Annotated in this window: 48 protein-coding genes and 1 tRNA gene (2 of these 49 only partly in view); 21 read left to right on the top strand and 28 right to left on the bottom strand. The window is 66.7% G+C overall.

The genetic code is table 11. The features are described from left to right. Both B9N75_RS13605 and crcB read left to right on the top strand, forming a co-directional pair. On the top strand, nt 1-307 hold the 3' portion of the coding sequence (locus B9N75_RS13605) for a DMT family protein (RefSeq protein ID WP_085219277.1). 29 nt of this gene lie to the left of the window's left edge; 307 of the gene's 336 nt are visible here — the last part of the coding sequence; its start codon lies beyond the left edge, outside the window; the stop codon is at nt 305-307. Then, complete coding sequence (gene crcB, locus B9N75_RS13600; RefSeq protein WP_085219276.1) at nt 307-678, top strand: fluoride efflux transporter CrcB; 372 nt, start codon at nt 307-309, stop codon at nt 676-678. Before B9N75_RS13605 ends, crcB begins: the two co-directional genes overlap by 1 nt. Here the strand turns inward: crcB and ybaL are convergent. Continuing rightward, nucleotides 675-2,342, bottom strand: coding sequence for a YbaL family putative K(+) efflux transporter (gene ybaL / locus B9N75_RS13595; RefSeq protein WP_085219275.1), 1,668 nt, complete (start codon nt 2,340-2,342; stop codon nt 675-677). The genes crcB and ybaL overlap by 4 nt on opposite strands. A 131-nt stretch (nt 2,343-2,473) precedes the next feature. Here ybaL and addA point away from each other — a divergent pair, with 131 nt between their 5' ends. The 5 genes from addA (at nt 2,474) to B9N75_RS13570 (ending at nt 10,147) form a co-directional block, all read left to right on the top strand. Continuing rightward, nucleotides 2,474-5,917 (top strand): double-strand break repair helicase AddA, encoded by a 3,444-nt coding sequence (gene addA, locus B9N75_RS13590; RefSeq protein ID WP_085219274.1) that lies wholly within the window; start codon nt 2,474-2,476, stop codon nt 5,915-5,917. 51 nt (nt 5,918-5,968) lie between these two features. After that, nucleotides 5,969-6,289, top strand: coding sequence for a thioredoxin TrxA (gene trxA, locus B9N75_RS13585; RefSeq protein ID WP_085219273.1), 321 nt, complete (start codon nt 5,969-5,971; stop codon nt 6,287-6,289). A 163-nt stretch (nt 6,290-6,452) separates the two neighbouring features. Beyond that, complete coding sequence (secA, locus tag B9N75_RS13580; RefSeq protein WP_085219272.1) at nt 6,453-9,200, top strand: preprotein translocase subunit SecA; 2,748 nt, start codon at nt 6,453-6,455, stop codon at nt 9,198-9,200. Between the two features lie 77 nt (nt 9,201-9,277). Continuing rightward, complete coding sequence (locus tag B9N75_RS13575) at nt 9,278-9,733, top strand: PilZ domain-containing protein (protein ID WP_085219271.1); 456 nt, start codon at nt 9,278-9,280, stop codon at nt 9,731-9,733. A 66-nt stretch (nt 9,734-9,799) separates the two neighbouring features. Continuing rightward, nucleotides 9,800-10,147: a VanZ family protein gene (locus B9N75_RS13570; RefSeq protein WP_157123857.1), complete on the top strand. Its 348-nt coding sequence runs from the start codon at nt 9,800-9,802 to the stop codon at nt 10,145-10,147. Nucleotides 10,148-10,189: 42 nt separating this feature from the next. Here the strand turns inward: B9N75_RS13570 and B9N75_RS13565 are convergent. Together B9N75_RS13565 and B9N75_RS13560 are read right to left on the bottom strand one after the other, a co-directional pair. After that, a tRNA-Asn gene (locus B9N75_RS13565) sits at nt 10,190-10,264 on the bottom strand. Between the two features lie 68 nt (nt 10,265-10,332). Next, on the bottom strand, nt 10,333-11,115 hold the full coding sequence (locus tag B9N75_RS13560; RefSeq protein ID WP_085219269.1) for an NAD kinase: 783 nt from the start codon (nt 11,113-11,115) through the stop codon (nt 10,333-10,335). 150 nt (nt 11,116-11,265) lie between these two features. Here B9N75_RS13560 and B9N75_RS13555 point away from each other — a divergent pair, with 150 nt between their 5' ends. Continuing rightward, complete coding sequence (locus B9N75_RS13555) at nt 11,266-13,287, top strand: putative bifunctional diguanylate cyclase/phosphodiesterase (RefSeq protein WP_172840891.1); 2,022 nt, start codon at nt 11,266-11,268, stop codon at nt 13,285-13,287. Here the strand turns inward: B9N75_RS13555 and B9N75_RS13550 are convergent. From B9N75_RS13550 to B9N75_RS13540, 3 genes are all read right to left on the bottom strand, one after another. After that, a complete protein-coding gene (locus B9N75_RS13550) occupies nt 13,284-15,653 on the bottom strand; it encodes a putative bifunctional diguanylate cyclase/phosphodiesterase (RefSeq protein WP_085219268.1) in 2,370 nt (789 codons plus the stop codon). The genes B9N75_RS13555 and B9N75_RS13550 overlap by 4 nt on opposite strands. Nucleotides 15,654-15,728: 75 nt before the next feature. After that, nucleotides 15,729-19,184, bottom strand: a complete 3,456-nt coding sequence (gene mfd / locus B9N75_RS13545) for a transcription-repair coupling factor (protein ID WP_085219267.1) — start codon at nt 19,182-19,184, stop codon at nt 15,729-15,731. After that, nucleotides 19,181-19,447, bottom strand: coding sequence for an FAD assembly factor SdhE (locus B9N75_RS13540; RefSeq protein ID WP_085219266.1), 267 nt, complete (start codon nt 19,445-19,447; stop codon nt 19,181-19,183). The genes mfd and B9N75_RS13540 overlap by 4 nt, the downstream gene beginning before the upstream one ends. 72 nt (nt 19,448-19,519) lie before the next feature. Between B9N75_RS13540 and recG the strand changes: the two genes are divergently transcribed. Continuing rightward, on the top strand, nt 19,520-21,577 hold the full coding sequence (recG, locus tag B9N75_RS13535; RefSeq protein WP_085219265.1) for an ATP-dependent DNA helicase RecG: 2,058 nt from the start codon (nt 19,520-19,522) through the stop codon (nt 21,575-21,577). Nucleotides 21,578-21,665: 88 nt separating this feature from the next. Further along, on the top strand, nt 21,666-22,166 hold the full coding sequence (locus B9N75_RS13530) for a hypothetical protein (protein WP_157123856.1): 501 nt from the start codon (nt 21,666-21,668) through the stop codon (nt 22,164-22,166). Nucleotides 22,167-22,173: 7 nt separating this feature from the next. Here B9N75_RS13530 and tyrS read toward each other — a convergent pair whose 3' ends face one another. Further along, nucleotides 22,174-23,394, bottom strand: coding sequence for a tyrosine--tRNA ligase (tyrS, locus tag B9N75_RS13525; protein ID WP_085219718.1), 1,221 nt, complete (start codon nt 23,392-23,394; stop codon nt 22,174-22,176). A 90-nt stretch (nt 23,395-23,484) separates the two neighbouring features. Between tyrS and B9N75_RS13520 the strand changes: the two genes are divergently transcribed. The 3 genes from B9N75_RS13520 (at nt 23,485) to B9N75_RS13510 (ending at nt 26,717) form a co-directional block, all read left to right on the top strand. After that, nucleotides 23,485-24,009 (top strand): DOMON-like domain-containing protein, encoded by a 525-nt coding sequence (locus B9N75_RS13520; protein WP_085219263.1) that lies wholly within the window; start codon nt 23,485-23,487, stop codon nt 24,007-24,009. 99 nt (nt 24,010-24,108) lie between these two features. Beyond that, nucleotides 24,109-25,308 (top strand): exo-beta-N-acetylmuramidase NamZ family protein, encoded by a 1,200-nt coding sequence (locus tag B9N75_RS13515; protein ID WP_085219716.1) that lies wholly within the window; start codon nt 24,109-24,111, stop codon nt 25,306-25,308. Beyond that, a complete protein-coding gene (locus tag B9N75_RS13510; RefSeq protein ID WP_172840890.1) occupies nt 25,305-26,717 on the top strand; it encodes a tetratricopeptide repeat-containing sulfotransferase family protein in 1,413 nt (470 codons plus the stop codon). The genes B9N75_RS13515 and B9N75_RS13510 overlap by 4 nt, the downstream gene beginning before the upstream one ends. A gap of 3 nt (nt 26,718-26,720) precedes the next feature. Here B9N75_RS13510 and B9N75_RS13505 read toward each other — a convergent pair whose 3' ends face one another. From B9N75_RS13505 to glpD, 6 genes are all read right to left on the bottom strand, one after another. Continuing rightward, on the bottom strand, nt 26,721-27,899 hold the full coding sequence (locus tag B9N75_RS13505; RefSeq protein WP_085219261.1) for a vWA domain-containing protein: 1,179 nt from the start codon (nt 27,897-27,899) through the stop codon (nt 26,721-26,723). Next, a complete protein-coding gene (locus B9N75_RS13500; protein WP_085219260.1) occupies nt 27,899-28,024 on the bottom strand; it encodes an entericidin A/B family lipoprotein in 126 nt (41 codons plus the stop codon). Before B9N75_RS13500 ends, B9N75_RS13505 begins: the two co-directional genes overlap by 1 nt. A gap of 32 nt (nt 28,025-28,056) precedes the next feature. After that, complete coding sequence (locus tag B9N75_RS13495) at nt 28,057-28,899, bottom strand: AAA family ATPase (RefSeq protein ID WP_085219259.1); 843 nt, start codon at nt 28,897-28,899, stop codon at nt 28,057-28,059. A 188-nt stretch (nt 28,900-29,087) separates the two neighbouring features. After that, on the bottom strand, nt 29,088-29,759 hold the full coding sequence (locus B9N75_RS13490) for a DUF6975 family protein (RefSeq protein WP_085219258.1): 672 nt from the start codon (nt 29,757-29,759) through the stop codon (nt 29,088-29,090). Between the two features lie 102 nt (nt 29,760-29,861). Then, nucleotides 29,862-31,037: a formate-dependent phosphoribosylglycinamide formyltransferase gene (purT, locus tag B9N75_RS13485; protein ID WP_085219257.1), complete on the bottom strand. Its 1,176-nt coding sequence runs from the start codon at nt 31,035-31,037 to the stop codon at nt 29,862-29,864. 31 nt (nt 31,038-31,068) lie between these two features. Next, nucleotides 31,069-32,499, bottom strand: coding sequence for a glycerol-3-phosphate dehydrogenase (gene glpD / locus B9N75_RS13480; RefSeq protein ID WP_085219256.1), 1,431 nt, complete (start codon nt 32,497-32,499; stop codon nt 31,069-31,071). A gap of 64 nt (nt 32,500-32,563) precedes the next feature. Here glpD and glpK point away from each other — a divergent pair, with 64 nt between their 5' ends. Both glpK and wecB read left to right on the top strand, forming a co-directional pair. Beyond that, complete coding sequence (gene glpK, locus B9N75_RS13475) at nt 32,564-34,030, top strand: glycerol kinase GlpK (protein ID WP_085219255.1); 1,467 nt, start codon at nt 32,564-32,566, stop codon at nt 34,028-34,030. 32 nt (nt 34,031-34,062) lie between these two features. Further along, entirely contained in the window at nt 34,063-35,181 is a 1,119-nt protein-coding gene (wecB, locus tag B9N75_RS13470) for a non-hydrolyzing UDP-N-acetylglucosamine 2-epimerase (RefSeq protein WP_085219254.1), read from the top strand. On the opposite strand, the gene mmsB is transcribed toward wecB, so the two are convergent. The 7 genes from mmsB to B9N75_RS13435 form a co-directional block, all read right to left on the bottom strand. Further along, nucleotides 35,182-36,117, bottom strand: coding sequence for a 3-hydroxyisobutyrate dehydrogenase (mmsB, locus tag B9N75_RS13465; RefSeq protein ID WP_085219253.1), 936 nt, complete (start codon nt 36,115-36,117; stop codon nt 35,182-35,184). Nucleotides 36,118-36,226: 109 nt separating this feature from the next. Further along, nucleotides 36,227-37,003: an enoyl-CoA hydratase gene (locus tag B9N75_RS13460; protein WP_085219252.1), complete on the bottom strand. Its 777-nt coding sequence runs from the start codon at nt 37,001-37,003 to the stop codon at nt 36,227-36,229. Further along, on the bottom strand, nt 37,003-38,076 hold the full coding sequence (locus B9N75_RS13455) for an enoyl-CoA hydratase/isomerase family protein (protein ID WP_085219251.1): 1,074 nt from the start codon (nt 38,074-38,076) through the stop codon (nt 37,003-37,005). Before B9N75_RS13455 ends, B9N75_RS13460 begins: the two co-directional genes overlap by 1 nt. A 128-nt stretch (nt 38,077-38,204) precedes the next feature. Next, nucleotides 38,205-39,944 (bottom strand): PHA/PHB synthase family protein, encoded by a 1,740-nt coding sequence (locus B9N75_RS13450; protein ID WP_085219250.1) that lies wholly within the window; start codon nt 39,942-39,944, stop codon nt 38,205-38,207. Beyond that, nucleotides 39,941-41,083 (bottom strand): acyl-CoA dehydrogenase family protein, encoded by a 1,143-nt coding sequence (locus B9N75_RS13445; RefSeq protein ID WP_085219249.1) that lies wholly within the window; start codon nt 41,081-41,083, stop codon nt 39,941-39,943. The genes B9N75_RS13450 and B9N75_RS13445 overlap by 4 nt, the downstream gene beginning before the upstream one ends. Next, nucleotides 41,080-41,646, bottom strand: coding sequence for a hypothetical protein (locus B9N75_RS13440; protein WP_157123855.1), 567 nt, complete (start codon nt 41,644-41,646; stop codon nt 41,080-41,082). The genes B9N75_RS13445 and B9N75_RS13440 overlap by 4 nt, the downstream gene beginning before the upstream one ends. Before the next feature lie 31 nt (nt 41,647-41,677). Then, nucleotides 41,678-43,174 (bottom strand): CoA-acylating methylmalonate-semialdehyde dehydrogenase, encoded by a 1,497-nt coding sequence (locus tag B9N75_RS13435; protein WP_085219248.1) that lies wholly within the window; start codon nt 43,172-43,174, stop codon nt 41,678-41,680. 98 nt (nt 43,175-43,272) lie between these two features. Between B9N75_RS13435 and B9N75_RS13430 the strand changes: the two genes are divergently transcribed. After that, a complete protein-coding gene (locus tag B9N75_RS13430; protein ID WP_085219247.1) occupies nt 43,273-44,280 on the top strand; it encodes a fumarylacetoacetate hydrolase family protein in 1,008 nt (335 codons plus the stop codon). Between the two features lie 40 nt (nt 44,281-44,320). Continuing rightward, entirely contained in the window at nt 44,321-46,717 is a 2,397-nt protein-coding gene (locus B9N75_RS13425) for a ribonuclease R family protein (protein ID WP_085219246.1), read from the top strand. Between the two features lie 167 nt (nt 46,718-46,884). On the opposite strand, the gene B9N75_RS13420 is transcribed toward B9N75_RS13425, so the two are convergent. The 4 genes from B9N75_RS13420 to B9N75_RS13405 form a co-directional block, all read right to left on the bottom strand. Next, entirely contained in the window at nt 46,885-47,358 is a 474-nt protein-coding gene (locus B9N75_RS13420; RefSeq protein WP_425292399.1) for a DoxX family protein, read from the bottom strand. Next, the gene (locus B9N75_RS13415) at nt 47,331-47,645 is read right to left on the bottom strand and encodes a hypothetical protein (protein ID WP_085219244.1); all 315 of its coding nucleotides are present in this window, start codon (nt 47,643-47,645) and stop codon (nt 47,331-47,333) included. The genes B9N75_RS13420 and B9N75_RS13415 overlap by 28 nt, the downstream gene beginning before the upstream one ends. Next, on the bottom strand, nt 47,642-48,196 hold the full coding sequence (gene dcd, locus B9N75_RS13410; RefSeq protein WP_085219243.1) for a dCTP deaminase: 555 nt from the start codon (nt 48,194-48,196) through the stop codon (nt 47,642-47,644). The genes B9N75_RS13415 and dcd overlap by 4 nt, the downstream gene beginning before the upstream one ends. Before the next feature lie 64 nt (nt 48,197-48,260). Then, nucleotides 48,261-48,722, bottom strand: a complete 462-nt coding sequence (locus tag B9N75_RS13405; protein ID WP_085219242.1) for a UPF0262 family protein — start codon at nt 48,720-48,722, stop codon at nt 48,261-48,263. A 104-nt stretch (nt 48,723-48,826) separates the two neighbouring features. Between B9N75_RS13405 and B9N75_RS13400 the strand changes: the two genes are divergently transcribed. Beyond that, entirely contained in the window at nt 48,827-50,338 is a 1,512-nt protein-coding gene (locus tag B9N75_RS13400; RefSeq protein ID WP_085219241.1) for a replicative DNA helicase, read from the top strand. A gap of 7 nt (nt 50,339-50,345) precedes the next feature. On the opposite strand, the gene astD is transcribed toward B9N75_RS13400, so the two are convergent. Both astD and B9N75_RS13390 read right to left on the bottom strand, forming a co-directional pair. Further along, nucleotides 50,346-51,779: a succinylglutamate-semialdehyde dehydrogenase gene (gene astD / locus B9N75_RS13395; RefSeq protein WP_085219240.1), complete on the bottom strand. Its 1,434-nt coding sequence runs from the start codon at nt 51,777-51,779 to the stop codon at nt 50,346-50,348. Between the two features lie 72 nt (nt 51,780-51,851). Next, a complete protein-coding gene (locus B9N75_RS13390; protein ID WP_085219239.1) occupies nt 51,852-53,312 on the bottom strand; it encodes a protein adenylyltransferase SelO family protein in 1,461 nt (486 codons plus the stop codon). Nucleotides 53,313-53,349: 37 nt separating this feature from the next. Here B9N75_RS13390 and B9N75_RS13385 point away from each other — a divergent pair, with 37 nt between their 5' ends. Beyond that, on the top strand, nt 53,350-54,219 hold the full coding sequence (locus B9N75_RS13385) for an alpha/beta fold hydrolase (protein ID WP_085219238.1): 870 nt from the start codon (nt 53,350-53,352) through the stop codon (nt 54,217-54,219). Here the strand turns inward: B9N75_RS13385 and B9N75_RS13380 are convergent, their stop codons facing one another. Both B9N75_RS13380 and B9N75_RS13375 read right to left on the bottom strand, forming a co-directional pair. After that, nucleotides 54,220-55,224, bottom strand: coding sequence for an inorganic phosphate transporter (locus tag B9N75_RS13380; protein WP_085219237.1), 1,005 nt, complete (start codon nt 55,222-55,224; stop codon nt 54,220-54,222). It abuts the gene before it with no gap. A gap of 11 nt (nt 55,225-55,235) precedes the next feature. Then, complete coding sequence (locus tag B9N75_RS13375) at nt 55,236-56,354, bottom strand: DUF47 family protein (protein ID WP_244552363.1); 1,119 nt, start codon at nt 56,352-56,354, stop codon at nt 55,236-55,238. Nucleotides 56,355-56,635: 281 nt separating this feature from the next. Here B9N75_RS13375 and B9N75_RS13370 point away from each other — a divergent pair, with 281 nt between their 5' ends. Then, the gene (locus B9N75_RS13370) at nt 56,636-57,193 is read left to right on the top strand and encodes a hypothetical protein (protein ID WP_085219236.1); all 558 of its coding nucleotides are present in this window, start codon (nt 56,636-56,638) and stop codon (nt 57,191-57,193) included. Beyond that, nucleotides 57,190-57,325 carry the 5' portion of a hypothetical protein gene (locus B9N75_RS13365; protein ID WP_085219235.1) on the top strand. 134 nt of this gene lie beyond the right edge of the window, so the window shows 136 of its 270 coding nt (coding positions 1-136); the start codon lies at nt 57,190-57,192; the stop codon falls past the right edge of the window. The genes B9N75_RS13370 and B9N75_RS13365 overlap by 4 nt, the downstream gene beginning before the upstream one ends.

Genomic DNA, 57,325 nt, shown 5'->3' with positions numbered 1-57,325 from the left:
CAACGTCTTCATGACGATCGCCTGGTATTGGCATTTGAAGGGCGGCAACGCGAAGCCGATCCTGCTCGTCATCCTGATAAGCTGGACAATCGCCTTTGTGGAATATTGTCTTGCGGTGCCGGCCAATCGGATCGGCTATCTGAACGGCTGGACGCCTGGCCAGCTCAAGATCACGCAGGAAGCGATCGCGCTGATCGTCTTCGGCGGGTTCATGGTGCTTTATCTGGGCGAGCCGCTACACTGGCGGCACTTCGCGGCATTTGCGTGCATCATGGCCGCGGTCGCGTTCCTGTTCGTGGGGAAGTAATGCCTTACCTGCTCGTCTTTTTCGGCGGCGGACTGGGCGCGGTGTTGCGTTACATCGTGGGGCGCGGCGCCATCGCATTGTTCGGCCCCGCCTGGCCGGTCGGCACCTTCGCCGTAAATGTGATCGGCAGCGTCGCGCTCGGCCTGCTCGCAGGCTGGTTCGTCGGCCGCGGCATCGAGGACGAGCCGATCCGATTGCTGCTGGCGACGGGCTTTCTCGGCGGGTTCACCACATTTTCCGCGTTCAGCCTGGATGCGGTGTTGCTGTGGCAGCGGGGCGATACGGCCGCCGCCACGCTTTATGTCGCGGCGTCGGTGGCGGTGTCGCTCGCGGGGCTCGCGCTCGGCCTCTGGATCACCAGCACGCCCTAGGCAGGGGCGGGTTGCTGGCCGCGAAGCGGCGCCGACAGGTTGAGCATCTTCGCGGCGATCTCGCGCTCGCCCATCACCACCTGCTGCGCGCCGAGGCGGGTGAGGTGCTCCACCTCCGCGTCGGAGTGTGCGCGCGCAATGATGGCCAGGTCGGGCCGGGCCATGCGGGCCTTCTGTGATATCGCGCCGCCTTCGAACCCTTCCGGGATTGCAATGAGCAACTTGCTCGCCGTGTCGATCCCGGCCCGGTCGAGCGTCTTGGCGTCTGTGGCGTTGCCCATGATCACCGTCGAGCCATCTTCGTCGGCCTTGCGCGCGACGTCGGTCTGGTCCTCGATGACGACGAATTCGCGGTTGGTCTTGCGAAGCCCCGCCGCGATTAGCCGGCCGACGCGGCCATAGCCGATGAGTATGACGTGGCCGCTGGTCCCCTCCGGCACGCGATCGCGGCCCACCTTGGGCGCTGCGGCATCGGGGACGGGCTCACTGCGGTTGCGCAGGATCAAGCTGAAGATGAACGGGTTGAAGAAGATCGAAAAGATCGCGCCTGCAAGGACGAGATCGCGCGCCTCGGCGGGGAGGAAGCCGAGGCCGTAGCCAAGGCCGATCAGGATGAAGGAGAATTCCCCGATCTGCGCCAGGCTGGCGGAGACGGTGAGCGCCGTCTCGTTGGGATAACCGAAGGCGCGAACGATGCCGTAGGCGGCGATCGACTTGCCGAGCACGATGATCATCACCGTCGCAATCAGCGGCAGCGGCTGCTCCGTCACGATCGCCGGGTTGAACAACATCCCGACCGACACGAAGAATAGCACCGCGAACGCGTCGCGCAGCGGCAATGTTTCTTCCGCCGCGCGCTTCGAAAGTTTGGTTTCGCCGAGGATCATGCCGGCGAAGAAGGCGCCGAGCGCGAAGGAGACATCGAAGAAATAGGCCGCGCCGCCAGCGACGCCGAGCGCGATGGCGAGCACCGCGAGCCGGAACAGCTCACGCGAGCCCGTATGCACCACCCAGTGTAGCGCCTTGGGGATGAGCCGCATCCCGACGATCAACATCAGCGCGATGAAGCCGACGACCTTGGCGAGCGTGATCGCGAGCGCAGTAAAGATCGTCGCGGTGCTTTGTCCGCTCTGACCTTCGAGCGCGCCGGCGACGGCCGGCAGCAGCACCAGTGCCAGCACCATCGCGATATCCTCGACGATCAGCCAGCCGACGGCGATCCGCCCGCGCTCGGTCTGTACGAGATTGCGGGCCTGAAGCGCGCGCAGCAGCACAACCGTGCTGGCGACCGACAGCGCGAGGCCGAAGACCAGCGAGGCGGCGGTGCTCCAGCCCATCAGCCAACCAAGCCCCATGCCCATCGCCGTCGCAGTGGCGATCTGTGCGATCGCGCCGGGGACCGCGATATTCTTGACCGACATCAGATCGCGCACCGAGAAGTGCAGCCCGACGCCGAACATCAAGAGGATGACGCCGATCTCGGCCAGCTCGTTGGCGATCGCGCTGTCGGCAACGAAGCCCGGCGTGAACGGGCCGACGACGATGCCCGCGGCAAGATAGCCCGCGATGGGTGAAACCCGCAGCTTCTGCGCAAACGCTCCCAGAAAGAACGCCACGACGAGCGCAGCGACGATCGTGGTTATGAGGGGCGTGTGATGCGGCATTGCTTGCATATTTGCGGCCATGACAGACTGTTGCAACCCGGCAACGGCATGTTGCACGAAATATCCTATGGCACGCGCCGTGACGCCCGGCGCTGCGCTCCTTATAGCGGGCGGGCATTACAGGATTTTGCATGGCCCACCGTCTCGACCGGCTGAAGCCTCTGGAGGGCGATCAGCTCCGCGCCTCCAGTCCCGCTGATCACGCAGCGCTCTCGGCATCGGCCGGCACCGGCAAAACGCATGTGCTGACGGCGCGTGTGCTGCGCCTCCTGCTTTCCGGCGTCGATCCGGCGACGATCCTCTGCCTCACCTTCACCAAGGCAGGAGCAGCGGAGATGGCCGACCGCATCCACCGCCGGCTCGCGCATTGGGTGCGGCTCAAGGATGTCGATCTCGGTCTTGAGTTGCTCGCGCTGGGCGAAAGCTCCGGCCCCGAGGCGCGGGAGAATGCGCGGACATTGTTCGCCAGGGTGCTGGATGCCTCGGGCGGGGGGCTGCGCATCCAGACGATCCACGCCTTTGCGCAGTCGCTGCTCGGTTCGTTTCCGGCCGAAGCGGGGCTGGTGCCGGGATTCCGACCGCTGGAAGGGCGCGAGCAGCAGCTTCTCGAGCGCGAAACGCTGGCCGGGCTGCTCGTGGCTGCCGAGCGGAACGGCGACGATGGGCTGATCCGTGACGTCCAGGCGCTCAGCCGCCGGCTGGGCGAGGGGGGGGCGGAAGCCTTCCTGATCGCCTGCGGACGCAAGGCGGCGGCGATGACGGCTCTCGGGCCGCGCGAGACGATCGAAGCGCGCCTGCGCGCTGCCTTCGACTTGCCCGAGGGCGACATCGAGGAGGCGATCGCGGCGGCCTGCGGCGATGCGGATTTTGACATGGCGAGCCTCGCGGCGGTTGCCGAGGCCAATGCGGCCTGGGGCACGGCCACCGGCATCAAGGCGGCCGAGGCGATCACGGCGTGGCGTGGCTCCGGCCCTGCGGAGCGCGCGGTGGCGATCGAGGCGCTGGCAGCGCTGGTGCTCACCAAGACGGGCGAGATGCGCGTGGCCGCGAAGGGCTTGCTCGGCGTGTCGCCCGATTACGCGGACCATGCGGGGCGGCTTGGCGAAGCCTGCCGGCGTCTGCGCGCGATGCGCAGCGTCGCCGCGCTGGTCGCGGCGCTCGCGGCAGGGCTGCGCGCCGGCCAGGCGTTCGCCGCGGCTTATGCCGGTGCCAAGCGCGCGGCCGGGGTTGCGGACTTCGACGATATCATCCGCTGGACCGAGGATCTGCTGACGCGTCCTGGCATGGGCGACTGGGTGCGCTACAAGCTCGACCAGGCGACCGACCATATCCTCGTCGACGAGGCGCAGGACACCAATCGCAGCCAGTGGGCGATCGTCGAGGCGCTGACCGAGGAGTTTTTCGCCGGGGAGGGCGCGCGCGGGCGGCACCGCACGATCTTCACCGTCGGCGATTTCAAGCAGGCGATCTTCCGCTTCCAGGGCACCGATCCGCGCCAGTTCGAGCGGGCACGGGCGCATTTCGAGGATCGGGCGGGCGCGCTGCGCGAGGCGGCGCTGGATGCCGATTTGGAACGCCTGCCGCCCGCTTTCCTCGATCTGTCGATGGACCGCAGCTTCCGCTCGGCGCCCGAGGTGCTCGGCGTGGTCGACCGGCTGATCGCGGACCTGGGCCACGAGAAATTCGGGCTCGTCCGCCGGCCCAACCCGCACGAGAGTCACCATACTGGGCGGCCGGGCTCAGTGACGCTGTGGCAGCCGTTCAGCGATGCGGCGGATGCGGAAGAGGATAGCGGTGAGGAGGGGTGGGTCAGCGACACTGTCCGCCGCTACGCTGCCCGCCTGGCGCGCCAGATCCGTGCATGGCTCGACGATCCGTTCCACGTCGCTTCCAAGGGCCGGCCGCTGCGACCCGAGGACATATTGATCCTCGTTCGCCGCCGCGGGACGCTGGCGGCGCTGATCGTCGCGCGGCTCCATGCCGAAGGCGTGCCCGTCGCCGGTGTCGACCGGCTGCTGCTGTCGGCGCCGCTTGCGGTGCGGGATCTGCTCGCCGCCGCGCGCTTCGCGGTGCAGCCGCTCGATGATCTCAACTTCGCCGGCCTTCTCGTCTCGCCGCTGTTCGGCTGGTCGCAGGACCAGCTCTACGCGGTTGCGCGGGAGCGAAACGGAGCACTGTGGGACCGGGTGCGCGATTGCGGCGATGCCGATACGCGCGCCGGGCTGCACGCGATCCTCAACATGGCCGATTTCGCGACACCGCACGCTTTTTTCGAGGAAATTCTGTCCGGGCCGATCGCTGGCCGCCGAAAGCTCGCCGCGCGACTGGGCGCGGAAACGCGTGATCCGGTCGAGGAATTGCTGTCGAGCGCGATCGAGTTCGAGAAGGGAGGCGCGCCGTCGCTCCAGCGCTTTCTCGACTGGTTCGCGCGCGGTGAGGTCGAGGTGGTGCGCGATCCTTCGCAGCCGATGGATGCGGTGCGGGTAATGACCGTCCACGGCGCTAAGGGATTACAGGCGCCGGTGGTGATCCTCGCCGATGCCTGCGTCGACCCCGATCGGTCGCGCGGCGGTTTCGAGAGTCTCAGGCTGGCGGAGGGCGAGGACGCGGTGCCGATCTTCCGCCCGCGCAAGGCCGAGCTCGCCGAGCCGCTCAAGTCCCATCTCGAAGCGCAGGACGAGCTGGATGCGGAGGAGCATTGGCGACTGCTCTATGTCGCGCTCACGCGGGCGGAGGAGCGGCTGGTGATCGGCGGTGCGCTCGGCGCTGCCGATCGCGGTGTCCCCCCGCAAACAAGCTGGTATGCCGCGCTCGACGCCACGATCGCCGCCATGGGCGGAGATTGGGAGAAAGACGGTCATTGGGGCCGCGCCCGTACTTATGGAGCCCCTCTCACGAAGGTGGCCCGGCAAGTTGCGGTGGAGCGTACGCTCGCCTCTTTGCCCGATTGGCTCGGCAAGTCCGCGCCGGTGGAGGCGCGCCCGCCGCGGCCGCTCGCGCCCTCGTCGATCGGCGAGGACGATGTCGCCAGCCCGCCGCCGGGGCCTGCGATGCGCGCCGCTGCCGAGCGGGGGCGCCTGCTGCATCAATTGTTCGAGCGGTTGCCCGACGTACCGGCGGAAGAGCGTGCGTCGCGTGCGGATCGCTGGCTGGAGCGGGCCGGGGGGATTGCCGACGCGACGCTCCGCGGTACGCTCACCGATCAAGCCTGCGCGATCATCGCAGATCCGGCGCATGCGGAGATCTTTTCGCCGGATGCATTAGCGGAAGCGCCGATCGCGGCAGTGATCAGCGAGGGAATCGTGGTGGCAGGCAAGGTCGATAGGCTGCTGGTCACGAAGGATCGCGTCCGCTTCGTCGATTTCAAGACCGGGCGGCTGGCGCCCAACACGCTGAGCGAAGTGCCCGATCAGCATATTCGACAGATGGGCGCCTATGCGGCGGCGCTCGCCGTCATATTTCCGGGCCGTGCGGTGGAGGCGGCGCTGCTTTACACCGCGGGTCCGACGCTCATCGATCTCGATCCGGGAATGCTCGCAGCCAATCGGCCCGAATTGCAGCCTGCGGGTGGTTGAGCCGGCGCACGCGCGATCCTACATCCGTCGCACGTTCAGGAGATAGCGACAATGGCGACCAAGACCGTAACCGACGACTCGTTCCAGCAGGATGTGCTCGGCGCCTCCGGCCCGGTGCTGGTAGATTTCTGGGCCGAATGGTGCGGTCCGTGCCGCATGATCGCCCCGGCGCTGGAAGAGATCAGCAGCGAGCTCGACGGCAAGGTCACCATCGCCAAGCTCAACATCGACGAGAATCCGGATGCCCCCGCCAAATATGGCGTGCGCGGCATCCCGACGATGATCCTGTTCAAGGATGGCGCTCCGGCCGCAACGAAGGTCGGTGCGGCGCCCAAGAGCGCGCTGCAGGGTTGGCTCGAAGGCGAACTCTGAGGCCCTGAAGCAAGGCGTCGAGGGGCCTTTGCCTCTGAGGATCGGCGTCCCGGCTCAATTGACTTGACCGGGCGCCAATCCTACATCGCGCCCGGATTTCAACAGGCTGGGCGCGGTATCGTCGCGCGCGGCCGATTTGCTCATAAAAACGACTGGAACGTCCATGCTCGGCGGCATTGCCAAAGCTCTCTTCGGTTCCTCCAACGACCGTTACGTCCGCTCGCTCCGCAAGATCGTCGAGAAGGCCAATGCGCTCGAGCCGGAGATGCAAGCAATGAGCGACGACGAGCTGCGCGCCCGGACGCCGCATTTCCGCGAGCGGCTGGCCGCTGGCGAGACGCTCGACGACCTCCTGCCCGAAGCCTTCGCAACGGTCCGCGAAGCCTCGGTGCGCGTGCTCGGGATGCGCCATTTCGACGTGCAGATGATCGGGGGCATCGTGCTCCATCGCGGCTCGATCGCGGAAATGCGCACCGGCGAGGGCAAGACGCTGGTCGCGACGCTCGCGACCTATCTGAACGCGCTCGACGGCAACGGCGTCCACGTCATCACCGTCAACGACTATCTGGCCCGGCGCGATGCCGACTGGATGGGCCGCATCTACCGCTTCCTCGGCATGAGCGTGGGCGTCATCGTGCCCAACCTCTCCGACGGTCAGCGCCGCGACGCCTATAACGCCGACATCACCTACGGCACGAACAACGAGTTCGGCTTCGATTACCTCCGCGACAATATGAAGTTTGACCGCTCGCAGATGGTGCAGCGGCCCTTCAGCTACGCAATCGTCGACGAGGTGGATTCTATCCTGATCGACGAGGCGCGCACGCCGCTCATCATTTCCGGCCCGACCGACGACAAGTCGGAGATGTACAAGCTGGTCGACGCGGTCGTCCGCGACATCGAGGCCGAAGATTACGAGATCGACGAAAAGGCCAAATCGGTGGTCCTCACCGAGGACGGCACCGAGCGGATGGAGCGGCGGCTCGAGGCGGCCGGCCTGCTCGTCGGTGCCAACCTCTACGATTTCGAGAATACGCAGGTCGTCCATCACCTGAACCAGGCGATGCGCGCGAACCTGATCTTCCGCCGCGACACCGACTATATCGTCAAGGACGGCAAGGTCGTCATCATCGACGAGTTCACCGGGCGCATGATGGACGGCCGCCGCTGGTCCGACGGGCTTCACCAGGCGGTGGAAGCGAAGGAAGGCGTCAAGATCGAGCCCGAGAACCAGACGCTCGCCTCGATCACCTTCCAGAATTACTTCCGCATGTATCCGAAGCTTTCGGGCATGACCGGCACGGCGCTGACCGAGGCGCCCGAATTCTTCGACATCTACAAGATGAACGTCGTTTCGATCCCCACCAACGTGCCGGTGCAGCGGATCGACGAGGACGACGAATTCTACAAGAACCAGCACGATAAGTTCGCCGCCATCGCCAAGGCGATCAAGGCGAAGCAGGACACCGGCCAGCCGGTTCTGGTCGGCACGGTCTCGATCGAGAAGTCGGAGCTTCTGTCGGAATTTCTTCAGCGCGAGGGCGTCCGTCACGAGGTTCTCAACGCGCGCTTCCACGAGAGCGAGGCGCATATCGTGGCGCAGGCGGGCCGCATTGGCGCCGTGACCATCGCCACCAACATGGCGGGCCGCGGCACCGACATCCAGCTCGGCGGCAACGTCGAGTTCCGCGTCGCCGACGAGGCCGGCGACATGCCGGAGGGTCCCGAGCGCGACGCCGCGGTCAAGCGGATCGAGGAGGAAATCGAGGAAGAAAAGGCGCGCGTTCTCGCCGCCGGCGGTCTCTTCGTGCTCGGAACCGAGCGGCACGAGAGCCGCCGTATCGATAACCAGCTTCGCGGCCGTTCGGGCCGCCAGGGCGATCCCGGCCTGTCGCGCTTCTATCTCAGCCTCGACGACGATCTGCTGCGCATCTTCGGCCCGCAGACGATGTTCGCGCGGATGATGAACAAGAATCTGGAGGACGGCGAGGCGATCATCAGTCCTTGGATCTCCAAGGCGATCGAGACCGCGCAGAAGAAGGTCGAGGCGCGCAACTACGACATCCGTAAGCAGCTGGTCGAATTCGACGACGTGATGAACGATCAGCGCAAGGTGATCTATGAGCAGCGCTCCGACATCATGGATTCCGATACCGTCGGCGATGTGATCGAGGACATGCGCGCGGAAACGGTGAACAACATCGTCGGCGAGGCCTGCCCGCCCGAGACCTATCCGGAGCAGTGGGACATCGACCTGCTGAAGGCGCGGCTCGACGACACGTTCGCGCTCCAGCCGCCGATCGAGGATTGGCTTAAGGAAGAGGAAGTCGATCCCGAAATCCTGGTTGAGCGGATTTCCGCGCTTGCCGATCAGCAGATGGCCGACAAGATCGCGCCGCTCGATCGCGACGGCTATGTCCAGGTTGAAAAGTCGATCCTCATCGAGACGCTCGATCATCACTGGAAGGAGCATCTCTCGATGCTCGACGCGCTGCGCCAGGTGATCCACCTTCGCGCCTATGCACAGAAGAAGCCGATCGACGAATATAAGCACGAGGCCTTTGCGCTGTTCGAGCGCATGCTGGGATCGATCCGCGAGGATGTGACGCGCCGCCTTGCGCTGGCGCAATTCACGATGACCGAACCCGATCTGCCGCCGATGCCGGACTTTATCACGACCCACATCGATCCGCTGACCGGCGAGGACAATAGCGCCGACATCGATGCGGCGACGGGCAACGTCCTCTCGCGACTGCCGCCGATGCAGGCGATCCAGCCGGACATGCCCGAGGCATTCGACGAGAATGGCGCGCCGCGTGTCAGCCGCAACGCGCCTTGCCCGTGCGGATCGGGCCGCAAGTTCAAGCATTGTCACGGTGCGCTCGCCGAGGGCGGAGCCGCGCAAGCCTGATCACATGCGGTTAACCGCAATTTAGGGACGTTGCGGATATATAACGACCTCGTAAGGTAGAACTTTAGGGGGCGTCGATGGCAAGCAAGTCGAATGTGGCGAATGAGCAGCATGTTGCGGCTCCACGCGATCAGCGCGAAGGCCGGATTCGATTGCACCTGCTCGCAACGCTCGCGACGACGACCCGCACCCAATCGGTCGTGCTGCGCAACATATCGGCCGGCGGCGCGATGATCGAGACGCAGGATGCGCCGGCCGTCGGCAGCACCGTGCAGCTCAAGCGCGGCGCGCTCGACATTCTTGCCACCATCGTCTGGGCTGAGCGCAACCGTTGCGGCATGGAATTCGTCGAGCCGATCGATGCCGACCGGGTGGTCGAGCAATGGAACAGCCCGCCGGAAGATCTTTCGGCCGCGTCACGCGATCATTTCTGGCGGCTGCGCGAAGTGGATGCGCCGATGTCGGCGACCGACTGGCAGAACGTCCGCGATTGGGTTCGCGACGCCGACAGCGGCTTCGTCTCGAAGAGCTGAGCGGTCTCCGTCTACCGGGCCGCGAGGCGGCTTTACCCACAGCGACCAATCGCTATGTAGCGCGCCGTGCAGCGTCTCTTCGTTCTTATGTTCTGGCTGGCCGCCCTATTTGCGTTCGTGATGGCCGTCATTCCCGCCCCGCCCAGCTTGGCCTCGGACAAGATCGAGCACATGCTGGCTTTTTCCGTGCTGGCGGCGCTGTCGCTGCTTGCATATCCGCGCCTCCCCGCCTGGAAGATATTCCCTGCATTCGCGATGTTCGGCGGTGCGATCGAGCTGATCCAGGCGCTGCCGATCGTGGGCCGGGATGGCGACTGGTTCGACTGGCTTGCCGATCTCGCCGCCGCGGGGATGGTGCTGGTGTTGGGCAGTGGCCTCCGACGGGTGTACCGACGCGCCGCCGCTTCCGTCTGACGCGGCGCAACGTCAACCAATTCTCTAACGATCTGCGGAAAATGGCTCCCCGGGCCTGATTCGAACAGGCGGCCGTCCGATTAACAGTCGGATGCTCTACCGCTGAGCTACCGGGGAGCGGCCCTCAGGCGAGGCGCCCTATAGCCAGAAGTTTTCGGCGACTGCAAGCCGCCTCGGCGATTATTTCAGACCGCGAACTGCTCGGTCGCGATCCGCTCGTCGAGCGCGTGCCAGGGATCGAAAAGCAACGGCAGCGCTCGCTCGCGCTCGACGCGCACCTCGACGGTCGCGACGTCGCGGACTTCGCGCTGGTCGGCCACGGCGGAGATCGGCCGCTTGATCGGGTCAAGCACGCGAAAGCCGATGTGGAGATCATCGGGAATGAGCGCACCGCGCCAGCGCCGCGGGCGGAACGGGCTGATCGGCGTCAGCGCCACTAGTTTCGATCCGAACGGCAGGATCGGCCCCTGCGCGGAGAGATTATAGGCGGTCGATCCGGCCGGCGTCGCGACGAGGATGCCGTCGCAGACCAGCTCGGGCAGCACGACGCGGCCGTTGACTGACACCTCGATCCACGCGCTCTGGCGCGTTTCACGAAGCAGCGAGACTTCGTTGATCGCATGGCTGACGACAGTCTCGCCCGACACGGTGACGGCTTCCATGCGGAGCGGCGCCATGCGGAATTGCTTGGCGCCATTGACCCGCTCGCGGAGGCCCTCGACGCGGAACTCGTTCATCAGGAAGCCGACGGTGCCGCGGTTCATGCCGAATACCGGGCACACGCGTCCGCGATCGAGCATGTCGTGCAGCGTCTGGAGAAGAAATCCGTCGCCGCCGAGCGCGATCACCTGCTCGGCCTCCTCGACCGGCTGGAAGTCATATTGCTCGAACAGCAGCGCGGCGGCCGCCTGCGCGTGCGGGGAGGGTGAGGCCACGACGGCGGTGGGCTTGTCAGCGTTCTGCGTCATCCGCCCAATTGCTAGAGCCGGGCGCGACCTGCGGCAACCCGCAAGCCTGTGCCAAGGCGGGGCGGCGCGCGCGAAGGCGATTGGCGACCCGTTGCGCGCGGGCTATCACCGGCGGCACGCGCGGGGCGTCTTGAAGAGGGGTGACAGGGGATGAGCGTCGGAGGATCGCAGCCGATCTTCATCCTGTCATTTCGCCATCGCGACGAGCTTACCCGCACGGTCGAGGCTGCGGGCTGGCAACCGATCGCCGCCCGCCGCGCCGCCAATGCCGAGGCGCGCTTCGCGGCCTCCAGTGCCGGCGTCGCGATCGTCGATGCGCGCGGTGCGCTCGCGGAAGGTCTGGACGCCGTCCGTGCGCTGGCCGACGCCGCAGAGGCAAATGCGGCCGCCTTGATCGTGCTCGTGTCGCGCACCGACGCGGAAGCGCTCGATCGCGTCCATGCCGCCGGGGCGACCCATTTCCTTGTCAGCCCGTTCAGCGATCTGCAGCTGCTTCAGACGGTCCGCTTTGCGCAGCGGCATGCCGATCGTGTGACGGGCGGCTATCGGGCGCCGCGCCGGAGCGGCGATGCCGGTCCGCCGGTCAGCTCCTGGCGGTGGGAGCCCGGATCGCGCGCAGTGGAACTCAGTCCGGCGCTCGCGCGCCGCGTCGGCTTGGGCGAAACCGCGGGCGCCCGCATCAGCCTGTTGGACCTTTTCCGCAAGCTCGACGCTGACGGAAGGCGTGCGGCGCGCGGTGCGGTCGAGCGGACGATCGCGTCCGGCCGCGCCACCGCATTCGCCCACTCGGCGATCGACGAGGCGCCCGAGCGCCTGATCCACCATCTTCGCATCGGCGAGGGCGGCAGCGTGATCGCGCGCACCGAGACGCTCTTTCCCGACGACGCACCGGCGCAGTCGCGCGATGCCATGACTGGCGTGCGCGATGCGCGTGCGGGCCGGGCGTGGATCGATCAGCAGCTTGCCGTCGAGGGCACGTCGGGACTCGTGCTGATCCTCGTTGCGGTCAGCCGTTTTGACGCGATCAACGCCGCCTTTGGCCGTGCGGTCGGCGATGCGGTGCTGCAGGCGGCGGCGCGGCGGATCGAGCGGCTCGTCGACGCGGACGGATCGCAGCGGCTGGTCGCGCGCGTTGCGGGGGCCGAATTCATGGTCGCGATCGCGCCGCCTACCGGGCTTGCCGAGGGGGGCTTCATCGCTGCGCAGCTCGTCGAGGCCCTGGGGCGTCCGTTCATGTCGGGCGATCACGTCGTCACGCTCGGCTGCCGCGTCGGAGTAGTTGCGGCCGAGCCCGGCGACGATGCCGCATCGCTGTTGCGCAAGGGCAGCGCGGCGCTCGCCGAGGCGAAGTCCGAAGGCGGGCCGATCCGCGTGATCGAAGGCGGGGCCGAGGTCGCGTCCGGGCTGGACGATCGGCTCGAGGTCGATCTGCGCCGGGCGCTCGATCAGGACGAGATCCGCATCCTCTTCCAGCCGCAGATCTCGGTCGCGACCGGGCGAGTCATCGGTGCCGAGGCGCTGGCGCGCTGGCAGCATCCCGAGCTTGGCGAGCTTGGCGCGATGACGCTGTTCAACGTCGCCGAACGCTCGGATTATCTCGTCCAGCTCTCCGATCACGTTCAGCGCAAGGCGGTCGCGGTCGCTGCGGCCTGGCCGGAAAACCTCCGCGGTCTGCGTCTCGCGGTGAACGTCACCGCGCAGGACATGAAGAGGCCCGGATTTGCCGCGCAGTTCCTCGATCTGGTGGAGGATAGCGGGTTCGCGGCCGAGCGGCTGACGGTCGAGGTGACCGAAACCGGTTTGATCGAGGATCTGAACGGCGCCGCATCGCTGCTCGCGGAACTGCGCGAAGGAGGTCTGCGCGTCGCGATCGACGATTTCGGGACGGGCTATTCGAGCCTCGCCTATCTGAAGGCGCTGCCGCTCGACTATCTCAAGATCGACCGGCGGCTGAGCGAAGATATCGTCGGCAGCCCGCGCGACCGGATCGTGGTGCGCAGCGTCATCGAAATGGCGCGCTCGCTGGGGCTCGACGTGGTCGCCGAAGGCGTCGAGACCGAGGAGCAACTGGAGCTGCTCGCCCGCGAAGGGTGCAACGTCTATCAGGGCTTCCTGTGCGCGCCGCCGGTGACGGTCGACACGCTCGCCGCGCTGGTGGCCGAACGCGCCTAGGCGGCGCGCTTGCGGGACTTCTTCGCGCCGTTCGAGGGGATGACCCACGGCTGGAGCCCGTCGCGGATCAATGTCTCGGCGGCAACGGGGAGGCCGATGTAGAAGCCCTGCGCCATGTCGCATCCGAACAGCGCCAGCAGGTCGAGCGTCGCCTGGTCCTCGATTCCTTCGGCGACGACGCGGAGACCCAGGCTGTGTGCGAGATCGATGGTCGAGCGGACGAGCACCGCGTCATTGCCGTTGCGCGCGACGCCGGCAACGAAGGTACGGTCGATCTTGAGCTGATCCGCCGGGATGCGCTTGAGATAGGCGAGCGAGGACAGGCCGGTGCCGTAATCGTCGATCGAAATACCGAAGCCGGCCTCCTTGAGCCGCGCCAGGTTCGCGAAGGCCGCGTCGGCATGGGTGATGATCGCGGTTTCGGTGATTTCCAGCGTCATGTTCGGCCGCTGCCTGTCCGGCGCGGCGATGCCGATCGTCCGCTCGGCGAAACCGGGATCGGAGAGGCTGCGGCCGGAGATGTTGACCGCCATGCGGACGTCCATGCCGTTGGCACGGAGCATCGTCTGTTCCTCGACGGCGCGCGCGACGATCCAGTCGGTGAGCGGGTCGATGAACCCCGTCTCCTCGACCAGCGGCATGAATTCGTCGGGAGCGACCGCGCCGCGGGTGGGGTGGTTCCAGCGCACCAGCGCCTCGACGCCGGTAAGCTGGCCGGTCTTGAGATCGAGCTTCGGCTGGTAAGCGAGCCATACGTCGCCGGTGTCGAGCCCCTTGCGAAGCTCGCTGAGCAGCGAGAGGCCGCCGGTCGCGGCACGCTCCACTGCGGCGTCGAACAAAGCGAAGTCGCCGCTGACGACGCGCGCCTGATCGAGCGCGATCTGCGCACGTTCGACGAGCGTGGTGGCGGTCGCGGCATGGTCGGGATAGCCGGCAAGTCCCGTGGTGAGGCGCACGTCGACCCGGCTGTCGCCCACTTCCAGCGGCTCGGCGAGCACCTGGCGCGCATCGAGGAGGAGCTTCAGCGCATCTTCGCTGTTGCGCGCCGGGAAGGCGACGCCGATCGATGTGGACGAGAGGCGCCCCACGCTGGCGCCCGGCAAGCGCCCGTCGATCCGGCGCGCGGCATGGGCAAGCAGCAGCGATGCCTGCGACGCGCCGATCGCGGCGCGGATGGCGCCGAACCGATCGATGCCGAGCGCAGCCATGAACACCTGGCGCCCGTTGTTGCGCTTGATCATCACCGCCAGCGCGCGCTCTATGCCGGCGCGGTTGAGGAGATCGGTATCGGGATCGTGATGGGCGAGATGCGACGCCCAACGCTCGGCGCGCTCCGCCTCGGCGCGTGCCGCGACCGCCGCCTCGGTCCGCGCCTTGAGCCGCGCTTCGAGCCGCCGCCGCTCGGTGAGGAAGGTGCTCGCGGGAAGCGAGACGCACAGCACCGCTGCGAGGAACATCTGGTAGACGGGAAGCGTGCGGAGGAGCGGTAGCACTTCGGGCCGCCACCAGCTATCGGGGCCGATCGTGCTGAGCGTGATTGGGCCATAGCCGTTGAAAGTCGCCGCGCCGCCGATCATCGCGACCAGCAGGACGGTGAGCGCCGACCAGGCAGGCGGCAGCCGGAACGCGACAAGCAGCAGCGGCGGGAAAATCATGAAGAGAACCGGTGCCTTGGCCTGCGCGAAGACGAGCCCGGTGACGAGCACGGTGATGCCGACGAGCCCATAGCGCTCCAGCGCGGGCCGCTCCATCTCGTCCTTGGAAAAGCGCTTGTGGTTGGCGAGCAGCAGCAGGGTCGGTGCGACGAGGATGAGACCCAGCGCATCGACGGTGAACCAGGTCTGGAAATTGACCCACAGTTCGTAATTGGTGAGCGGCGTCGGCACGTCGACGATCAGGATCGAGACGGCAAGCCCGACGGCGGCCGCGGCGGAGACCACCGGCGCGACCGCCAGGAAGACGAACCGAGCGAGCCGCCCGGGACGCCGCAGATCGAGCGCGGCGCCGCAGAAGCGCCGTGCGAGCAGCGCTACGGCGCAGACTTCGCCGAGGTTGAGCGCCGCGTTGAGCACGATCATCGGCGCAGCGTCGCCGCGGACGAAATTGCCCGCCAGGTTGAGCGCGAAGCAGACCGCCATGACCCTGAGCGCGGGCTCGCGATGAAGCTGGAGAAGCGCCGCGAGCAGCACGCCGTTCGCCGGCCAGATGATGATCGTGCCGTAGCGCGTGGCGTTCCACTGCGAGATCGCGAGGCACAAAGTGTAGAGCGCGACGTAGACGAGCGGGGTCATTCCGGCCGCTTCGCCAGCGCCAGGCCGGAACAGCCGCCACTTGGGCTGCACCCTGATGGTCCGCTCCCGCTGCATCGGGATGCGTCCTAATGTGAAAGCGTAAACAATTCCGGTGCGGTGATTCTTCGTAAACCTCGTGCTTACCGCGATCTAACCGGCAGCCTTCGCAAGCCCCTTGGAAAGCTGCAGCGCGCCGTTGATCCGCGCCGCCGCGTCGGGCCAGCTTCGCGTCACCACCATCTTGCCGTCGGGGCGCAGCTTGGCGGTGCCCTGGAGGCGCTCGGCGTATGCGAGGAGGCCGTCGAGATTGGCGACGCCGCCGGTGTGGAAATGGACGAGCGCGCCGCGTGGCCCGACGTCCAGCTTCACGATCCGCGCGATGCGGCAATTGAGCTTGGTCTCGATGATCTTCAGGAGATTGTCGGTCGCCTGCGGCAGCTTGCCGAACCGGTCGATCATCTCGGCCGCGAACGCCTCGATCTCCTGCCGGTTCTCGAGCTCGTTCATGCGGCGATAGAGGCCCATGCGCAGGTCGAGATCGGGGACATATTCCTCGGGGATGAGGATCGGCGCGTCGACGGTGATCTGCGGCGAGAATTCGTCGGGACGCGCATCGAGCCCGGCATCGCCCGCCTTTGCGGCGACGATCGCGTCCTCCAGCATCGACTGATAAAGCTCGAAGCCGACTTCCTTGATGTGGCCCGACTGCTCGTCGCCGAGCAGATTGCCGGCACCGCGGATGTCGAGATCGTGGCTGGCGAGCTGGAATCCGGCGCCGAGCGAGTCGAGATTGGCGAGCACCTGCAGCCGCTTGTCGGCACCCTCGGTCACCGTCCGCGTCGCCGGCGTGGTGAAATAGGCATAGGCGCGCGTCTTGGACCGCCCGACACGGCCGCGAAGCTGATAAAGCTGGGCAAGGCCGAAGCGATCTGCGCGGTGGATGATGAGCGTGTTCGCGCTCGGGATATCGAGCCCGCTCTCGACGATCGTGGTCGAGAGCAGCACTTCATATTTGCGATCGTAGAAGGCGGACATCCGCTCCTCGATCTCGGTCGGCGCCATCTGGCCGTGCGCGGTGACGAAGCGCACTTCGGGCACTTCATTGCGCAGATATTCCTCGATATCCGGCAGGTCGGCGATGCGCGGCACGATGAAATAGCTCTGCCCGCCGCGGAAATGCTCGCGGAGCAGCGCCTCGCGCACGACGACCGGATCCCACGGCATGACGTAGGTGCGCACCGCCAGCCGGTCGACCGGCGGGGTCTGGATGACGGACAGCTCGCGCAGGCCCGACATTGCCATCTGCAAGGTGCGCGGGATCGGCGTCGCGGTGAGCGTCAGCACATGCACGTCGGCGCGAAGTTGCTTCAGCCGCTCCTTGTGGGTGACGCCGAACCTCTGCTCCTCGTCGACGATGACGAGGCCGAGCTTCCTGAACGACACGGTTTTAGCGAGAATCGCGTGGGTGCCGATGACGATGTCGATCTTGCCCTCGGCGATGCCCTCGCGCGTCACCTTGGCTTCGGCGGCGGGAACGAGGCGCGAGAGGCGGCCGATCTCGATCGGAAAGCCGCGGAACCGCTCCTGGAAATTGAGGAAATGCTGGCGAGCGAGGAGCGTGGTCGGGCAGACGAGCGCGACCTGCATCCCTGACATCGCGGCGACGAAGGCGGCGCGGAGGGCGACTTCGGTCTTGCCGAAGCCGACGTCGCCGCACACCAGCCGGTCCATCGGCCGCCCGGCGGAGAGATCGCCAAGCACGTCGCCTATCGCGCGATCCTGATCGTCGGTTTCCTCATAGGGGAAGCGATCGACGAAGGCGGCATAGCCGGTGTCCGGCTCTGCCACCGCCCCGGCGCGCGTGGCGCGGACGGCGGCAGTCTTGATGAGCTCGCCCGCGATCTCGCGGATTCTCTCCTTCATCCGCGCCTTGCGGCGCTGCCACGCCTCGCCGCCCAGCCGGTCGAGCGCGACGCCATCGCTCTCGCTGCCGTAGCGCGAGAGGATGTCGATATTCTCGACCGGAACGTAGAGCTTGTCGCCGCCGGCGTAGGAGAGGGCGACGCAATCGTGCGGCGCGCTCTGCACCGGGATCTGCGTCAGCCCCTCGTAGCGGCCGATGCCATGATCGGCATGGACGACGAGATCGCCCGGCGTGAGCGCCGCCAGCTCGCTCAGGAAGGCGTCGGTGCTCTTCTTGCGCTTGCGGCGGCGGACGAGCCGGTCGCCGAGCATGTCTTGCTCGGTCAGCAGCGCGATGTCGCGCGTGGTGAAACCGTGATCGAGCTGGACCACCGCCAGCGCGACGGAGGCGGAGCCCAGCGCCTGCTGCCAGCTCTCGACCTCGGCCAGCTTCTTCAGTCCATGATCTTCGAGCAGGCCCCTGAGCCGCTCGCGCGCACCCGCGGAATAGCTTGCGAGCACCACTTTGTGCCCGCTGCGGCGCAGCTCGGTGATGTGGGCGACGACCGCTTCGTAGATATTGGCGTTCTGCGCGCGCTCCGGCGCGAAGTCGCGGGGCGCATCGACTTCGAAATCGACAACAGCGGCGCTCTCCGGCTCGTGGAAGGGCGTCACCAGATGGACCGGCCGGTCCGCGATCGCAGAATCCCACTCGGTCGCTTCAAGATAGAGTGCTTTAGGCGCGAGCGGCCGATAACTGCCGGGGTCGCTCGACTGGGCCCGAGTGCGGTTGTCGTGATAGTCGCGGATCGCCTCAAAGCGCGCGTCCGCCGCGCCGATCGTGCCCGTGTCGCGCACCACCACGTCCTGCTCGCCGAGATGGTCGAACAGGGTCGCCAGACGCTCCTCGAACAGCGGCAACCAGTGATCGAGGCCAGCGATGCGGCGCCCCTCTGACACCGACTGGTAGAGCGGATCACCGGTTGCGGTCGCGCCGAACAATTCGCGATAGCCCGATCGGAAGCGCTTGATGCTGTCGGCATCGAGCAAGGTTTCGGACGCGGGAAGCAGGGTGAAGCCGTCGATCGTACCGGTCGTGCGCTGCGTCGCGGGATCGAAGCGGCGTACCGTTTCGATCTCGTCGCCGAAGAAGTCGAGACGGAGCGCCTGCTCCTCGCCGGAGGGAAAGAGATCGACGAGCCCGCCGCGCACCGCGAATTCGCCCGAATCCTGCACCGTCTCGACGCGGACATATCCATTGGCCGAAAGCAGCTCCGCCAGCTTGTCGCGGTCGATCCGCTCGCCGGGCGCGAGCCGCGCAACGAGCTGGCGGATGCGAAACGGCGTCAGCGTACGCTGTAAGACAGCATTTATAGTCGTGACGAGGAGCTGTGGGCGATCGGCCTTGCGTTGCAGCGCATGGAGCGTCGCAAGGCGCTCGGCAGACGCGCGCAGCGATGGCGAGCTGCGATCGTAGGGCAGGCAGTCCCAGGCGGGAAAGCTCAGCGTCTCCAGCTCGGGCGCGAAATAATGCGCGGCATCGACAATGTGTCGCATCGCCGCCTCGTCGGGCGCGATGAACACCGCACGGCCCTTCGCCGCGCGCGCCAGGTCCCCCGCGAGCCACGGCAGGAACCCCAACGGCGCACCGGCGAGCGTCAGCGGCGCGGATGCCGCGAGTATCTTCTGGAGGTCGGCGCTCATCCTTCGTGCCGGATATAATCGAGCGCGCGCATCTGGTTCATCATCGCGCCGCGATAGCGTTCGGGGACGGGCGCGGTTCCGATCGCCCATGCCATGATATCGACGTCCTGCTCCTCCAGCAGCACTTCGTACCAGGCGATCTCAGCGTCGCTCCAGGTCACGGCATGCGTATCGAAGAATCCGCCGATCAGCAGATCGGCCTCCTTGGTGCCGCGATGCCAGGCGCGGAACTTCAATCGCTTCAGGCGGGCTTCGCGGTCCATGTCGCTCCAACGGGAAATTGCCGGGCCGCGCTGGAGAAGCGCGCCGGCTTTGGCTAGGACGCCGATCTAGTCATGCGGCCCGATATTCTCAATCCGCTGTTTGCCGAGGTGGAGGCGCTGAAAGGCGTCGGGCCGGGCCTTGCCAAGCCGTTGGGCAGGCTCGGCCTTTCGCGCGCGGTCGATGTCGCATTTCACCTGCCGGTGAGCTGGATCGACCGCAAGCGCGTCGATCTGGTCGACGAGGCCGATGCCGGGCAGGTGGTGAGCGTGGTCGTGACGCCGGTCGACTATCGGCAGAGCGGCCCGCGCAGCCCGCTCAAGGTCCACGCCACCGATCGCGTCGGCAATTATCTCAGCCTCACTTATTTCAACAATCCGGGCTGGGCGAAAAAGCAGCTTCCGATCGGCGAGCCCAAGCTCGTCTCGGGGCGGATGGAGCGATACGGGCAGGAGCTCCAGATCGTCCATCCCGATCATGTGCTGGAGCCGGGCGAGGGCGTCGCGCTGCCAGAGCGTGAGCCGATCTATCCGCTTTCGGAAGGGCTGACCAACGGGCGGATGGGCCAGCTCGCCGCGCAGGCGCTGACCCGCGCGCCGGAGCTTGCCGAGTGGATCGAGCCGAGCCTGCTCGCGCGGCGTGATTGGCCCAAATGGAAAGAGGCGCTGGAGGCTGCGCATCGCGATGCGGCTGTGGTCGGCGCGCGCGAGCGGCTCGCCTATGACGAGATCTTCGCAAATCAACTCGCGCTGATGCTTGTCCGCGCATCCTCGCGCCGGCGGCGGGGACGGAGCCTGCAGGGCGATGGCCGCCTGCGCGACGCGCTCAGCCTTCCCTACGCTCCTACAGCCGCGCAGAGCCGCGCCATTGCCGAGATCGAAGGCGATATGGCGCAGGAAATGCCGATGGTCCGCCTGCTCCAGGGCGATGTCGGATCGGGCAAGACGTTGGTCGCGTTGATGGCGATGCTGATCGCGGTCGAGGCGGGCGCGCAGGCCGCGCTCCTCGCGCCGACCGAAATCCTCGCCCGCCAGCATTTCGAGACGATCGGCCGCCAGCTCGCCGGCACCGGCGTCACCGTCGCGATTCTCACCGGCCGCGAGAAGGGGCGCGCGCGCGAGTCGACCCTCATGGGTCTGGCGGACGGGTCGATCGACATCCTGATCGGCACCCATGCGATCTTTCAGACGCATGTCGCCTACAAGCGGCTCGGCCTGGCGGTGGTCGACGAGCAGCACCGCTTCGGCGTCGCGCAGCGCATGATGCTGAGCGATAAGGCCGAGCGCCCGCCGCACCTGCTGGTGATGACCGCGACGCCGATCCCGCGCACGCTGACGCTCACCCATTATGGTGAGATGGACGTCAGTAGGCTCGATGAAATGCCCCCCGGCCGCCAGCCGATCGAAACACGCGTCGTCAGCCTCGACCGCATCGATGAGGTAATCGACGGCCTCGGCCGCCATGTCGCTGCCGGCGGTCAGGCCTATTGGGTATGCCCGCTGGTCGAGGAGAATGAGGCGAGCGACCAGGCCGCGGCGGAGGCGCGCGCGGAAGTGCTGCGCCAGCGGTTCGGCGGTGCGGTCGGGCTCGTTCACGGCCGGATGAGAGGGCCGGACAAGGATGCGGTGATGGCGGCCTTTCAGAGCGGTGCGATCGCCGTGCTGGTCGCGACGACGGTGATCGAGGTCGGGGTCGACGTGCCCAACGCGACGTTGATGATCGTCGAGGGGGCCGAGCGGTTCGGGCTCGCGCAGCTCCACCAGCTTCGCGGCCGTGTTGGCCGGGGCAGCGAGCGGTCGGTATGCCTGCTGCTGCGCGGGAATGCGCTCAGCGAGAGCGGCCGCGCCCGGCTGGCGCTGATGCGGGAGACGAATGACGGCTTCCGCATCGCCGAGGAGGATCTGCGGCTGCGCGGCGCGGGCGAGATATTGGGGACGCGCCAGTCCGGCGAGGCGCAGTTCCGGCTGGCGAGCCCGGAGCGAATCGCGGCGCTCAGCCAGACCGCGCATGACGACGCGCGACTGCTCGTCGATCGCGACGGCGGGTTGCAGGGCGAGCGGGGGCAGGCGGCACGGATCTGCCTCTATCTTTTCGAGCGCGACGCGGCGGTCGCGCTGCTTCGCGGTGGCTGATCCGCGAAAGCGGGTTTCCTCCGCGCTCCAAAAAGCTAGTCTCGGCACGATGCGATTGGCTTTCGTCCGTAGAGCGTTGCTTGCTTTTGTGTTGCTGGCCGTCGCGCTGCCTGCGCAGGCAGCCGTCACCATCACTTTCTACTCGCGCGAGTTCGGCGAGCGCTTCCCGCATGCCTTCGTCGAGCTGGGTGGGACGATGGACCAGGACGGAACGCCGGTGTCGGGCACCTGGGGATTCACCGCGCGGACGCTTAGCCCGGCGATCCTGATGGGTTCTGTCCACGGCATGGTCGAAGCGGTGACCGACGGATACAAGGCGCGGAGCAACGCGCATTTCACCGTCACGGTAACCGACGACCAGTATCGCAATGTTTTCGCGGTGATCGAGGACTGGCGGACGCGGCCGGGCAAGTCCTACAATCTCAACAGCGCCAATTGCGTCCATTTCGTCGGCGAGATCGGGCGTGCGGCGGGGCTGACCGTGGTCAACGATCCCAAGCTGATGAAGAAGCCAACCAGCTATCTCATCGACGTGATGCGCCAGAACCCGCGGCTCGAAGCAGCCGGAAGGACGACGGTGGCACGCTGAGCGGCGGTCAGCCGGTCAGCACGCCGTGCTTCTTCTTGCCGGCGGATATGCGGACTTCGCCTGACACGGAAATCTCGCAATCCTCGTCGGCCTTCTCGCCGTCGATGCGGGCGCCGCCACCGGCGATGAGCCGCCGTGCTTCGCCCTTCGACGCGACGAGTCCGAGCCCGACCAGCGCATCGACCAGCGAGATCGTGCCATCCGCCACGGCGTGGGTCGGTAAAGCCTCGCCAGCCGCGCCTTCCTCGAAGGTGCGCCGTGCCGTCTCGGCCGCGTCACGCGCCGCGTCTTCGCCATGCGCCATCGCGGTGGCCGCGTCCGCCAGCACCTTCTTTGCCTCGTTTATCTCCGCCCCCGACAGCGCTTCCAGTCGCGCTATCTCCTCGAGCGGGATGTCGGTGAAGAGCTTCAGGAAGCGGCCGACGTCGGCGTCCTGCGTGTTCCGCCAGAACTGCCAGTAATCATAGGGGCTGAGCGCATCGGCGTTGAGCCAGATCGCGCCCTTCTCGGTCTTGCCCATCTTGCCGCCATCGGCGGTGGTGATCAGCGGAGTGGTGACGCCATAGACCTCGACGCCGTCCATCCGCCGGGTCAGTTCGATACCGTTGACGATATTCCCCCATTGGTCGCTGCCACCCATCTGCAGACGGCATGCGGCGCGCTGCGAAAGCTCTCGGAAATCATAGGCTTGGAGGATCATGTAGTTGAATTCGAGGAAGGAGAGCGATTGCTCGCGGTCGAGCCGGAGCTTCACCGAATCGAAGCTCAGCATCCGGTTGACCGAGAAATGCTGGCCGACCTCGCGGAGGAAGGAGATATATTCAAGCGCGTCGAGCCATTCGGCATTGTCGAGCATCACCGCATCGGTCGGCCCGTCGCCGAAGGTCAGGAAATTGGCGAAGACGCGCTTGATCGAGGCGATGTTGGCCGCGATCGTCTCGTGGGTCGAAAGCTTGCGCGCTTCGTCCTTGAAGCTCGGGTCGCCGATCTTGCCGGTGCCGCCGCCCATCAGCACGATCGGCTTGTGCCCGGCCTGCTGGAGCCGGCGCAGCAGCATGATCTGCACGAGGCTGCCGACGTGCAGCGACGGCGCGGTGGGGTCGAAGCCGATATAGCCGGGCACGATCTGGCGCTCCGCGAGCGCGTCCAGCCCCGTCGCATCGGTCGTCTGGTGGATATAGCCGCGCTCGTCGAGCAGGCGGAGCAGGGAAGATCGATACTGGCTCATGTCGCGCGCCGCATAGCCAAAGCCGCGCCTTGCGTCATCCCCGCGCACGCAGGGCTTCGCGCCGGGCGACGAGCGCGGTAATCGATCCGGATGCGACAAGTGCTTCTCTGCCACCCGGACACCCCGGCCATCGCCGTGCGCTCGGTCGAAGCCGAGTTGAGCATGGCCGGGGACGAGATCGTGCTGAGCTTCCGTGCAACACCGGGCGACGGATTGACGCTGCCGGCGGTCGCAGAACCAGCGCGCACCGATGCGCTGTGGCGGCACACATGCTTTGAGCTGTTCGTCAGCGAGCCGGACAGCGACGCCTATTGCGAGTTCAATCTGTCGCCCTCGACGCAGTGGGCCGCATATCGCTTTTCGGGTTATCGCGCGGGCATGACCGCGCTGGAAGTGCCTGCAATTCCGCGAATCGAGACGGCATGGCAGGGCAATGCCTTCATTTTGACCGCAGACCTTCGCCTTCCAGTGCGCCGTCGACCATTGCGCATCGGCCTTTCCGCTGTGATCGAGGAGAGCGAAGGCACCAAATCCTATTGGGCGCTGCGCCATCCGCCGGGCGTGCCGGATTTCCATCATCCCGATAGCTTCGCGCTCGAACGGCCTGTCCTTTGAGGCCGGTCCGTCACCCCGGACTTGATCCGGGGTCCACCTTCTTTACCAGCAGGCAGAGGGATGCCGGATCAAGTCCGGCATGACGAAGAAGGTTGAATGATGAAATTCGGCATCGACCGGCTGCTCGCCGAACCCGCTCTCCGCAAGCCGCTCGACGGCAAGCGCGTCGCGCTGCTCGCGCATCCCGCGTCGGTGACGGCGGACCTCACCCACAGCCTCGACGCGCTGATCGCGGCGGGGGTGAACGTCTCGGCGGTGTTTGGGCCGCAGCACGGCGTTCGCGGCGATCTCCAGGACAATATGATGGAGACACCCGACGAGATCGACCCGATCTACGGCATGCCGGTATTCAGCCTCTATGGCGAGGTGCGCCGCCCGACCGGCCAGTCGATGGGGACGTTAGATGTCCTGCTCGTCGACCTGCAGGACGTCGGTTGCCGCATCTACACCTTCGTCACGACCCTGCTCTACGTGCTGGAGGCCGCAGCGGCGCACGGCAAGGCGGTCTGGGTGCTCGACAGACCAAATCCCGCGGGCCGCCCGGTCGAGGGACTGACGCTCCGCTCCGGCTGGGAGAGTTTCGTCGGCGCGGGGCCGATGCCGATGCGGCACGGCATGACGCTCGGCGAGATGGGCGCTTGGTTCGTCGATCACTTCCGGCTCGATGTCGATTATCAGGTGATCGCGATGGAGGGCTGGGCGCCCGAGGCCGCGACCGGATTCGGCTGGCCGCCCGAACGCGTCTGGATCAACCCCAGCCCCAACGCTGCCAACATCAACATGGCGCGGGCCTATGCCGGCACGGTGATGCTCGAAGGCACGACGCTGAGCGAGGGGCGGGGGACGACGCGGCCGCTCGAGCTTTTCGGCGCCCCCGATCTCGACGCCCGCGCGCTGATCGCCAAGATGCGCGAGCGGGCGCCCGAATGGCTCGCGGGCTGCACCTTGCGCGACATGTGGTTCCAGCCGACCTTCCACAAGCATAGCGGCGCTCTGTGCAGCGGCGTCTTCATCCACGCCGAAGGGGGCGGATACGATCACACAGCCTTCCGTCCATGGCGCGTGCAGGCGCTGGGTTTCAAGGCGATCCGCGCGCTGCATCCCGGTTATGATCTATGGCGCGACTTCCCCTACGAATATGAGTTCGACAAGCTCGCCATCGACATCATCAACGGATCGCCGCTGCTGCGCGAATGGGTCGACGACGCTGCGGCGACGCCCGCCGATCTCGACGCGCTAACGCTGCCCGACGAAGCCACCTGGCAGGAAACGCGCGCGCCGTATCTGCTTTATCCGTGACCAGTGCAGGCGACCTGAGCCGCACCGCGGCCGCGTTGATGCGGGGGGGGCGGCACGAAGAGGCGATCAAAGCCTATCGCGCGCTGCTCGCCTCGCATCCCGATACGCCGTCCGCTTGGTACAATCTCGGCTATCTGCTCCGTCACGCGCGGCGCTTCGAGGACGCGCTCGCGGCTTATGCCGAGGCGCTCGGCCGCGGCATCGACGCGCCGGAGGAGGTGCATCTCAACCGCGCGGTAATCCTGATCGATCATCTCGCCCGGCCCGACGATGCGCAGGCGGAACTGGAAGCGGCGCTGGCGCTGCGCCCCGATTATGGGCCCGCGCTACTCAATCTGGGAAATCTGCACGAGGATCGCGGCGACCGCGAGGCGGCGCGCGCCGCGTACACGCGGGCGCTCGACGTCTCACCCGGAGGCTCCACTGCGCTCGTTCGGCTGGCCGGCTTGGTCACGGGAGACGAGCGTGCCGCGATGATCGCGCAATTGCAGCCGGCCTTTGCCGTTTCCTCCGGGGAGGAGCGCGCGGCGCTCGGTTTCGCGCTGGGACGGCTGCTCGACGCGGACGGCGACTATGATGCGGCTTTTGCCGCCTATCGCGATGCCAATGCGGCCAGCGGGGCGGGCGGATCAAGCTACGACCGGTCGCGTCATGATGCCTTCGTCGATCGGCTGATCGCTACGTTCCCAGTGGCGGCGGCACCGCCGCCTGTGGGCAAGCCGCCCGTATTTATCTGCGGCATGTTCCGCTCCGGATCGACGCTGGTCGAGCAGATCCTAGGCCGCCACAGCCGGGTGACGCCGGGGGGTGAGCTGGACATCATCAGCGCGCTGATCTGGGAGAGGCTGCGGCCTTATCCCGACGCTGTCGCTTCCCCGTCCGAAGATGCACTGTTGACTATCCGCGATGCCTATTTGGCGCAGGCACGGGCGCGACATCCGGGCGCCGATCTGCTGACCGACAAGCGTCCGGACAATTTCCTGCACATCGGCCTCATCAAGACGCTCTTCCCCGACGCGAAGATCGTCCACACGGTGCGCGATCCGCGCGACACCTTGCTGTCGCTCTATTTCCTCCATCTCGACGCCAGCCAGTCCTACGCGCAGGATCTGGAGGATGCGGCGCACTGGCACCGCGCCTACGCTCGACTCATTGCGCATTGGCGCGGCCTCTACGGCGCCGACATTCACGACGTCGATTATGATGCGCTGGTCGCCGATCCGCGTGCCGAGCTTGCGCCGCTGCTCGATTTCCTCGGCCTGGAATGGGAGGAGGGCCTGCTCGATTTCCACACCGCCGATAATGCGGTACGCACGGCAAGCGTCTGGCAGGTGCGCGAGCCGCTCTATCGCCGTTCGTCCGGGCGGTGGCGCAACTACGCGCATCTGCTTCCCGATCTTGGTCTCTAGGCCTCAGCTCTTCCGGCTGAGCTCGCGCATCGCGTCGTCGAGGCCGTCGAGCGTCAGCGGATACATCCGGTCCTTCATCAGCTCGCGCATGACGCGGATCGACTGCGAATAGCCCCAATGCTGTTCGGGGAGCGGGTTGAGCCATACCGCCGCGGGATAGGTGTTGACGAGGCGCTGCATCCAGACCGCGCCCGCTTCCTCGTTGAAATGCTCGACCGACCCGCCGGGGTGAGTGATCTCATAGGGGCTCATCGAGGCATCGCCGACGAGCACTAATTTATAGTCGTGGCCATATTTGTGCAGCACGTCCCAGGTCGGCGTCCGCTCGGAAAAGCGGCGGGCATTGTCCTTCCACAGCCCTTCGTAGGGGCAATTGTGGAAGTAGAAGAATTCCAGATTTTTGAACTCGCTGGTCGCCGCGCTGAACAACTCCTCGCAGACGCGGATATGCGGGTCCATCGATCCGCCAACGTCGAGGCAGAGCAGAAGCTTGACGGCATTGTGCCGCTCCGGGCGGAAACGCACGTCGAGCCAGCCCTGGCGCGCGGTGCCGTCGATCGTCGCGTCGAGATCCAGCTCGTCCGCCGCGCCCTCGCGCGCGAAGCGGCGGAGACGGCGGAGCGCGACCTTGATGTTGCGCGTGCCCAGTTCCTTGGAACTGTCGAGATTGCGGAACTCGCGCTTGTCCCACACCTTGATCGCGCGGCCGTGCCGGCCCTCGCCGCCGATCCGCACGCCTTCGGGATTGTAGCCGCCGTGCCCGTAGGGCGAGGTGCCGCCGGTGCCGATCCACTTGCTGCCGCCCTGGTGCCGGCCCTGCTGCTCCTCGAGCCGCTTCTTCAGCGTCTCCATGATCTCGTCCCACGAGCCGAGCGATTTGATCTCCTCCATCTGCTCGGGGGTGAGATAAAGTTCGGCGACCTTGCGCAGCCAGTCCTCGGGGACTTCGGCCTGTTCGGTGTCGTAACTCGTCTCGATGCCCTTGAAGACCTTGGCGAACACCTGGTCGAATCGGTCGAGCAGGCCCTCGTCCTTCACGAAGGTCGCGCGGGCGAGATAGTAGAACTCCTCCGGCCGCGCCGCGATCACCTCCGCGCCGAGCGCGTCGAGCAGCGTCAAATGCTCCTTCACCGACGCGGGAATGCCCGCCGCCCGCAACTCGTCGACAAAGGAGAAGAACATCAGTCCGCGGCGCGCTCGACCGTGCGACCGACCGAGGACACGTCCTGGCCGACGCCGCGGACGGTGTTGCAGGCGGCAGTCAGCAGGATGGTCGAGATGGCAGTGCAGAGGAGAATTTTGCGCATGTGCGGCCTTTCGTGGATTCAACGAGAAGAAGTCAGCCTTGCCGCCGCGCCATGAAGGCGAGCCGCTCGAACAGCATGATGTCCGCCTCGTTCTTGAGCAAGGCGCCGTGCAGCGGCGGGATCGCCTTGGCAGGATCGCGCGATTGCAGCACGTCGAGCGGCATGTCTTCGTGGAGGATCAGCTTCAGCCAGTCGATCAGCTCGCTGGTCGAGGGCTTCTTCTTGAGGCCCGGCACCTCGCGCACCTGGTAGAAGATGTCGAGCGCCTTGGAGACGAGGATCTGCTGGATGCCGGGAAAATGGACATCGACGATCGCCTGCATCGTCTCGCGGTCCGGAAATTTGATATAGTGGAAGAAGCAGCGGCGCAGGAACGCGTCGGGCAGCTCCTTCTCGTTGTTCGAGGTGATGACGACCACCGGGCGCTCGGCCGCCTTCACCGTCTCCTTGGTTTCGTAGACGTGGAATTCCATCCGATCGAGCTCTTGAAGGAGATCGTTCGGAAACTCGATGTCGGCCTTGTCGATCTCGTCGATCAGCAGGACGGGGAGGGTGGGCGAGGTGAACGCCTCCCACAGCTTTCCGCGCTTAATGTAATTGCCGATGTCGTGGACGCGCGGATCGCCGAGCTGGCCGTCGCGCAGCCGCGCCACCGCATCATATTCGTAGAGACCCTGGTGCGCCTTGGTGGTGGATTTGACGTGCCATTCGATGAGCGGCGCACCTAGCGCGCCGGCGATTTCATGTGCCAACACCGTCTTGCCGGTGCCAGGCTCGCCCTTCACCAGCAGCGGACGGCGCAGCGCGACCGCGGCGTTGACCGCGACCTTGAGATCCTCGGTCGCGACATAATCCTTGGTGCCCTCGAAGCGCATCCGAACCCTTTCCGTTCACGTCAAGGGTGTGGCTTAGGCAAGCGGGGAACGCGGTGCAAGTTTCGGGAGGAGGTGAAGATCAACCGCCCGCCCTGAGCTTGTCGAAGGGCTGTCCTTTCTTCCCAGCCCCGCAAGAAGTGCAGGGCTTCGACAAGCTCAGCCTAAGCGGAAGTGGTGGTGGAGGTGGATCAGGCCAGCGCGCGGGCCTGCTGGCGGGCTTCGAGCAGGTCCCAAAGGCCGCGGTGCTGAATGCTGATCTGCTCGGCGCCGAACAGTAGCGCGCGCTGCAGGGGCGGCGCCACCGCAAAGCGGTCGGCAGCCTCGGCGATCCGGTCGGCATTGCCGATCACATAAGGCGGAGCCTCGACCCCAAACCGTGCCGCCGCGAGGTCGACCACCGTGCGCACTTCGGCCCAGTCGAGCGCCAGCGCGAGCGCCGCGCCGAATGCGCAACCGCGCCGCTCGGAACAGGCGAGCATCGCGATCGCGTTGCGCTGGGCGAGCAACGCAGCATCGCTGTCCGCGGCGCCAGGGGTGCCGGGCACCGGGCCCGCAGCCACCGCGAGGTGGGTCAGGTAGCCGCGCTCGATAGCGAAAGCGGAAATTGCGTCTTCCAGCCAGGCTCGCGCGTCCTGATCGGGCGTGCGATTGGCGGCATGGTCGATCGCGCCGGGATGGCGGCCGTGCAAGGTGCAGAGGAAATGGATGGCGTCGGCAAGGTTGCTCGATGCCTCCGGCCCGTCGCGCAGCGCCGCGCTCCACAGATAGGGATGCGACGCGCTGCCCGACCGGGCGACGAGATTGCGCAGCAGTTCTCCCGGGCGCGGCGCGCCGGCGATGTCGAACGATGCTGTAGCCATCCGATGCCTTTCCGAACACTCGAGCGCGCTGGTGTACGGGCAGTGCTTATATCAAATGGCGTAAAGACAGGGTTTATGCGGTCTTAGCCATATTTGCGGGGATCACGGATAGGCGATCCGCATTTTGCCCGCCGCCGCGATCGCCGCGCCGACAGCATCGTCGACATCGCCTCCCGAAGCCAGCGCAACCGCCATGCGCCGGTTAGGGCGCGTGACGGGCTTACCGAACACGCGCACGTCCACCTCGCGGCCATTGCCGCCAAGCGCCAGCGCATCGGCGAGCCCGCCGATCGAAAAATCCTCCGCCTCGCGGTCGGCGAGGACGACCGCCGAAGCGGCGGCGGGATAGCGGAGAGCAATCTCGGGGATGGGCAGCCCGAGGATCGCGCGAACGTGCAGGTCGAACTCGGAGAGATTTTGCGAGAGCAAGGTGACCATGCCGGTGTCGTGCGGCCGCGGTGACAGCTCGGAAAAGATGACGCGGTCGCCGGCGACGAAGAACTCTATTCCAAAGATACCGTAGCCGCCGAGATCGTCGACCACCCGGCGCGCCATCGCCTGCGCGTCTTCAAGCGCCTGCGTGGACATCGGCGCCGGCTGCCAGCTTTCGCGATAATCGCCCTTTTCCTGCCGGTGGCCGATCGGCGGGCAGAAGAGAATGCCGTCGCGGGTGCGGACGGTGAGCAGGGTGATCTCATAGTCGAAGCGGATGAATTCCTCGACGATCACGCGCGCCCGGTCGCCGCGCATGTTGGCGACGGCATAATCCCATGCCGCCTCCAGGTCTGCCTCGCGCTCGACCGTGGTCTGGCCCTTTCCGGAGGAGGACATCACCGGTTTGATGACGCAGGGGAGCCGGGTATGCGCGGCGGCGGTGCGGACCTCGTCGAGGCTTTCGGCGAAACGGAAGCGTGAGGTTTCGAGCCCCAGCGTCTCGGCCGCGAGCGCGCGGATCGCATCGCGGTTCATCGTCATCTGCGCGGCGCGCGCCGAAGGCACCACCGTCGTCCCCGCCGCCTCGATTTCGGCGAGCACTTCGGTGCGGATCGCCTCGATCTCCGGCACCACGAAATCGGGGCTGTGCTTGCCGACGGCGGCGCGGAGCAGATCGGCGTCGAGCATCGAGAAGATCTCGGCTTCGTCCGCGACCTGCATAGCGGGCGCGCCGGCGTAGGAATCGCAGGCGACGACATAAGCGCCGAGCCGCTTGGCGGAGATGACGAACTCCTTGCCCAACTCGCCCGAGCCCAGGAGGAGGATCTTTGCGGTGAAGCTCATCGCCGCCTCCTAGGCCGGCAGGGACGGCGCCTCAAGCGCCGGTGAGAAATGTGGCTACGGCCTCGCGTTGGGCAGCGGTCATATGCAGCCCGCATTTGGTGCGCCGCCAGAGCACGTCTTCGGCATCCCGCGCGAATTCGTGGGTGCGGAGATAGGCGATCTCCGCCGCGCTGAGCCCCGCGCCGAAATCGCCGCCGAGCGAATGGGCGCCGCCGATCAGCGTCTCGACCCGCGTGCCGTAGGCGCGGAGCAGGCGACGGCGCTGCGTATCGCCCAGCCAGGGATATCGGGCAGCGGTCGCGGCATCGAGCGCGGCGAAGTCGGCGAAATCGCCGCCCGGCAGCGGTGCATCTGCCGTCCACGCCGGCGCGACAACGCCGAGCGTTTCCAACGCTTCCTCGGCAAGCGCGCGGGCGGTGGTGATCTTGCCGCCGAACACGCTCAGCAATTTCGGGCCGGGATCGGCATCCAGCTCGAGATGATAGTCGCGCGTCACCGCCTTCGCGTCGGCGGCGCCGTCGTCGTGGAGCGCGCGGATTCCCGCATAGCGCCATACGATGTCGGAAGGCGTCACCGCGCGGCGGAAATAGCGGTCCACCGCTTCGCACAGATAGCGTTCCTCGTCCGCGGACGGCGCGGTATCGTCCGGTGCCTCCACCGGAACGTCGGTAGTGCCGACCAGCGTGAAGTCCCGCTCATAGGCGATCGCGAAGACCACGCGGCCGTCGGGCTGCTGGAGGATATAGGCGTGATCGCCGTCGAACAGGCGCGGCACGACGATATGGCTGCCCTTGACCAACCGCACCTTCGACTCGGCACTTTCGGCGAGGCGTTGGCCGAGCACCTCGGCCACCCAAGGCCCGGCGGCATTGACGATCGCCGCCGCGCGCACCGTGCGCCCGTCCGAAAGCTTCGCCGACCAGGCATCGCCATCCCGCGCTGCCGAAACGAGCGCGGTACGGATCGCGATCTCCGCGCCGCGTTCGCGGGCATCCAGCGCGTTGAGCGCGACCAGTCGCGCATCGTCCACCCACGCATCCCAATAAGCAAAGGCGTGAGCGGCTTTAGCGAGCGGCGCGGTGAGCGCCGGATCACGCACGGTCCGGGTGCGCGGGAGGCTGCTGCCGTGCGCGAGCAGATCGTAGAGCATGAGGCCGGCGCGGATCATCCACCATGGCCGCATTCCGCGCGCGACAGGCAGCACGAAGCGCAGCGGGCGGACGATGTGCGGCGCCGTCTGCAGTAGCACCGCGCGCTCCTGCAGAGATTCGTGGACCAGCCGGAAGGCGAACTGTTCGAGATAACGCAGCCCCCCGTGGATCAGCTTGGAGGAGGCGGAGGAGGTGTGCGCCGCGAGATCGTCGCGCTCGACTAGCAGCGTCGCCAGCCCGCGGCCCGCGGCATCGCGCGCGATCGCGGTCCCGTTGATGCCGCCGCCGATGACGAGAAGGTCGTAACTCACCGGCGCCTTTTACCGCTAATCTGCGAAAGCTGGAATCCATCCGTGCTTCGTGTCACCAAAAGCCATGACCGAACGGGCCATCCTTGTGATCGACGCGGGCACGACCAGCACGCGAGCCATGCTGTTCGATCCGGACGGCGGATGCCGCGGCGTCGCGCAGCGTGACATCACCCAGCATTATCCCGCGCCTGGATTGGTCGAGCATGACGCGGCCGAAATCTGGGATCGGACGCACACCTGCATCGCCGAGATGGTCGAGGCGGCGGGCGGTGCGAACCGGATCGCGGCGATCGGCATCACCAATCAGCGCGAGACGATAGTCTTTTGGCGCCGCAGCAGCGGCGAGCCGCTGGCGCGCGCGATCGTCTGGCAGGACCGACGGACGGCGGCTGCGTGCGAACGGCTGCGCGAAGCGGGCGTGGAACCGCGCGTCCAGCAGGCGACGGGGTTGGTGCTCGATCCGTACTTCAGTGGATCGAAGATCGGGTGGGCGCTGAGCAACTGGCCGGAAGTCGCGGCTGCCGGGAGTGACCTAGCGGTCGGCACGATCGAATCCTGGCTGATCTGGAAGCTCGCCGGCGGGCGCCACGTCACCGACGCAACCAATGCTTCGCGTACTGCGCTCATGGATATCGGCACCGGCCGGTGGGACGAGGGGCTGTGCGACCTGTTCGGAGCCCCCCAAGGGGCCCTGCCAGAAATCGTCGATTGCGCCGGTCCGATCGCGACGACCAGCCTTTTCGGCGCCGCAATCCCCATTACCGGCGTCGCCGGCGATCAACAGGCGGCCGCGATCGGCCAAGCGTGCCTCCGGCCCGGCGACACCAAGGCAACCTACGGCACGGGTGCCTTCGTCCTGACCTGCACCGGCAGCGAGCGGACGATGTCCGAACATCGCCTGCTCGCAACGGTCGGCTGGCAACTCCATGGACAGCGCAGCTACGCCTTGGAAGGTTCGGTGTTCGTCGCCGGGAGCCTCGTCAAATGGCTGCGCGACCAGCTCGGCTTCGTGGCGACCGCGGCGGAAACCGAGGCGCTGGCGCGATCCGTCGCCGACAATGGCGGGGTGTTCGCGGTGCCTGCGCTCGCCGGGCTCGGCGCCCCGCATTGGCGACCCGATGCGCGTGCCGCGATCACAGGCCTCAGCTTCGCTACCGGCCGTGCGCATATCGTCCGCGCGGCGCTTGAGGCGATGGCGCACCAGACGTTCGACCTGATGCAAGCCTTTACCGCCGACGGCGCGCGCTGGGGGACGCTCCGGATCGACGGCGGCATGTCAGCGAACGACTGGATCGCGCAGGATCTGGCCGACATCCTGGAAGCGCCGGTCGAGCGCCCGGCATTTGTCGAAACGACAGCGCTCGGCGCGGCGATGCTCGCCGGCGTGGGCTGCGGCCTGTTCGGCTCGCTTGCTGAAACGGCCAGTGCGATGCGCGGCGAAACGCGCCGGTTCACCCCCGCGATGGACGCCCCAACCCGCGGCGCCCGCATTGCCGGCTGGCGACAAGCGGTCGGGCGCGTGCTCGACTAATCCTTAACCCGGCGCCGCTAGCATGGCGCGCGATGACCCAGCATATTCATCTGGTAGCGGCCGCCCGGCCCAATTTCATGAAGATCGCGCCGCTCTGGCACGCGCTCTCGGCGGCACCCGAGTTCGCCCCGGTGCTGATCCACACCGGCCAGCATTATGACGCCAACATGTCGGACGCGATCTTTGCCGATCTCGGCCTGCCGCAGCCCGATTATCATCTTGGCGTCGGATCGGGCAGCCACGCCGAGCAGACGGGCGGCGTGATGATCGCCTATGAAAAGATCGCCGCAACCGACCGGCCGGACTGGCTGATCGTCGTTGGCGACGTCAATTCGACCGCTGCCTGCGCGATGGTGGCGGCGAAGCTTTGCTTTACGGTTATCCATCTCGAAGCCGGATTGCGCAGTCGCGACCGGAGGATGCCGGAGGAAATCAATCGACTCGTCACCGACGCGATCGCTGACGTCCTGTGGACGCCTTCGCCCGACGGCGACGAAAACCTGATCGCCGAGGGCGTGGATCCCGCCCGAATTACCCGCGTGGGCAACATCATGCTCGACAGTTTCGAGCTGGTGCGCCCGGCAATCGAGGCCGCGGGAACCGCCGGCAGCCTCGGCCTGACGCCGGGGGGCTATGGCGTCGTCACCCTCCATCGTCCGTCCAACGTGGACGAAGATCACCAGCTCGAAGCGCTCGTTGATGCGCTCGCCGCGGTCCAGCAACGCCTGCCTCTCGTGTTCCCCGTGCATCCTCGCACCGCTGTGCGCCTCGATGCGACCGGGCTGGGGGGGCGTCTCGACAGAGCCGGCGTCAAGCGCGTGGCGCCGCAGGGCTATGTCGCCTTTATGAACCTCGTCACCCAGTCCGCTGCGGTCATCACCGACAGCGGCGGGGTGCAGGAGGAAACGACCTATCTCGGCATTCCCTGCCTGACGCTTCGCGAAAACACCGAGCGTCCGGTGACGATCACGCACGGTTCCAACCGGCTGGTGACCGCCGCGACCCTCTCGCGCGAAGTCGCTGAGGCGCTGACCATGCCGCGCGAAGGCTGGCGCCGGCCGGGCCTGTGGGACGGGCGGACGGCCGCGCGCTGCCTCGACGATCTCCGGCGCCGCAGCGGCCTCCTCGCGGAAGCGCGCAGCGCTGCCTGATCAGCCCGGCATGCGGTAGCCGGGCGGGGGCGGGGCGGTTTCGCCCGCCGCCTGCCAGCTATCGTCGATCATCTTGATGAGCGCCGAGAAGTCCTTGCCGCCGCCGCCGAGCTGCTCGAAGCGGGTGTAGAGTTCCTCCGCCTCGGCGCCCATCGGCGTGTAGCTATCGACGCTCTTGGCCGCTTCCATCGCCAGCCGCAGGTCCTTCAGCATGAGCGCTGCCGCGAAGCCGCCATCATAGCCGCGGTCGGCAGGCGTCTGCGGGCCGACGCCGGGGACGGGGCAGTAACTTGTCATCGACCAGCACTGGCCCGAGGCCTGGCTGGAAATGTCGAAGAAGGTCTGCGGATCGAGCCCCAGCTTCTGCGCGAGCACGAAGGCTTCGCAGGTCGCGGCCATCGACGCGCCGAGCAGCATGTTGTTGCAGATCTTCGCCGCCTGTCCCGCGCCCGCGCCGCCGGCGTGGATCACCGCCTTGCCCATCTTTTCGAGATGGGGCTTGGCGCGGGCGAAGCCGTCCTCGCTGCCGCCGACCATGAAGGTGAGCGTGCCCCCCTCCGCCGCGGCGATGCCGCCCGATACGGGTGCATCGACCATCGTCAGGCCATTCGCCTGCGCCGCTTCCTCCACCTCGCGTGCTGTCGCGACATCGATGGTGGAGCAGTCGATCAGGATCGCGGTGGTCGGCGCATTGCCGAAGACTGCGCTCTCGTAGACCTCGCGGACATGCTTGCCCGCGGGCAGCATGGTGACGACCGCCTCGGCGTCCTTGACCGCCTCGGCCGCAGAGCCGGCCACGTCGCAGCCCGCGTCCTTCGCCCGCGCAAGCGCATCGGCGGAAAGATCAAACGCACGGACGCTGTCGCCCTTGCTGGCGAGGTTCGCGGCCATCCCGCCACCCATATTGCCGAGGCCGATGAATGCTACGCGTGCCACTGTCGCTCTCCCAAACTGCTCGCCCTGAGCTTGTCGAAGGGCTGTACTTGTTTTTCGCCTGCGCGCAGGACAGGGCTTCGACAGGCTCAGCCCAACCGGTGACCGGAAACTAGCGTCCCGTCCACTCCGCCTTCCGCTTGGCGACGAAGGCGGACATGCCTTCCTTCTGGTCCTTGCTGCCGAACAGGCCGTGAAACAGGCGGCGCTCGAAGTTGATGCCCTGCGCCAGGGTCATCTCGTAGGCGGCATTGACCTGCTCCTTGGTGGCGATCGCGGCGAGCGGCGCCATGCTGGCGATCGTCTCGGCGAGCTTCAACGCCTCTGCAACGAGATCGGCGGCGGGGACGACGCGCGCGACGAGACCCGACCGCTCGGCTTCCGCGGCGTCCATCATCCGGCCGGTGAGACACATCTCCATCGCCTTCGCCTTGCCGATCGCGTGGGTGAGCCGCTGCGATCCGCCCATCCCCGGGGTGACGCCAAGCTTGATCTCCGGCTGGCCGAACTTAGCGGTGTCGGCGGCGATCAATATGTCCGCCATCATCGCAACCTCGCAGCCGCCGCCGAGCGCATAGCCCGCAACCGCCGCGATCCACGGCTTGCGCGTCGCGGTCACCTTCTCCCAGCCCTGGAAAAAGTTGGACGCATACATTTGCGCGAAGCCCTGATCAGCCATTTCCTTGATGTCGGCGCCGGCGGCGAACGCCTTTTCCGATCCGGTGAGCACCAGGCAGCGCTGGCCGTCGTCCGCGTCATAGGCGGCGAACACGTCGATCAGCTCCTTGAGCACCGTCGAATTAAGCGCGTTGAGCGCGTCGGGCCGGTTGAGCGTGACGAGCGTCACCGCGCCTTTCGCCTCGACCAGGATGGTTTGATAGTCGGCCATCATTCGTCTCCGTCGATCGGATGGGGAGTCCAGGCCTCGCGGGGGGGCAGGGGCTCGAAGAAGCTGTCGACCATCGCCGGCGTCACCGCCTCCGGGGTCGCGGGATTCCAGCGCGGCGCATTGTCCTTGTCGATAAGCAAAGCGCGCACGCCCTCGTAGAAATCGCCGTGGCGAAACATGCGGGTGACGATGCCGAATTCCATGCGCATCTCGTCGAGGAAATGCGGCTGGCGCGGACTTTCGACCAGCATCCGGAGGCTGACCTTGCACGCGGTGGGGGATTTTTTCGCAAGGATGTCGAGTTGCTGCTTTGCCCAGTCGCCGCCATCTGCTCGGAGCGCGGCGAGGATCTCTTCATACTCGTCCGACGCGAACAGCCGGTCGATCAGCGGCAGGACTTCGGCGATCTGCGAAGGCGGCGGCGCCACTGCTTCGCCCGCAAGCAGGCTCTCCGCCTTTTCCGGCTCGCGGCAGAGCTGCGCCTTGAGCGCGTCGAGACGCTTCGACGGGATGTAGAAATTGGCGAGCCCGAGCGCGACGCAGTCGGCGCCGTCGATCCGCGCGCCGGTGAGCGCAAGATATTGCGCGACCCGCCCGCGCAGCCGCGATAGATAGCGTCCGCCGCCGACATCCGGGAAAAGCCCGATCGTCGTCTCCGGCATCGCGAAGATGGTGCGCTCGGTGGCGACGCGATAGCGGCAGGGGCAGGCGATGCCGACGCCGCCGCCCATCGTGATCCCGTCCATGAACACTACGCCGGGCTTGGCGTAGGTGTACATGAGATGGTTGAGCCGATATTCCTGGAAAAAGAAGGCCTGGCCCGCAGCGCCGTGGCCCTGCGCGCTCTTCGCGATTGTCACCACGTCGCCGCCGGCGCAGAAGCCGCGGCCTTCGGCATGGTCGATGATGACGAGCCGGACGCTGGGATCGTCCTGCCATTCGAGCAGCGCCTGTGTCATTTGACGGACCATCGGCAGGTTGAGCGCGTGGAGCGCCTTCGGCCGGTTGAGCCGCAGCCGCCCCGCGCGGCCGTCGATATAGGTCAGGGTGTCGGTACTGGCGTCGTCGATCATTCTTGTCTCTTGGTCCCCGCTCATTTTCAAATCCGTCCGGGCTAAGCCCGTCGAAGCCCTGCCGTTTCGGTGCCGAAGACAGGGCAGCCCTTCGACAAGCTCAGGGCAAGCGGCCGAAGCTAGCAACGCTAACCGTGCACCACCCGCACATAGCTTCCCGGCGCCGCTTCGATCGCATTCTGGGGCTTCCGCGCCTTGACCTTGCCCGAGCTGTGCGCATCGAGCCACGCCGTCCATGCCGGCCACCACGAACCTTCGTGCCGCTCCGCGCCCTCCAGCCATTCCGCCCCGCTGTCGGGCCGCGCTTCGCTGGTCCAATAGCCATGTTTATTGGCCGCTGGCGGATTGATGACGCCGGCATTGTGGCCCGACCCGCCGAGGATGAACTGCACCGGCCCGCCGAAAAGCTTGGTCCCGTCATAGACCGCTTCCCAGGCCGACACGTGGTCGTCCTTGAGCGCGATGACCATGACCGGCGTCTCGATCACACCGAGATCGATGACGACGCCGCCGACCTCGAAGCCGACGCCGGCCTTCAGCGCGTTGCTGGCGAGAAGGCCGCGGTTGTAGCTTTTGAGGAATTCCGCCGGGATGCGCGCGCCGTCCTCGAACCAGTGGAGCAGATCCGAAGCCGGCGCGGGCTTGTCGAGCAGATAATGATTCACCACCGATGACCAGATGAGATCGTTCGAGCGCACCGCGGCGAAGAGTTGCTGCAACTCGGTCGAGTCGATGAAGCCGCGCTTGGCGAGATGATCCTCGAGCGCGTCGAGATGCGCTTCGTGGACGAAGGCCGACCAGTCGCGCATGTCCGCGAAATCGACCATCGATCCGATTAAGGTCGCGCTGTTCACCTCTTCCGCCCGGCCCTTCGCGGCGAGCCATGCCAGCGTGATTGCGACCAACGTTCCGCCGAGGCAGAAACTGAACAGATCCACTTTGTCCGCCTTCGCGGCCTCGCGCGCCGCGCCGATCGCCTCCACGATCCCGTCCAACACATATTGTTCGACGCCCATGTCGCGGTGGCGCTCGTCGGGATTGACCCACGAGATAACGAAGACCGTCCGCCCCTGATCGACCAGCCATTTGACGAGGCTCGACTTCGGCTGAAGGTCGATCATGTAATATTTGTTCACCAGCGGCGGGACGTAGAGCAGGGGCTCTGCCGCGACGTCCTTGGTCGCCGGATCATATTGGATGAGCTGGAACAGGTCGTTTTTGAAGACGACCGATCCCGGCGTCGCCGCCAATGTCTCGCCGACCACGAAATCGCTGTCCGTCCGCCGCCGGACGATGCCCTTGCCCGCCGCGACATCCTCCAGCAGATTGCCGAAACCCGCGGCGAGATTAGCGCCGCCCGTCTCGATCGTCCGCTGGACGACCTCGGGATTGGTCATCGCAAAATTGGTCGGAGCGATCGCATTCAGATATTGATCGGCGAGGAAGTTCATCATCGCCGCATTCGGCCCGTCGCCGCCCGCCGCGCGCACCGTCTCGCGAAGCTGCTTCGATGCGAGCAGATAGGCGTCGCGCAGCGTCCGGAAGTAAGGCTGCTCCTGCCATTCGGGATGCGAGAACCGCCGGTCGCGCGGCTTTTCGGTGGGCGTCGCACCGGGTGTCAGCGCGTTGGTCCAGAAGCTCGTCCACTCGCGTGCGGCGTCCATCTGCACCTGCAAAAGCTGCTCGGGACGGAAACCAGCGGCGAACTCCGCCATCGTCTTGAACAGCGCCAGGGGATCATACGGCTTCGTCGCCGCCGCTGCGGCCGGCGCCGTCGCGGCAGCCTGTGCCGCGGCACTCACCTTGTCGAGCGCCGCACTCCACTGCGCGGCGATCCGCTCGCCGCTCTCCATCGCATCGCTGCTCACTGGCGGGTCAACTCCCGGCCAACGATCATCCGCATGACCTGATTTGTACCTTCCAGGATCGAATGGACGCGAAGATCGCGCCAGAAACGCTCGATCGGGTAATCCTGCAGATAGCCATAGCCGCCGTGAAGCTGGAGCGCGCGGTCGACGATCGATGAGCCGCTGTCGGTGGCGAGCCGCTTGGCCATCGCCGCAAACCGCGTCTTGTCGGGCGCATTCTCGGTCACCTTCACCGCCGCCGCATAGAGCAGCATCCGCGCCGCTTGCAGGTCTGTATCCATGTCGGCGAGCGTGAACTGGGTGTTCTGGAAATCGGCGATCGGCTGGCCGAACTGCTTGCGCTCCTTGGTGTAGGCAATGGCTTCGTCCAGGCAGCGTTGCGCGCCGCCGAGGCTGCACGCGCCGATGTTAAGGCGGCCGCCGTCGAGCCCCATCATGGCGATGCGGAAGCCCTCGCCCTCGCCGCCGACGAGGTTCTCCGCCGGCACGCGGACGCTGTCGAAATTGACCTGCGCGGTCGGCTGCGAATGCCAGCCGAGCTTCTTCTCGTTGGCGCCGAAGCTGACGCCGGGCATGTCCTTCTCGATCACCAGGCACGAAATGCCCTTGGGCCCCTCGACGCCGGTGCGGACCATGCAGACGTAGACCTCGTTCTCGCCGCCGCCGGAGATGAACGCCTTGGAGCCGGTGACGACATAATGGTTGCCGTCTTTTACTGCCTTGGTCTTGAGCGCCGCGGCGTCCGATCCCGAGCCGGGCTCGGTGAGGCAGTAGGAGCCGATCCGCTCCATCGTCACCATCGACGGCAGATATTTATCCTTCACTGCCTGCGCGCCGAAGCGGTCGATCATCCACGACGCCATGTTGTGGATCGAGATGAAGGCGCTGGTCGAAGGGCAGCCATAGGCCATCGCCTCCATGATCAGCGCGGCTTCCAGCCGGCCCAGCCCGATACCGCCCGATTCCTCGGAAACATAGATGCTGCCGAAGCCGAGCTCGGCGGCGGAGCGGATCGTGTCGCGCGGGAAGATGTGCTTCTCGTCCCACTCCGCCGCATGCGGCGTGATGGCGTCGGCGGTGAATTGCTGCGCCATCTCCTGGATCTGGCGCTGCTCTTCGGTGAGATCGAACTGGCTCATTGCGTTTCGCACCTCGTGTAGCGGAGCGGGCCGGGCATCGCGTCGTCGCCCTGGTCGCGGCGGATGAGCGTCTTGCCGCCATCCTGTCCGTCGAGCGTCAGGCGGCGTTCCCACGTCTGCCCTTCGCCCTCGAAATCGAAGTCGGCGACGATGCGCGAGCGGTCGCGTTCGACGACGCGGCCGAGCTTCGCGCGGGATTCGTAGAAGCGGATGGTGTCTGCTGCGATCCGCAGCAGGCCCTTGGCGTCGCCACGCGTGGACGTGCAATCCGCCGCCACGAGGCCCCAGCGGCCGCGCAGGGCGGCGGGGATCGTCGCCGTGCCCGAGAGTTCGTCCGGCGTCGCGGTCGCGGTGGGCTCCGGCATCGGCGATGCGGATGGGGCGGGGGAGGGCGTTGGGGTCGCTTCGCCGCTCGCCTCGGTGGGCTGCGCCACAGGCGTGTCGGTCACGGGTTCGGCATCATTCGCCACGATGTCGTTCGTCACCGGCGCGGTCTGCTCAGCCGGCGGCGATCCGCAGGCTGCGAGCGCCAGCACCAGCGCGAAGGGAAGGGCGTTACGCATCACTCGGCTCCTCTCGTCCTAACCGACGGGCTCAGCCCATCGTCGGGATGACGAACGCATTCTCGCCCGTGGCGCTCCCGTCGGGCCAGCGCTGGGTGATCTTCTTGGACTTGGTCCAGAAGCGCACGCCCTCCGGCCCGTGCTGGTCGATGTCGCCGAAGCCCGAACGCTTCCACCCGCCGAAGGTGTGATAGGCGACCGGCACCGGGATCGGCACGTTGATGCCAACCATGCCGACGTTGACGCGCGCCGCGAACTCGCGCGCGGCGTGGCCGTTGCGGGTGAAGATGGCGACGCCGTTGCCATATTGGTGCTCGCTGGGCAGCCGCACCGCATCCTCGAAACTCTCGGCACGGACCATCTGGAGCACCGGCCCGAAAATCTCTTCCTGGTAGGAACGGAAGCTCGGCTTCACGTGATCGAAGAAGGTCGGACCGACGAAGAAGCCTTTCTCGTGCCCCTGCAACGTGAAGCCGCGGCCGTCGATCACCAGCTCGCCGCCCTCGTCGGCGCACATCTGGATGTAGCTTTCGACCTTTTCCTTGTGCGCCTGGGTGACGACCGGGCCGTAGTGTGCCTCGGCATCGGTCGAGACGCCGACGCGCAGCCCCTCGATCGCGGGCACCAGCTTTTCGCGCAGGGCATTGGCGGTCTTGTCGCCGACCGGAACGACCACCGGCAGCGCCATGCAGCGCTCGCCCGCCGATCCGAAGGCGGCGCCGGCGAGGTCGTTGACCACCATGTCGAGATCGGCGTCCGGCATGACGATGCCGTGGTTCTTGGCGCCGCCGAAGGCCTGCACCCGCTTCCCGTTCGCGGTGCCGCGCGAGTAGATGTAGTGGGCGATGTCGGAGGAGCCGACGAAGCTGATCGCCTTGATGTCGTCATGGTCGAGGATCGCGTCGACCATCTCCTTGTCGCCGTGGACGACCTGGAGCACGCCGTCGGGAAGTCCCGCTTCCTTCATCAGCTCGGCGAGGCGTACCGGCACCGAAGGGTCGCGCTCGGAAGGCTTCAGGATGAAGGCGTTGCCGCAGGCGATGGCGACACCGAACATCCACATCGGGATCATCGCCGGGAAGTTGAACGGCGTGATGCCGGCGACGATGCCGAGCGGCTGGCGCATCGAATATACGTCGATGCCCGGGCCCGCGCCCTGCGTATATTCGCCCTTCAGCACATGCGGGATGCCGCAGGCGAACTCAATCACTTCCAGCCCGCGCTGCACGTCGCCCTTGGAATCGGCGATTACCTTGCCATGCTCGGAGGAGAGGAGCGCGGCGAGGCTTTCCATATTGGCCTCGACCAGCTCCTTGAATTTGAACATCACCCGCGCGCGGCGCTGCGGGTTGGTCGCCGCCCATTCCGGCTGCGCGGCGCGGGCGCGCTCCATCGCCTTCTCGAGATCGGCGGCGGTGCCCAGTCGGACGCGCGCCTGCACCTGGCCGCTGTTCGGATCGAACACGTCGCCGTGACGATCGCCCGACGCATGTGGGCCGCCGTCGATGAAATGGTCGATGTCGCGCATGTCTGGGTCCGAGTCCTTCGGGTGATGGGGGATTGCGGGCAGGCACTAGCCAAGCGGGGCGGCAAATGCCAGTTGCCGCGTGAAGAGGAGACAGGTGCATGAAGCTCGGATCGCTCAAGAAGGGCCGCGATGGCCGGCTGGTCGTGGTGAGCCGCGACCTCGCCTGGTGCGCGGACGCCGGCCATATCGCGCCGACGCTGCAGGCGGCGCTCGACGATTGGGCGAATGTCGCGCCCGCGCTGGAGCTGCTCGCCATCGATCTCGCGCACGAGACGATCCCGATGATGCGCTTCCACGAGCGGATGGCAGCCGCGCCGCTTCCGCGCGCTTATCAGTGGGCGGACGGATCAGCCTATGTGAACCATGTCGCGCTGGTGCGGCAGGCACGCGGCGCCGAAATGCCGGAAAGCTTCTGGAGCGACCCGCTGATGTATCAGGGCGCATCGGACGAGATGCTTGGCCCGCGCGATCCCATCCCGCTCGCAGACGAAGCCTGGGGCTGCGATCTCGAGGCGGAGGTTGTGGTCGTTACCGGCGACGTGCCGCGCGGCGCATCGCGGGAGGCGGCGCTCGGCGCGGTCCGGCTCATTGGCCTCGTCAACGACGTGTCGCTCCGCAATCTCATCCCGGCCGAACTCACCAAGGGGTTCGGTTTTCTCCAGTCGAAGCCGGCGAGCGCGCTCTCGCCGGTGTTCGTCACGCCTGACGAGCTCGGCGATCGCTGGAAGGACGGCAAGCTGCACGGCGAGCTCAAGGTCGATCTCAACGGCGAGCCCTTCGGACGCGCCGATGCGGGCGAGGACATGACCTTCGATTTCGGTACCCTGGTCGCGCACCTCGCCAAGACGCGCAATCTCGGTGCGGGGACGATCGTTGGCTCAGGCACCGTCTCCAACCGCGACGCCGATGGCGGCCCCGGCAAGCCGATCGCGCGCGGGGGTAAGGGCTATTCGTGCCTTGCCGAAGTGCGCACGGTGGAGACGATCCTCGATGGCAAGCCCGCGACGCCGTTCCTGAAAGCCGGCGACAGCGTCCGCATCTGGATGGACGACGAGAGCGGTCATCCGATCTTCGGCACTATCGAGCAGGAGGTGGTTTCAGCCTGAATCGTCTTGCACCGGGCGCGCCCGCGCCCGACATGGGCGCATGGCCAAGAAACCCGCCGGTCTCCCGACGCGGCAGCAGATCCTCGATTTCATCAGCGCATCCGACCAGCCGGCCGGAAAGCGCGAGATCGCGCGTGCCTTCGGGCTGAAGGGCAATGAGAAGATCGCGCTCAAGCACTTGCTCCGCGACATGGGCGACGAGGGGCTGATCGACAGCGCCCCCGGGCGCGCCTTCCACAAGATGGGCGGCGTACCGAAGGTGACGGTGCTGCGCGTGACCGACGTGGACGAATCGGGGCAGGTCTGGGCGGTGCCCGAACGGTGGGAGGCCGAAGCGCCCGAACCGCGGCTGCGGCTGCTGGAGCGCGGCCGCAGAGGTGCGCTCGGCGTCGGCGATCGCGTGCTGGCGCGGACCGAAGAGCGCGGCAATGGCATCGTCGCGCATCCGATGAAGAAGCTGCTCAAGGGCAGCGAGCTGGTGCTCGGCGTGCTCCACGCCGAAGGGAAGGGGCTGTGGCTCCGCCCGGTCGAGAAGAAGGAGCGGCGCGAGCTTCCTGTGTCCGACGCCGGCAAGGCCGAGCCCGGTGATCTGGTGCTGGCCGAGAAGACTGGGCGCCCGCCGCGGATCACCGCGCGGGTCACCGACATCCTCGGCGATCCGTTCGCGCCGCGCAGCTTCAGCCTCATTGCCATCCACAAGCATGGTATCCCGCACGAATTTCCCGATGCGGTGGTCGAGGAGGCCGAGCGGGTCGCGAAGCGCGATCTTGGGGCGCGGGAGGATCTGACGCATCTTCCGATTGTGGCGATCGACCCGGCCGACGCGCGCGATCATGACGATGCGGTCTGGGCGGCGCCGGACGACGATCTCGCCAACGCGGGTGGCTGGAAAGCGATCGTCGCGATCGCCGACGTCAGTTTCTACGTCCGCCCCGGCTCCGCGCTCGACAAGGAAGCGCGCAAGCGCGGCAACAGCGTCTATTTCCCCGATCGCGTCGTTCCGATGCTGCCGGAGGAACTGTCCGCGGACATCTGCTCGCTGAAGGCCGGCAAGGACCGCGCCGCGCTCGCCTGCCATCTGACGATTGCGAAGGACGGCCAGCTCAAGGCTTGGCGCTTCACCCGCGCTCGCATCCGAGTCGCGGCGAACATTGCCTATGAGGATGCGCAGGCGGCGATGGATCAAATCCTCCCCGGTACGGGGAGGGGGGCCAGCGAAGCTGGTGGAGGGGGATCCGAGACCTGCCGTGCGGGCGGAGAGCCCCCTCCACCCCTCGCTGGCGCGAGCGGTCCCCCTCCCCGTGCCGGGGAGGATCTGGCAGAAGTCGCTTCCTCTCCCTGCGCGCTGTCCGATGACGATCTTGCGCCCGTGCATCCCGATCTGGTGGAACAGGCGCTGAAGCCGCTTTGGGCGTGCTGGCGCGCGCTGTTGAAGGCTCGGGAAAAGCGCGAGCCGCTGGAGCTCGACCTCCCCGAGCGCCGGGTCGAGCTGGACGAGAAGGGGCGGATCGCCTCGGTCGCGCCGCGCGAGCGGCTCGATGCGCACAAGCTGATCGAGGATTATATGATCGCCGCCAATGTCGCCGCCGCCAAGGCGCTGGAGGCGAAGAATGCGCCCGTCATGTACCGCGTCCATGAGGCCCCGAGCCGCGAGAAGCTGGTTGCGCTCAAGGACTATCTCGAGACGTTCGAGATCGCCTTCGCGCTCGGCCAAGTGATTCGGCCCGCGACCTTCAACCGGTTGCTCGAGCGGGTAGGGGAGTCTGACTCACGCCCGGAGATCATGGAGCAGGTGCTGCGCACCCAGACGCAGGCCTATTATGCGCCCGAGAACCACGGCCATTTCGGCCTTGCGCTCGGCTCCTACGGCCATTTCACGTCGCCGATCCGGCGCTATGCCGATCTGGTCGTCCATCGCTCGCTTGTCCGCGCTTATGGCCTGGGCGAAGGCGGTCTCAGCGACGACGAAGCGTCATCTATGTCGGTTACCGGCGAACTCATCTCGTCGCTGGAACGCCGCGCGATGGAGGCCGAGCGCGAGACGATCGATCGCTACGTCGCCGCCTATCTTGCCGACCGCGTGGGCCAGATCGTTCGCTGCCGCATCTCGGGCGTCCAGCCGTTCGGCTTCTTCGCAACCGTGGAAGGCCTTGGGGGCGACGGGCTGGTGCCGGCCGCTACCTTGGGCGGCGAATATTTCCGGTATGACGAGGCGAGCCAGGGCCTGATCGGCGACGATACCGGCACGACATTCAAGCCCGGCCAGCGCCTAGACCTACGGTTGGCGGAGGCCAATCCGGTGAGCGGCGCGCTGCGTTTCGAGCTTCCGGACAGCGAGGCGGCTACATCGCCGCGGAGCGGCCCGATCCGCGATGGCAAACGGACACAAGGGCGGCGCGGCAGGCCTTCCAACATCCGCCATCGCGGACGCCGCTGAAAAAATTCCGTGAGCTGGAACCGGGGCAGGGGAGGGACGTTCTCACCGCACCCCAACGATAGACCAGCCCCTCCCCCACCCCAGCTGGCTATCACCCAAAAGGCGCTCCGGCTCAGGCCGGGGCGCCTTTTTCCTTTGAGCTAAGCTGCTTGCGGCGAATTAGGCCGTCAGCGTCGCCGGCCGTCGACGCTCCATGCGCCGGGCCCGGCGAACACCAGATAGAGGAAGACGAAGCAGTAGAGGATCGCTGCGTCGCCGCCGTTGTTGACCGGGAAAGCATTCTGCGGCGCGTGCGCGGTCCAGTAGGCGACCGCCATCGTGCCCGAAGCGAGGAACGCCGCGGGCCTGGTGAACAATCCCAGCGCAATCAGCGCGCCGCACGCGAATTCGACGAGCCCGGCATAGGCGCCCATGTTATTGATCGGGATGTTGGCAAGTTTGCCCGGCGGGAAACCAAGGAGCTTCTGCGTGCCATGCTCGAGAAAAATCAGACCGGAGACGATGCGCAGGATACTCAGCATCTTCGGCGACCAGGCGTTCAGTTGGCGGGTGTTCATCGTCCGACCCTCCTGTGACGACGCGATGCTAGCCGGAACGCGAAACGCGTCAACGCTCAGCCGAGCATCGTCCAGACGCCCCATGCGGTCAGCGGCAGGCCGAGGATCAGGCTGAGGAGCTTATGCGCTTTCGCCGGCTGTGGGATGCCGACCTGCCGGACGAGCACCTGCTGCTCGTCGCTCAGCTCCGATCCGCCCGGCAGGATCGCATCAAGCACCATCGAAAGACCGATGAGGATTAGCCCAAGCCCCAGCCACCAAGATCGGCCGTCGTCGATGAACCGCGATCCGATCGCGGCCGCGGCACCGCCGCCGAACAGCGCATAGCTCACGACCTTGGTCGGCGTGGCGGCGCCGAACAGCGCCCTCACAGCTTGGGCAGCGTCACGCCGCGCTGGCCCATATATTTGCCCGCGCGGTCGGCATAGGTCGTCTCGCAAGGCTCGTTGCCCTGCAGAAACAGGAACTGACACGCGCCCTCGTTGGCATAGACCTTGGCGGGGAGGGGCGTCGTGTTGCTGAACTCCAGCGTGACATGGCCTTCCCAGCCCGGCTCCAGCGGTGTGACGTTCACGATTATCCCGCACCGTGCATAGGTCGACTTGCCGAGACAGATGACCAGCACGTCGTGCGGTACGCGGAAATATTCCACCGTTCGCGCCAGGCAGAAGCTGTTCGGCGGGATGATGCAGACGTCGGTCTTGCGATCGACGAAGCTGTTGTGCGCGAAGTCCTTCGGATCGACGATCGCATTGTCGACGTTGGTGAAGATCTTGAACTCGTCCGCCACGCGCGCGTCATAGCCGTAGGAGGAGAGGCCGTAGCTGATTGTCCCCTCGCGCCGCTGCGAATCAACGAACGGTTCGATCATCGCATCCCGCGTCGCCCGATCGCGGATCCACTTGTCGGACATGATGCTCATTGCGCGGATCGATTCCCTTGTTTTGCCGGTCGGGCTTTCGCCGGAATGGCGGGCGAGGGCAAGGTCACGCCTTGATGTGCAGCACGCAGAGCAGCGTGAACAGGCGCCGCGCGGTGTCGAAGTCCATCTCTACCCGGTCGGTGAGCGCGTCCCTGAGCAGCTCGGCGCCATCGTTGTGCAGCCCGCGCCGGGCCATGTCGACGGTCTCGATCCCTTCGGGCCGGTCGCCGCGGATTGCCTTGAAGTAGGAATCGCAGATCGCGAAATAGTCGCGGATCGGTCGGCGGAAGCGCGCGAGGCCGAGACGGATGGTGTCCAGTGGCGCTCCGTCCTCGTCTTTGAGTTCGATTGCTAGGCGCCCTTCCTCGATCCTCAGGAACAACCGGTACGGCCCTGGATGCCCATTGGCGGCAAAGCTGTTGTCTTCGAGAAGATCGAAGACCGCGACACGCTTCTCGCGCTCGATATCGTCGCTGCGGCGCAGGATGCTGCGCTCGTCGAGCTCGATGTCGATGATCCGGGCCATGCGTCTTTGTTAGCGGGTGCAGCATGAGCGGGAAAGCCGACTTATCCCCGCATTCCCCACGCGCGGCCGTTCCCGCCAGCGGCCGAAGCGCGTAAGGGCAGCGCATGGCCACTCCCTTCTCCGTCGTCGAATCCGCCGAAACGCCTGCGCCCGTGCTGCCCCATAATGTCGAGGCGGAAGCCGCGCTGCTCGGCGCGCTGATGATCGACAACAGGCTGGCCGAAGACATTCAGCTCAAGCTCCGCCCCGATCATTTCTTCGAGCCGCTGCACGGCCGCGTCTACGAATCGATCCTGAAACTGGTCGACAAGAATATGATCGCCTCGCCGGTGACGCTGAGGCCTATGTTCGAGGCGGACGAGGAGATGAAGCAGCTTGGCGGCCCCGCCTGGCTCGCGCAGCTCACCGGATCGGGCGCGGCGATCATCGGCGCGCGCGACTTCGCCGATCAAATCTACGAGCTGGCGTTGCTGCGCGCCTTGGTCGGCGTCGGGCGAGAGATGGTCGAATGTGCGCTGGATACCAGCCAGGACATCGACCCCAAGAGCCAGATCGAGGATGCCGAGGCGGCGCTTTACCGTGTCGCAGAGGAAGGCGGCGGCGAGGGCTCGGTCAAGAGCTTCGCGGTCGCGACGCGCATGGCCGTCCAGCTCGCCGAGAAGGCGCTCAGCACCGGCGGTGGCCTGTCGGGCGTCACCACCGGGCTGGAGACGGTCAACACCCGCACCGGCGGCCTCCACCCTTCCGACTTATTGATCCTCGCCGGCCGTCCCGGCATGGGCAAGACCTCGCTCGCCACCAATATTGCCTTCAACGCGGCGACGCGGCTGGTCCGCGATCTGGAGGATGGCATCGCGCAGGAGAAGTCGGCCGGTGCCGCGGTTGCATTCTTCAGCCTGGAAATGTCGGCGGACCAGCTCGCCACCCGCATCCTCTCCGAGCAATCGGGGATCAGCTCCGAGAACCTGCGCATGGGCCGGATCAGCCAGCAGGACTTCCGCGGCCTCGCGCGCGCTGCGGCGGAACTCGAGGGTCTGCCCCTCTACATCGACGACACGCCCGGCCTCACCATCGCGGCGCTGCGCACCCGCGCGCGCCGGATGAAGCGCCAGAAGGGGATTGGGCTGATCGTCGTCGATTATCTCCAGCTTCTACAGGGGACCGGCAAGGGCGGCGATTCCAACCGCGTGCAAGAGATTTCCGAGATCAGCCGCGGCCTCAAGACGCTGGCCAAGGAGCTGTCGGTTCCGGTGCTCGCGCTGTCGCAGCTCAGCCGCGCGGTCGAGCAGCGCGAGGACAAACGCCCGCAGCTCTCCGATCTGCGCGAATCCGGGTCGATCGAGCAGGACGCGGACATCGTGCTCTTCGTCTACCGCGAGGAATATTACGTCGCCTCGCGCGAGCCCAAGCGGCCAATCGACGGCGATGACGCCAAGACCTTCGAAGCGCACGAAGCCTGGGCCCGAGACATGGAGCGCGCCTACGGCCTTTCCGAGCTGATCATCGCCAAGCAGCGCCACGGCGCCACCGGCAAGGTGAAGCTCAAGTTCGACAGCCGGATCACCAAATTCTCCGACTATATCGACGAGAGCTACCTCCCCGAAGCGCGCGGCTAACGGGCGCTTACGCCCCCGCATTCTCCGCATAGGGATCGCGCAGGCCCACGCCGATCGCCGCGCGGGCCTGTTCGGCCTCGCTGCTCGTCACCGGATAGGCGCAATAATCGGCGGCGTAGAAGGCGCTTGGGCGGTGGTTTCCGCTGATGCCGACGCCGCCGAACGGTGCGCTAGAAGGCGCGCCGTTGGTCGGCTTGTTCCAGTTGACGACACCCGCGCGGACGTTCGCCCAGAAGCGGTCGTAGAGCTGCGGGCTGCCGCCGATCAGCGAGGCGGCGAGGCCGAAGCGAGTGTTGTTCGCCTCGGCGAGCGCGGCGTCGAAATCGGCGACGCGGACGATCTGCAGCACCGGGCCGAACAGCTCGGCGTCGGGGCGATCGGAGACGCCGGTGACGTCGAGAATAGAGGGAGTGAGGAACGGCTTGCCATCGTCCGGCCGCTCGAGATGCTTCAGCGGCTTGCCGCCCTTGAGCACGAGATCGAGGTAGGCGGCCTGGAGCTGATCCGCGGCGCCATTGTCCACCACCGGCCCCATGAACGGCGCCGGATTGGCGTGCGGATGATCGACGATGATCCGGTCGGTCAGCTTCAGGATCGTCTCCACAAGCTGCTCGTGCTTGCCGTCCTCGACGATCAGCCGCCGCGCCGCCGTGCAGCGCTGGCCGGCCGACAGGAAGGCCGACTGGACCGCGATCACCGCGGCAGCGTGGATATCGGGCGCCTGCCAGACGACGAGCGGGTTGTTGCCGCCCAGCTCCAGCGCAAGGATCTTGTGCGGCGTCTCGGCAAATTGCCGGTGCAGCGCCATCCCGGCGCGGGCTGATCCGGTGAACAAAAGCCCGTCGAGCCCCGGATGCCCCGCTAGCGACTTGCCCTGCTCCGGTCCGCCGATCAGGCAGCGCACCACGCCTTCGGGTACGCCCGCCTCGTGGAAATAGCGCACCAGCCGTTCGCCGACCGCGGGCGTCTTCTCGGAGGGCTTGAACACCACTGCATTGCCGGCGAGCAGCGCGGGGACGATGTGGCCGTTGGGAAGATGCGCGGGGAAATTATACGGGCCCAGCACGCCGAGCACGCCATGCGGCTTGTGGCGGACGGCGACGCGCGCGCCCATCGCGCCCTCCATGCGGCGCTGCGACGTGCGTTCGGAATAAGCCGAGACTGAAATGTCGACCTTGCCGACGACGGCATCGACCTCGGTGCCCGCCTCCCACAGAGGCTTGCCCGTCTCGCGCGCGATGAGATCGGCGAAATCGTCCTTGGCGGCGCGCACCACATTGGCGAAGCGGCGTAGCGTCTCGACGCGCACGGCGAGCGGCTTGGAGGCCCAGCTTCCCCAGGCGGCGCGCGCTGTGCGCACCTCGGCATCGGCATCGCCGATCGCACCGCGCCACAGCTCGGCGCCGGTCGCCGGTTCGGTCGAGATCAGGCTTTCGGCCATGGTTACTCCGCTACAGGTCTGGAGATGACGTAGGAAATGGGCGGGACAAAGGCCACCCCCGGCGTCGCCGCGTCACGCGCGGCCGGCCAGGGCGTCGCCCATCCGCCGGATCCCCGCGATCTTGGCCTCGAACGCCGACCAGTCGTCCGCCTCGTCGATCCGAGACCAGATCGTCTCCACCTCCTCGATATGCATCGAGCAGGGCGCCGCGTCGGACCAATAAGCATGATCGAGCGAACCGGTGGACGTGTAGTCGCCGATCGCGGCGCGTAAATCCGCGAAGGCCTCGTCGTCATACGTCGGCTCGCTCCGCCGCAACGCGCCGCCGCGCCAGTCGAAGAAGAAACGGTCGATCTCGACGGTGCGGCGGGCCAGCGCGGTCTGGATGGCGAGAAGCAGTGCCTCGTCGGCTTCCTCGTTCCGCGGCGCGATGCCGAGCCGCGCGAACACTGTGTCCCGCAACGCCGTCTGAAATGCTGCGGGAAATCCGTCGAGCAGCGGCTGGAGCGTTTCCGGATCGGCGATCGCCGTCAGCGCGCGGGCCAGTTGGGCGACGTCCCAGTGGATTGCCTCGGGCTGGCGGCCGAAGCTGTAGAGGCCGTTGTGATCGAAATAGGCGGCGGTGAAATGGCCGTCCCAGAAGGGCGTGAAGCGCCACGGCCCATAGTCGAAGCTTTCCGCGGTGATCGCGATATTGTCGCTGTTGAGCACGCCGTGGACGAAGCCCGCCGCGATATAGGAAGCGGCAAGCCGCGCCGCCGCATTGACGACGTGGCCCAGCAATCGCGCCGCAGGCTCTCCGTCATTGCGAGCGGAGCGAAGCAATCCAGCTCCGGCCTCCGACGCCTGGATTGCTTCGTCGCTTTTCTCCTCGCGATGACGGTCGAGATAATATTGCTTCAGGCACCAGTCCGTCAGCCGCCGCATCTCCTCCGGCTGGTCGAGCATCGCAAGCCGCTGGAAGGTGCCGATGCGGATGTGGCTGTGCTGCAGCCGGACGAGCACCGCCGAGCGGGTGGGCGAGGGCTCGTCACCCCGCTCTAGCGCTTCGCCCGTATCGATGAGCGAGAAGCTCTTGCTGGTCTCGACGCCGAGCGCCTCGAGCATCTCGGTCGCCAGCACTTCGCGCACGCCGCCCTTCAGCGTCAGCCGCCCGTCGCCGAAACGGCTATAGGGCGTCTGGCCCGATCCCTTGGTGCCGAGATCGAGCAGCCGATCCCGCGCGTCGCGGAGCTGTGCGAACAGAAAGCCGCGTCCGTCGCCGATATCCGGGTTGTACACACGGAACTGATGGCCGTGGTAGCGAAGCGCCAGCGGCTCCGGCAGATTGTCTGGCAGCGCCGCAAACCGCCCAAAATGCTGGAGCCACTCGTCGTCCGTCAGCTCGCCGAGTCCCACCGTCCCCGCATGGCGCTGATTGCGGAAGCGGAGGATCGTCTGCGGAAAATCCGCTGCTTCGACGCGATCGTAAAAGGCGTCGCCCAGTTCGAGGATGGCGGGATCGGGGCGATATGGTTGCGGGGTGGCGCGCATCGGGCGATAGGGGCTTTCGCGTGAAGAGGGGCGTTAGATGGCGGACTGGTCCGACGGTTACTGGAACTCGAGCGACGGGCTGAAGCTCCACTATCGCGATTATCCCGGCCCCGCTACGCGCCCACCGATCCTTTGCGTCCCCGGCCTCACCCGTAACGCGCGCGACTTCGCGGCGGTGGCCGAGCGGCTCTCGCCCGAGTGGCGGGTGCTGTGCATCGAGCTTCGCGGCCGTGGCGAGAGCCAGCATGCCAAGGACGCGATGAGCTACATGCCGATCACCTATGTCGCTGACATCGAGGCGCTGATCGCGGAGTTGGGCCTCGACCGCTTCGTCATGTTCGGTACTTCGCTCGGCGGGCTCATCACCATGCTGCTGTCGATGAACGACGGGGGCAGGATCGCGGGGGCGATGATCAACGACATCGGGCCCGTGATGGAGGAGGGCGGGCTGGAGCGGATCCGCGGCTACGTCGGCCGCTCGCAGAACTGGCCGACCTGGATGCACGCCGCCCGCTATTTCTCCGAAGCGCAGCGCGACGTCTTTCCGGGCTGGACACGCGACCAATGGTTGGCCTTCGCCAAGCGCGTGTGCCGGCTCAATTCCAAAGGCCGCATCGTATTCGATTACGACATGCGCATCGCCGAACCGTTCAAGGCGCCCGCGCAGGGCCCCGCGGGGTTCGATCTGTGGCAGGCATTCGCAGGGCTGGACGGCATTCCGTCGCTGGTCGTGCGCGGGGAGCGGTCGGACCTGCTGACCGCGGCGACGGTCGCAGAGATGATCCGCCGCAACCCGGCGATGGAGGCGGTGACGGTGCCCGGCGTCGGCCACGCGCCGACGTTGGAAGAGCCCGAGGCTGTCGCGGCGATCGACCGGTTGCTGGCGAAGGTCGCCGCCGCAGGCTGATCAGGCGACGAGCGTCGTCAGCATGTAGAAACCCGCGCCGATCAGCGCCGCCGAAGGCAGCGTCACCACCCAGGCGATGACGATATTGCCGGCGACGCCCCACCGCACCGCCGATGCGCGCCGCGCCGCGCCGACGCCGACGATGCAGCCGGTGATCGTGTGTGTGGTCGAGACCGGAATGCCGAGCCAGGTTGCCGAAAAGAGCATGATCGCGCCGCCGCTTTCGGCGCAGAAGCCCTGGTGCGGGGTCAGCCGGGTGATTTTCGATCCCATCGTGTGGACGATCCGCCAGCCGCCGAACAAGGTGCCGAGGCCCATCGCCGCCTGCGCCGAGATCACCACCCAGAAGGGCACGTAGAAGGTGTCGCCGAGCAGCCCCTGCGAGAAGAGCAGCACCGCGATGATTCCCATTGTCTTCTGCGCATCGTTGCCGCCGTGGCCGAGCGAGTATAGCGCCGCCGAGACGAGCTGCAGCTTGCGGAAGATGCGGTCGGCGAACGGCGCATTCACCCGCCGAAAAACCCACGAGCTCGCCAGGACGAGCAGTAATGCGAGCAGCAGCCCAAGCGTCGGGGAGAGGAAGATCGCGACCGTGGTCTTGGTGACGCCGTTCCAGATCACCGCCGACAGGCCTGCCTTGGCGACGCCGGCGCCGAGCAGCCCGCCGATAAGCGCGTGGCTGCTCGACGATGGGATGCCCGCCGCCCAGGTGATGATGTTCCAGCTTATCGCCCCCATCAGCGCACCGAAGATCACCGACGGGTCGATCACGCTCGCATCGACGATCCCCTTGCCCACGGTCTCGGCGACATGAAGGCCGAAGAACAGGAAAGCGATGAAGTTGAAGAAGGCGGCCCAGGCGACCGCGATGTGCGGCCGTAGCACGCGGGTGGAGACCACGGTCGCGATCGAATTGGCGGCGTCGTGCAGACCGTTCAGAAAATCGAACAGCAGCGCGACGCCGATCAGCGCGACGAGCAGGGGAAAGGCGAGTGTCGGGTCCATCGCGCGGCGGCTCAGGCGTGATCGATCACGATGCCCTGGATCTCGTTCGCGACGTCCTCGAACCCGTCGAGCACGCGCTCCAGATGGCTATAGATCTCGCGCTGGATGAAATAGGCCATCGGCCGCGTCTCGCCATATTGCTGGAAGGCGGTCTTCAGACCCTTGGCGTGGAGATCGTCGCCGACGCCTTCGAGATGGACAATGTTGCCGGTGATGCGATCGAGCCGCCCGCCGTTCTTGCCGACCGAACGGAGCAGCGGGATCGCTTCGGTCACGAGCCGCGCGGCTTGGCCGGCGAGCGCCGCCATCTCGCACATCGGCGGCTCGAAGCTCGTCACCTCGTATAGTGTGATCGCCTTGGCGGTCTGCTGCATCTCGTCGATCGTGTCGTCCATCGCGTTGATGAGCTTCGTGATCGCGCTGCGGTCGAACGGAGTGATGAAGCTGCGGCGCACCGCGTGGAGCACGTCGCGCGTGACGTCGTCAGCCTGATCCTCATAAGCGAAGATGAGCTTGCTACCCTCCTCGATACTCGTCTGACCGCCCAGCATCGCCGTCATCGCATCCGCGCCGCCCACGATCGTCGTGGCGTGCGCCGCGAACATCTCGAAGAAGCCGTCCTCGCGCGGCATCACCCGCCGAAACCACTTGAGCAGCGGGAAGCGGGCAGGCGGAGGCGGCGGCGCGGAAAGCATCGCCACCGGGACGCGGCCCGCTGCCAGCGGCGCCGGGTTGAAGGTGCGGATGATGTCCTTCAGCCCGGGTTCCTCCACGGCCGCGATCGCTTCCTCGCGGGTGAACCAGCGCGTCTCTCGCTCCTGCCGCTCGGGAAATCGGCCGCTTTGGATGGTGATACGCAAGCCGAAGACGTGGACGTTCGCGGTATCGCTCGTCCCGTTCTTCCGTTTCTTCTCATATCTGTAGGCGCCGATCTCCTCGGGCGAGACGAGTCCGGTGATGCCAGCTTCCTCGAATGCCTCCTCGGCCGCCGATTGGGCGGGCGAGAGACCGGGGATCGGATTGCCGCGAGGAATGATCCAGCGGCGCGTCGTCCGCGATGTCGTCAGCAGGAAGCGCGGTTCGGCGCCTTCGGCCACTTCATAGGCCAGCGCGCCATATTGGCGGATCACGATGCGGCTCTCCGGAAAGAAGCGTCCGTAACAAAAACGTCACGCGAAGGCCGCGCCTCTGCATCTTTCGATGTGAGTCGGCAAGGGCGGATCATTGGGGGCGGATTGCTGGGCAACGCCCGTTCGGACTCGCTTCGTCGCGCAAAAAGCACGAGATTCTGCTCTCGTCTCGCGACCGCAACGGCTCGGCTCCGGCCTATCGCAGCCGGTGCGGCAGCGGGGTTAACCATAGTCAGGCGGCGATTCGGGCGGAGTAGGTCCGTCGCCAAGGGGCAAGAACGATGACGATGGTTCAGGAACAGGCGGGGCTTCAGCGGCGCGATCCATTTTCGGCGCCGGGCAGTCAGATACGCGCGGTCAACGGCGCCGATCTCGCGCGCGGCATGACCTTGCTGCGCGCCAGCAACATGAACGTGATGCGGCTCCAGCTCGCGATGGAGAAGCGGGACCGCCGCGAGACGATGGCGGCGATGGACGACCTCGTCGGCCTCGATCGCGAGCTCAGTCATTTCGTCGCATCGATCCCCGCGACCCCGCCCGCCGACTCCGGACGAATGAGCCGCTGGGTCGACGAGCAAAAGAAGGCGGTCGTCGCCGATCGCCTCGTTCTGGCGCGGGGCAAGAGCGGCCCCGCGCTGCGCACCGGAGCGGACTTGGAACCGCCGCTCGAGCTTGGCCGCGATCAGGTGATCGCCGCCGAGCCGGTGCGCCCGCTGGAACAGGCCGAACCCGAGCTCTCGTCCTGGGTTCCTCGCTTCCTCTTCGCGCTCCTCCTTCTCACCCTCGCCGCGGGCGCGATCGCTTTCGCGCTCGGGCTTTTGGACCCGCTGCTGCCATGACCCCCGAAACCAAGACACTCGATGTGGCCAACAAGGATGCGCTCGAACGCGCCGAGACCTTCGAGGCCTATGACGCCATCCCCTCGCTCGATGCCCATGGCGAGGTGGCTCGGCTGATCCTCGCGGAAGTCG

Origin of the sequence: Allosphingosinicella indica (assembly GCF_900177405.1) — a bacterium.
GTDB lineage: Bacteria > Pseudomonadota > Alphaproteobacteria > Sphingomonadales > Sphingomonadaceae > Allosphingosinicella > Allosphingosinicella indica.
Note: the sequence above shows the minus strand (reverse complement) of the source record. Positions and strands in the feature narration are given on the sequence as shown.

What these genes read in the sequence shown, in the direction of transcription:
- crcB (WP_085219276.1), top strand. Translation starts at nt 307, where the DNA reads ATGCCTTACCTGCTCGTCTTTTTCGGCGGCGGACTGGGCGCGGTGTTG.
- ybaL (WP_085219275.1), bottom strand. Translation starts at nt 2,342, where the DNA reads ATGCCGCATCACACGCCCCTCATAACCACGATCGTCGCTGCGCTCGTC.
- addA (WP_085219274.1), top strand. Translation starts at nt 2,474, where the DNA reads ATGGCCCACCGTCTCGACCGGCTGAAGCCTCTGGAGGGCGATCAGCTC.
- trxA (WP_085219273.1), top strand. Translation starts at nt 5,969, where the DNA reads ATGGCGACCAAGACCGTAACCGACGACTCGTTCCAGCAGGATGTGCTC.
- secA (WP_085219272.1), top strand. Translation starts at nt 6,453, where the DNA reads ATGCTCGGCGGCATTGCCAAAGCTCTCTTCGGTTCCTCCAACGACCGT.
- B9N75_RS13575 (WP_085219271.1), top strand. Translation starts at nt 9,278, where the DNA reads ATGGCAAGCAAGTCGAATGTGGCGAATGAGCAGCATGTTGCGGCTCCA.
- B9N75_RS13560 (WP_085219269.1), bottom strand. Translation starts at nt 11,115, where the DNA reads ATGACGCAGAACGCTGACAAGCCCACCGCCGTCGTGGCCTCACCCTCC.
- B9N75_RS13555 (WP_172840891.1), top strand. Translation starts at nt 11,266, where the DNA reads ATGAGCGTCGGAGGATCGCAGCCGATCTTCATCCTGTCATTTCGCCAT.
- B9N75_RS13550 (WP_085219268.1), bottom strand. Translation starts at nt 15,653, where the DNA reads ATGCAGCGGGAGCGGACCATCAGGGTGCAGCCCAAGTGGCGGCTGTTC.
- mfd (WP_085219267.1), bottom strand. Translation starts at nt 19,184, where the DNA reads ATGAGCGCCGACCTCCAGAAGATACTCGCGGCATCCGCGCCGCTGACG.
- B9N75_RS13540 (WP_085219266.1), bottom strand. Translation starts at nt 19,447, where the DNA reads ATGGACCGCGAAGCCCGCCTGAAGCGATTGAAGTTCCGCGCCTGGCAT.
- recG (WP_085219265.1), top strand. Translation starts at nt 19,520, where the DNA reads ATGCGGCCCGATATTCTCAATCCGCTGTTTGCCGAGGTGGAGGCGCTG.
- tyrS (WP_085219718.1), bottom strand. Translation starts at nt 23,394, where the DNA reads ATGAGCCAGTATCGATCTTCCCTGCTCCGCCTGCTCGACGAGCGCGGC.
- B9N75_RS13520 (WP_085219263.1), top strand. Translation starts at nt 23,485, where the DNA reads ATGCGACAAGTGCTTCTCTGCCACCCGGACACCCCGGCCATCGCCGTG.
- B9N75_RS13515 (WP_085219716.1), top strand. Translation starts at nt 24,109, where the DNA reads ATGAAATTCGGCATCGACCGGCTGCTCGCCGAACCCGCTCTCCGCAAG.
- B9N75_RS13505 (WP_085219261.1), bottom strand. Translation starts at nt 27,899, where the DNA reads ATGTTCTTCTCCTTTGTCGACGAGTTGCGGGCGGCGGGCATTCCCGCG.
- B9N75_RS13500 (WP_085219260.1), bottom strand. Translation starts at nt 28,024, where the DNA reads ATGCGCAAAATTCTCCTCTGCACTGCCATCTCGACCATCCTGCTGACT.
- B9N75_RS13495 (WP_085219259.1), bottom strand. Translation starts at nt 28,899, where the DNA reads ATGCGCTTCGAGGGCACCAAGGATTATGTCGCGACCGAGGATCTCAAG.
- B9N75_RS13490 (WP_085219258.1), bottom strand. Translation starts at nt 29,759, where the DNA reads ATGGCTACAGCATCGTTCGACATCGCCGGCGCGCCGCGCCCGGGAGAA.
- purT (WP_085219257.1), bottom strand. Translation starts at nt 31,037, where the DNA reads ATGAGCTTCACCGCAAAGATCCTCCTCCTGGGCTCGGGCGAGTTGGGC.
- glpK (WP_085219255.1), top strand. Translation starts at nt 32,564, where the DNA reads ATGACCGAACGGGCCATCCTTGTGATCGACGCGGGCACGACCAGCACG.
- wecB (WP_085219254.1), top strand. Translation starts at nt 34,063, where the DNA reads ATGACCCAGCATATTCATCTGGTAGCGGCCGCCCGGCCCAATTTCATG.
- B9N75_RS13460 (WP_085219252.1), bottom strand. Translation starts at nt 37,003, where the DNA reads ATGGCCGACTATCAAACCATCCTGGTCGAGGCGAAAGGCGCGGTGACG.
- B9N75_RS13455 (WP_085219251.1), bottom strand. Translation starts at nt 38,076, where the DNA reads ATGATCGACGACGCCAGTACCGACACCCTGACCTATATCGACGGCCGC.
- B9N75_RS13445 (WP_085219249.1), bottom strand. Translation starts at nt 41,083, where the DNA reads ATGAGCCAGTTCGATCTCACCGAAGAGCAGCGCCAGATCCAGGAGATG.
- B9N75_RS13440 (WP_157123855.1), bottom strand. Translation starts at nt 41,646, where the DNA reads ATGCGTAACGCCCTTCCCTTCGCGCTGGTGCTGGCGCTCGCAGCCTGC.
- B9N75_RS13435 (WP_085219248.1), bottom strand. Translation starts at nt 43,174, where the DNA reads ATGCGCGACATCGACCATTTCATCGACGGCGGCCCACATGCGTCGGGC.
- B9N75_RS13430 (WP_085219247.1), top strand. Translation starts at nt 43,273, where the DNA reads ATGAAGCTCGGATCGCTCAAGAAGGGCCGCGATGGCCGGCTGGTCGTG.
- B9N75_RS13425 (WP_085219246.1), top strand. Translation starts at nt 44,321, where the DNA reads ATGGCCAAGAAACCCGCCGGTCTCCCGACGCGGCAGCAGATCCTCGAT.
- B9N75_RS13420 (WP_425292399.1), bottom strand. Translation starts at nt 47,358, where the DNA reads ATGGGGCGTCTGGACGATGCTCGGCTGAGCGTTGACGCGTTTCGCGTT.
- dcd (WP_085219243.1), bottom strand. Translation starts at nt 48,196, where the DNA reads ATGAGCATCATGTCCGACAAGTGGATCCGCGATCGGGCGACGCGGGAT.
- B9N75_RS13405 (WP_085219242.1), bottom strand. Translation starts at nt 48,722, where the DNA reads ATGGCCCGGATCATCGACATCGAGCTCGACGAGCGCAGCATCCTGCGC.
- B9N75_RS13400 (WP_085219241.1), top strand. Translation starts at nt 48,827, where the DNA reads ATGGCCACTCCCTTCTCCGTCGTCGAATCCGCCGAAACGCCTGCGCCC.
- astD (WP_085219240.1), bottom strand. Translation starts at nt 51,779, where the DNA reads ATGGCCGAAAGCCTGATCTCGACCGAACCGGCGACCGGCGCCGAGCTG.
- B9N75_RS13390 (WP_085219239.1), bottom strand. Translation starts at nt 53,312, where the DNA reads ATGCGCGCCACCCCGCAACCATATCGCCCCGATCCCGCCATCCTCGAA.
- B9N75_RS13385 (WP_085219238.1), top strand. Translation starts at nt 53,350, where the DNA reads ATGGCGGACTGGTCCGACGGTTACTGGAACTCGAGCGACGGGCTGAAG.
- B9N75_RS13380 (WP_085219237.1), bottom strand. Translation starts at nt 55,224, where the DNA reads ATGGACCCGACACTCGCCTTTCCCCTGCTCGTCGCGCTGATCGGCGTC.
- B9N75_RS13370 (WP_085219236.1), top strand. Translation starts at nt 56,636, where the DNA reads ATGACGATGGTTCAGGAACAGGCGGGGCTTCAGCGGCGCGATCCATTT.